Raw genomic sequence first — 54576 nt, forward strand, 5'->3', positions numbered from 1 at the left:
CTTCGGCGCTCGACCAGACCACCGAGGCGGCGATCAACAAGACGCTGATGAAGCTGGCGCGCGGCCGCACCATGATCTTCTCGACCCACCGCCTGACCTCGGTGGTCGACATGGACGAGATCGTCGTCGTTTCTGGCGGCCAGGCGATCGAGCGCGGCTCGCACAAGGAGCTGCTCGCCAAGAACGGCGTCTATCGCAAGCTGTGGGACGACCAGAAACGCCACGGCGCCGGCGATGATGACGACGATGAGGATGACGATGACGATGACGATGACGAGTGAGGAGCGGGCGGCCCGCATCTCGCGGAACGCCGTCTTGTCCCGGGCTTGATGGCTCGGACTTAGTCGCCGCCGATATCAGTCCAATCTTGAAGAACCAGACCGCCTCAATCGGCGAGGCGGCCGAGCACGTTCAGTTCAGTGCGCAGGCGGTCGGCATCGGTGAGATCGGATTCGATCTCCGCATGCAGCTTGCGCCAGATCGGCACTGCCGCAGCCAGCGTCGTCCGCCCCGTAGGCGTCAGCCGCAACAGCCGCGCGCGCCGGTCCGCCGGATCGATCAGCACTTCGAGCAGATTGCGCCGCTCCAGCGGCTTCAAGTTCGCCGTCAGCGTGGTGCGGTCCATCGCCAGCAGCGCAGCGACGCCGCCGAGCGGGGCAGGCTGCGGACGGTTCAGCGACATCAGCAGCGAGAACTGGCCGCTGGTGAGCCCCGCCGGTTTCAGCGCGAGGTCGAATCGCCGCGCCAGGGCTCGCGCGGCCCGCTGGGCGTGCAGGCACAGGCAGCTGTCGCGCACCAGCAGCGTGGTTTCGAAACTCGGTTCGGCCGGGGAGCGCATTTGCGAACGGCTCTTGACAACGGGAAGATGATATACGTTGATATCAATCTAAATCGACGGGATCAAGCGCCGCCACCGGGCGGGCTCCGCGGGCTCAGGCCCGCGCAGCATTCATCGCGCCACGTCGATCAGGGAGGACCACCGCATGAAGATCGTGACCAGCCTGAGCTTTCAGGGACAGTGCCGCGACGCGTTCGAGTTTTACGCCAAGGTGCTAGGCGGCAAGATCACCGCGGCCATTCCATACGGCGATGGGCCTCCGGACATGCCGATTACCGATCCGAAGTACAAAACTTGGCTGATGCATTGCTGGCTCGAAGTCGGCGATCAGGCGCTGATGGGCGCCGACATGGACGTCGGCTGGGCCTCCAACATCGACAAGCCGAAGAACGGATTCGATGTCACGCTGCACACCCAGGACAAGGCTCAGGCGCAGCGCTGGTACGAGCAATTGTCCGAAGGCGGCAAACCGATGATGCCGTTCGCCGAGACGTTCTGGTCGCCCGGGTTCGGCTCGCTGATCGACCGCTTCGGCATCCCGTGGATGATCAATACCCAACCCGCGCAGGCCTGAGGCGCCGCGGACCCGGCGAAAAAAATGCCGGTCCGATGTCGGCTGCAGCAGGGGGGCTTCGTCCTCGAAGCACGGGAGACTCACTCCTCTAGCGCAAGCCTTTCAACGTCATTGCGAGCGAAGCGAAGCCATCCAGCTTCGTGCACCGAGCTGGATGGCTTTGTCGCTTCACGCCTCGCAATGAAGCGGCAAGGAATGATGCGGCGAACGCTCGCGCAACACGGAAACAGCCATGAACCAGTCCTATCGTTGGGTGATCGTTGCAGCCGGCGGCGTGCTCGGCTGCGTTGCCGCCGGCGCGATGTTCTCGCTGCCGGTGCTGATCCGGCCGATGTCGCAGGACACCGGATGGTCGGTCACCGGCATCTCGACCGCGATGACCATCGGCTTCCTGGCGATGGCCGCCGCCAGCATGCTGTGGGGCAATCTGTCGGATAGGTTCGGCCCGCGTCCCGTCGTGCTGACGGGCTCGGCGGTGCTCGCGGCCAGCCTCGCGCTCGCCAGCCGGGCCGGTTCGCTGATCGAATTTCAGTTGCTGTTCGGCGTGCTGGTCGGCGCTGCGACCGCCGCGGTGTTCGCGCCGATGATGGCCTGCGTCACCGGCTGGTTCGACACCGGACGCGGTCTTGCGGTGTCACTGGTCTCCGCCGGCATGGGGATGGCGCCGCTGACGATGGCGCCGCTGGCGGCATGGCTGGTGACGATCCACGATTGGCGCGGCGCGATGCTGATCATCGCGGCGATCACGGCCGCGCTGATGATCCCCGCAGCGCTGCTGGTGCGGCGGCCGCCGGCGCTCGAAATGGGCGGCGCCGAGGTTACTTCCGCCGATGCGCAGGACGACATGACGCTCAGGCAGGCGGTGCGATCGCCGCAATTCGTCACGCTGATGCTGGCGAATTTCTTCTGCTGCGCGACCCATTCCGGCCCGATCTTCCACACCGTCAGCTACGCGGTGACCTGCGGCATTCCGATGATCGCCGCGACCTCGATCTACAGCGTCGAGGGGCTGTCCGGCATGTTCGGTCGGCTCGGCTTCGGCCTCGCCGGCGATCGCTTCGGCGCGCAGCGCGTGCTCGTGATCGGCCTGCTCGCGCAGGCGTTCGGCGTGCTGGCCTACGCCTTCGTCGGCGGGCTCGGCGGCTTCTATGCGGTCGCCGTGGCGGTCGGCTTCATCTACGCCGGCACCATGCCGCTGTACGCCGTGATCATCCGCGAGAACTTTCCGCTGCGGATGATGGGCACCATCGTCGGCGGCACCGCGATGGCCGGCAGCCTCGGCATGTCGACCGGCCCCGTGCTGGGCGGGCTGATCTACGATGCCTACGGCAGTTACGCGCCGATGTATGTCGCCTCCTGCGGCATGGGACTCGCCGCAATGCTGATCCTGGCGACCTTCAGGCCGTTCCCGCAGCGGCGGAGCGAGTTGGCGATGGCGTAGGAGAGGGCGCCGTTCTGCTGCGCCGGCAGCGCGGCGCGCCTTACGGAGACAGCGCCTCGATGATGCGGCAGTCGGCGACCGTGCCGCAGCTGCATTGGGTGATCATGTGGTCGAGCTCGTGGCGCAGGGCCTTGAGGTCGGCGATCTTGCGATCGACTTCGGCCAGATGCTGCTTGGCGATGGCGTCGATGGCATCGCAGGAGCGAGTGCGATCGTCAGACAGATCGAGCAACGCGCGGATCTGATCGAGTGAAAAGCCGAGATCGCGGGCGCGTCGGATGAAGCTCAGACGGTTGAGATGCTCGGTCGTGTAGGCGCGGTAGTTGCCCGGCGTGCGCGCGGGGGCCGACAGCAATCCGATCCGCTCGTAATACCGGATGGTTTCGACCTTGGTGTCGGTCTGGCGTCCGAGATCACCGATTGCGAGATGGTCCGCCTGCATGTCTTGACCCTGTAGCTGCTACAGGGTGCATATGGGGTGTCACAACGCTTTGTCGAGGTGACGCTATGGCGACCAACGCCTACAAAATTCGCGTAGAGGGCATGGATTGCGCCTCTTGCGCGCTCAAGATCGAAACGGCGATGCAGCGGCTGCCGGGTGTCGCGGATGTCCGCGTCAGCTATTCGGCTGCCACCTTGGCGCTTCGGTTCGATCAGGACAGAATCTCGCCGAGCACCATCGACGAGGAGCTGCGCTTGCTCGGTTATCGACCGCAGGCAATTGCGCCGTCGCCCAGCAGCATCCGGGCCGAGCGGAAACGACTACCGTGGTGGCAGGACGCGAAGCTGCAAACCGTCATGATCGCAGCAGCGGTGTTTACTCTGGCGTTCGCGTTAGCGCAGCTGTTTCCGGCCCTCGAGCGATGGCTCTATTCCGCTGCGGCCGCGGTCTGTCTGATCCCGATCGCACGCCGGGCCTTGATCGGCGCGCGCTCGGGATCGCCGTTCAGCATCGAAACGCTGATGACCGTTGCGGCGATCGGCGCGGTCGTGATCGGTGAGGCCGAGGAAGCGGCCGTGGTCATCGTTCTGTTCAACGTTGGCGAATGGCTGGAGACGTTCGCGGCGGGGCGTGCACGAGCGGGCATTGAAGCGCTGACCGACGTCGTGCCACGCACCGCGAGACGGTTGCGCGACCGCTCGGACCAGGTCGAGGAAATTCCGGCCGCCGACCTGATGATCGGCGATGTCGTGGTGGTGCGTCCCGGCGACCGTATCCCGTCAGACGGCAAAGTCATCGACGGCCATTCCGACGTGAACGAAGCGCCGATCACCGGCGAGTCCGTGCCGGTCGCCAAGGCGGTCGGTGATCACGTCTATGCCGGTAGCATCAATGCCAACGGCGAGCTGCGCATCGAGACGACGAATGCGGCGGCCGACAACACGATCGCGCGCATCATTCACCTCGTCGAACAAGCGCAGGAGAGCAAAGCGCCGACGGAACGGATGATCGATCGGCTCAGCCGGTGGTACACGCCAGCCGCGATGTTGGTGGCGCTCCTGGTCATCATCGTGCCGCCGCTCGGCTTCGGCGAGGATTGGGCGACCTGGATCTATCGCGGCCTGGCCACGCTGCTGATCGCGTGTCCATGCGCCCTGGTGATTTCGACCCCGGCCGCGATTGCGTCCGGACTTGCGGTGGGGGCTCGCAAAGGGCTGCTGATCAAGGGCGGCGCGGTGCTGGAAACGCTCGGCAAGGTGAAGACCGTCGCCTTCGACAAGACCGGCACGCTGACGCTGGGGCAGCCTCAGGTGACCGACGTGGTTTCCGTCATCGGCCAGCAGGACGACGCCGTGCTCGCGCGTGCCGCGGCGGTCGAAGGCAACACCAGTCATCCGATCGGGCAGGCGATCGTCCGCGCCGCGAAGGCACGCGCTTTGCAGCTGCCCGTGGTGTTCGGCGGGAGCCAGGCGGTGCCGGGCAAGGCGATCTCCGCGCGTCTCAAAGACGGCTTCGCCTTCGTCGGATCTCCGCGCTTTGCCGCCGAACGGACTACGATCCCGCCGGAGCTTGCGACGACGATCTCGGGCCTCGAGCACGAGGGCAAGACGGTCGTGGTGCTCATCTCTGGAAACACCTGCGAGGGAGCGATTGCGGTGCGCGACGAGCCGCGCCCGGATGCGGCAGGAGCGTTGCGGCAACTGACGTCCAAAGGCATCGCGGTGGTGATGCTGACCGGCGACAACGCACGAACCGCTCAGGCGATCGCCGGACAGCTCGGCATGGAAGCGCGTGCGGAGCTGCTGCCCGACGCCAAGCTCGCCGAGATCAGTCGCCTGAAGGAAGTATCTCCCGTCGCGATGGTCGGGGACGGCATCAATGATGCGCCGGCGCTCGTGGCCGCGTCCGTCGGCATTGCCATGGGCGGAGGAACGGACGTAGCACTGGAGACCGCCGACGCGGCGCTGCTGAATGATCGCGCCCATGGCGTCGCGGAGTTGATCGCGCTGTCGCAGGCGACGCTCGGCAATATCTGGCAGAACATCTCGATCGCGCTCGGGCTGAAAGCGGTGTTTCTCGCTACCAGCCTGCTAGGCGTGACGACGCTGTGGATGGCGATCCTTGCCGATACCGGCGCCACCGTCCTGGTCACCGCCAACGCCCTCAGATTGCTGCGGTGGCGGGCGTCAGAGGCATGATGCGGTGTGCGGGCTTCGAGGCTGGGCGGCAGCTGCCGCGTGCTGTCTGCGCGCGCCTGCGCGACGACGCGGGCCGCCTCAGTTCTTTGTCAGATACAGCGGCGTTCTCACCGTGAGCTGATAGGCAGGCTTTGGTGTCCAAGACACCTGCGCGGTGACGCCGAACAGGCGGTTGTCGTTGTCGTCGAGCTTGTCGAGGTCGATGCGCAGGATCGGCTGGGTGAAGGCATCGATCGGGGTGAAGCGCAGCAATTCGGCGCCGCCGAACGACTGCATGCCGGCGCGCCCGGTCAGCTTCCAGTTGTTGTCCCACTGATAGTAGCCGCCGAGCCAGCCGACCGTGTTCGGATGGATCGCGGCACGGTCGGCGTCGATCGCCGTGGTGGTGAACTGGACGCCGGCGAGGACGCCGCGGGTCTCGTCGGCGTCGAACGCGTAGGACGCCTCCAGGATGGTGTTGAGCGATGTGGTGGCGAGCGGTCCGCTCGGCACCGAGCGGGTGAGGGTGGTCTGCAGCGTCAGGGTCGGCAGCGAGCCGCCGTCCTGGCGATAGATGTCGGCCTGGACGCCGACGTTCCAGCTGGTGATGTCGACCGAGCTCCAGCCCGCGCCGCTGTTGCTGGTGGTGGTGCTGAAGCCGCCGTACAGCGAGACGCGGTCGTTGACGTCGATCGTCAGCGGCACGTCGAGTTCCACGCTCTGGCTCGCCGGCAGCGTTGGGGCCTGCAGCGGCGGCAGCGCCGCCAGTTCGCGCAGGCGGGACAGCACGGCGATGGTCGGGTTGGAGAAGCCGATCGAGAGCGTGCCGGCCGGGGTGCGCCCGTAGGTGGTGCGGAAGTCGAGGTAAATATTGGGGTAGGTCTGCGCCGGCGTCTCGTCGTCGTCATCGTCGTCGGCCGCGAAGGCCGGGCCGGCGAGGAACTGCAGCGCCGCGGCGGCGATGGCGATCGCCGCCACACGGCGCCAAGGCCGCGGCCGTGATCGAACTTGCCCCGAACCCGCCATTTGTTTCCACGCATCCCGCGGCCGGCCGACACGGCGCCCCGGCGGCCACTTAGCCATAGCGCCGCCGCTGCCGGCAATCCGGAGCGGCGGCCGGTCTGTGGATCGTCCCGCCCCCGCCACGCTCCGGGCGAGCCGGCCCGCCGATCAGTAATCTCAGCGGCATGGCGGGTCGCTACTAAAATACCGTCATGTTGACCGGAAGCCTGAGCGGGGCTCGGCTGTCTCGAATCGAGACGCCAAGGGAGCGCGAATCCGTCGCCGAGTCGGTACGGAATCGCTCTTCCGATTGCTCACGATTCTATGAATCGGGTCCCGCGAGGTGCCGATCCGCGTCCCGCGCGCCGGTCGTCGAGGCCGAAATCGGAGCTCGATCGCGCGCCGAGCGGGACGCTACAACGCCCCATTTCATCGGCGTTTCATGACGGTCGGAGAGGTAGTAGAAAGTCGTCGCCGAACCGTCATCTGGCAGCGGTTTTGCCTTGACTTAGGATAGGTCCGCCGATACAACCCGCCCACTTCAAGACAGGCGGTGAGCGTCGCCAACGTCGGAACGGACAACCCGGGCCGTCCTTTCAAGGACTTACGGGCACCACCCTCGACCCAAGACGCTCAAACGCTGTCGACATAAGCCAGGCAATGCCAGGACATTAAGCGTTCTTTCGAGTTCTTTCTCGGCAAGGACGGTTTTGGAAGCATGACCTCGGTAGGAACCGGTCGGCGGAAAGCTGCCCGGTCTTTGCTGCGGTCCTCTGTTGCGTGGAAGCGCTTTCCGCTCAGCGATGGGTGGCTGGCGCGATTTCGCTTTGCGTGATCGGACGATCGGTTCGGTCGAGCAGGGCGGCCGCTGGAGCGGGTAGCTCCGAACGAATTTGCGAAACCGACTGACCGGTTTCGCGCGAAGCTTGAGGGTGAAGGCGAAGATGCCGACGATCAACCAGCTGATCGCAAATCCGCGCGTGGTGCAGAAGTCGCGCAAGAAGGTTCCGGCGCTGCAGCAATCGCCGCAGAAGCGCGGCGTGTGCACCCGCGTCTACACCACGACGCCGAAGAAGCCGAACTCGGCGCTGCGTAAGGTTGCCAAGGTGCGCCTGACCAATGGCTTCGAGGTCATCGGTTACATTCCGGGTGAGGGCCACAACCTGCAAGAGCACTCGGTGGTCATGATCCGCGGCGGCCGCGTCAAGGACTTGCCGGGCGTGCGCTACCACATCCTCCGCGGCGTCCTCGATACCCAGGGCGTCAAGAACCGTAAGCAGCGTCGTTCGAAGTACGGCGCGAAGCGTCCGAAGTAAGCGGGGAGAGCATCCATGTCCCGTCGTCACGCCGCCGAAAAGCGCGAAGTTCTTCCCGATCCGAAGTTCGGGAACATCATTGTCACCAAGTTCATGAACTCGGTGATGTACGCCGGCAAGAAGTCGGTCGCCGAAAGCATCGTGTACGGTGCGTTCGATCTGATCGAAGCCAAGACCAAGCAGCCGCCGCTCGGCGTGTTCGAGCAGGCGCTCGAAAACGTCATGCCGGCGATCGAAGTTCGCTCCCGCCGCGTCGGTGGTGCCACCTACCAGGTGCCGGTCGAAGTGCGCTCCACCCGCCGTCAGGCGCTGGGCATCCGCTGGCTGATCGCCGCCGCCCGCGGCCGCAACGAAAAGACCATGACCGAGCGGCTGTCGGCTGAACTGCTCGATGCGTCGAACAACCGTGGCAACGCGGTGAAGAAGCGTGAAGACGTGCACAAGATGGCGGAAGCCAACCGCGCGTTCTCGCACTATCGCTGGTAACGGCGAAGCAACGGAATCAAGGAAGACGCTATGCCCCGCGTTCACGCCATCGAGGACTACCGCAACTTCGGCATCATGGCCCACATCGATGCCGGCAAGACCACGACGACCGAGCGCATCCTCTATTACACCGGCAAGAGCCACAAAATCGGCGAAGTGCACGAAGGTGCCGCGACGATGGACTGGATGGAGCAGGAGCAGGAGCGCGGCATCACCATTACGTCGGCCGCTACGACCGCGTTCTGGAACGGCAAGCGTCTGAACATCATCGACACTCCCGGCCACGTCGACTTCACCATTGAAGTCGAGCGTTCGCTGCGCGTGCTCGACGGTGCCGTGTGCGTTCTCGACTCCAACCAGGGCGTCGAGCCGCAGACCGAGACCGTGTGGCGTCAGGGCGACAAGTACAAGGTTCCGCGTATCGTCTTCGCCAACAAGATGGACAAGACCGGCGCTGACTTCTTCAAGTGCCTGCAGGACATCATCGACCGCCTCGGTGCCAAGCCGGTGGCGATCCAGCTGCCGATCGGTTCGGAGAGCAACTTCAAGGGCGTGATCGATCTGGTCCGCATGAAGGCTGTGGTCTGGAACGACGAGTCGCTGGGCGCGAAGTTCGAAGACGCCGAGATCCCGGCCGAGCTGCTCGACCAGGCCAAGGAATATCGCGAGAAGATGATCGAAGCCGCCGTCGAGCTCGACGACGACGCGATGTCTGCGTATCTCGAAGGCAACGAGCCGGACGAGGCGACTCTCAAGAGCCTGATCCGCAAGGCGGTGCTGACCGGCGCGTTCTATCCGGTGCTGTGCGGTTCGGCGTTCAAGAACAAGGGCGTGCAGCCGCTGCTCGACGCCGTGGTCGACTACCTGCCGTCGCCGATCGACGTGCCGGCGATCAAGGGCACCGACGACAAGGGCAACGAAGTCGTGCGCAAGGCGGACGACAAGGAGCCGCTCGCTCTGCTCGCGTTCAAGATCATGGACGACCCGTTCGTCGGCACCATCACCTTCTGCCGCATCTACTCGGGCATCCTGCAGAGCGGCACCGGCGTGGTGAACTCGACCCGCGAGAAGAAGGAGCGCATCGGCCGCATGCTGCTGATGCACGCCAACAACCGCGAAGACATCAAGGAAGCCTATGCCGGCGACATCGTCGCTCTGGCCGGCCTGAAGGAAGCTCGCACCGGCGATACGCTGTGCGATCCCGCCAACCCGGTGATCCTCGAAAAGATGGAATTCCCGGAGCCGGTGATCGAAATCGCGATCGAGCCGAAGTCGAAGGCCGACCAGGAAAAGCTCGGCGTCGCGCTGGCGAAGCTGGCGGCGGAAGATCCGTCGTTCCGGGTGTCGACCGATCAGGAGTCCGGCCAGACCATCCTCAAGGGCATGGGCGAACTCCATCTCGACATCAAGGTCGACATCCTGAAGCGCACCTACAAGGTGGACGCCAACATCGGTGCGCCGCAGGTGGCGTTCCGTGAGCGCATCACCAAGAAGGCCGAAGTCGACTACACCCACAAGAAGCAGACCGGCGGTACCGGTCAGTTCGCTGCGGTGAGCTTCGTCGTCGAGCCGACCGAGCCGGGCGCCGGTTACATCTTCGAGTCGAAGATCGTCGGCGGTGCGGTGCCGAAGGAGTACATCCCGGGTGTCGAAAAGGGCATCGAGAGCGTGCTGTCTTCGGGTGTAGTCGCGGGCTTCCCGGTGGTCGACGTGAAGGTGACGCTGGTCGACGGTAAGTACCACGACGTCGACTCGTCGGCGCTGGCCTTCGAAATCGCCTCTCGTGCCGCGTTCCGCGAAGCGCTGCAGAAGGGCAAGTCGGTTCTCCTCGAGCCGATCATGAAGGTCGAAGTTGTGACCCCGGAAGACTACACCGGTTCGGTCATCGGCGACCTGAACTCGCGGCGTGGCCAGATCCAGGGTCAGGACATGCGCGGCAATGCCAACGTGATCAACGCGATGGTGCCGCTGATGAACATGTTCGGCTACGTCAACAACCTGCGCTCGATGAGCCAGGGCCGGGCGAACTTCACCATGCAGTTCGACCACTACGCGGAAGCGCCGGCCAACGTGTCGGCTGAAGTCCAGAAGAAGTTTGCCTGATTGTCGCAGGTGTAAGCCGCGACTGAACGGAGAGAGCAATGGCCAAAGCAAAGTTTGAACGTACGAAGCCGCATTGCAACATCGGGACGATCGGTCACGTCGACCATGGCAAGACGTCGCTGACTGCGGCGATCACCAAGGTTCTGGCGGAGACGGGCGGTGCGACGTTCACGGCCTATGACCAGATCGACAAGGCGCCTGAAGAGAAGGCGCGCGGCATCACGATTTCGACCGCGCACGTCGAGTACGAGACGCAGAACCGTCACTACGCGCACGTCGACTGCCCCGGCCACGCCGACTACGTGAAGAACATGATCACCGGTGCGGCGCAGATGGACGGCGCGATCCTGGTGGTGTCGGCGGCCGACGGCCCGATGCCGCAGACCCGCGAGCACATCCTGCTGGCCCGTCAGGTCGGCGTGCCGGCGCTGGTGGTGTTCCTGAACAAGTGCGACATGGTCGACGATCCGGAACTGCTCGAGCTGGTCGAGATGGAAGTGCGCGAGCTTCTGTCGAAGTACGACTTCCCGGGCGACGACATTCCGATCGTGAAGGGCTCGGCTCTCGCCGCCCTAGAAAACTCGGATCCGAAGCTGGGTCACGACGCGATCCTGGAGCTGATGCGCCAGGTCGACGCCTACATCCCGCAGCCGGAGCGTCCGATCGACCAGCCGTTCCTGATGCCGGTGGAAGACGTGTTCTCGATCTCGGGCCGCGGCACCGTGGTGACCGGCCGTGTCGAGCGCGGCATTCTGAAGGTCGGCGACGAAATCGAGATCGTCGGCATCCGCGACACGCAGAAGACCACCTGCACCGGCGTCGAAATGTTCCGCAAGCTGCTCGATCAGGGCCAGGCGGGCGACAACATCGGCGCGCTGCTGCGCGGCACCAAGCGTGAAGACGTCGAGCGTGGCCAGGTGCTGTGCAAGCCGGGTTCGGTGAAGCCGCACACCAAGTTCAAGGCCGAAGCCTACATCCTGACCAAGGAAGAGGGCGGCCGCCACACCCCGTTCTTCACCAACTACCGTCCGCAGTTCTACTTCCGCACCACCGACGTGACCGGTGTGGTGCACCTGCCGGAAGGCACCGAGATGGTGATGCCGGGCGACAACATCGCGATGGAAGTGCACCTGATCGTGCCGATCGCGATGGAAGAAAAGCTGCGCTTCGCCATCCGCGAAGGCGGCCGCACGGTGGGCGCCGGCGTCGTCGCCGCGATCATCGAGTAAGCGGGGAATAGCGAATAGAGGGCGGCGGACGGATGTCCGTCCGCTGCTCACTACTCACCATTCGCGACACGAAAGAAAGAATACGGCAATGAACGGCCAGAATATTCGCATTCGCCTCAAGGCGTTCGACCATCGGATTCTCGATACGTCGACCCGTGAGATCGTCAACACCGCGAAGCGAACCGGTGCGCAGGTGCGTGGGCCGATCCCGCTGCCGACCCGGATCGAGAAGTTCACCGTCAACCGTTCGCCGCACGTCGACAAGAAGAGCCGCGAGCAGTTCGAGATGCGCACTCACAAGCGCCTGCTCGACATCGTCGACCCGACCCCGCAGACCGTCGATGCTCTGATGAAGCTCGACCTGGCCGCCGGCGTCGACGTCGAAATCAAGCTCTGAGATTGTAACGTCCGGTTATCGAACGGACAGAAAGAACAGGAAGCACGCCGATGCGCTCCGGAGTGATCGCACAGAAGGTCGGGATGACGCGGGTCTTTACAGAGGCCGGCGAGCATATCCCTGTGACCGTGCTGAAGCTTGGCAATTGCCAGGTGTTGGGCCACCGCACCACTGAGAAGAATGGCTACGTGGCGCTGCAAGTCGGTTCCGGCTCGCGCAAGACCGTGTATATGCCGAAGGCCGAGCGCGGCCAGTTCGCCGCCGCCAAGGTCGAACCGAAGCGTAAGGTCGAGGAGTTCCGCGTTTCCGAGGATTCGCTGCTCCCGGTTGGCGCCGAGATCCAGGCCGATCACTTCGTCGTCGGCCAGTTCGTCGACGTCACCGGCACTTCGACCGGTAAGGGCTTCGCCGGCGGTATGAAGCGCTGGAACTTCGGCGGTCTGCGTGCCACCCACGGCGTGTCGGTGTCGCACCGCTCGATCGGTTCGACCGGTGGTCGTCAGGACCCCGGCAAGACCTTCAAGAACAAGAAGATGCCGGGCCACATGGGCGTCGATCGCGTCACCACGCTGAACCTGCGGGTGGTGCAGACCGATGTCGAGCGCGGGCTGATCCTGGTCGAGGGCGCTGTGCCCGGCACCAAGGGTGGCTGGATCCGCGTGCGTGACGCGGTGAAGAAGGCGCTGCCGGCGGATGCGCCGAAGCCGGGCAAGTTCCGGCTCGCCAATGGCGATGCGGCTGCGGAAGCGCCGGCCGCCGAGCAGGAAGGTGCGTGAGATGGAACTGAAAGTCACCACCCTCGAGGGTAAGGAAGCCGGTTCGGTCCAGCTCTCCGACGAGATCTTCGGTCTGGAGCCGCGCACCGACATCATTCAGCGTTGTGTGATCTGGCAGCTCGCGAAGCGGCAGGCCGGCACCCACAAGGCCAAGGGCCGCGCCGAAGTCTGGCGCACCGGCAAGAAGATGTACAAGCAGAAGGGCACCGGCGGTGCTCGTCACGGTTCGCAGCGGGTTCCGCAGTTCCGTGGCGGCGGTCGCGCCTTCGGCCCGGTGGTGCGTTCGCACGCCATCGACCTGCCGAAGAAGGTGCGTATCCTGGCGCTGCGTCATGCTCTGTCGGCGAAGGCCAAGGGCGGCGGTCTGATCGTGCTCGACAAGGCCGAGCTCGAAGCCGCCAAGACCAAGACGCTGGTCGGTCACTTCTCGGGCCTCGGCCTCGAGAGCGCGCTGATCATCGACGGTGCCGAGGTGAACAACGGTTTCGCCGCGGCGGCCCGCAACATCCCGAACATCGACGTGCTGCCGGTTCAGGGCATCAACGTCTATGACATTCTGCGCCGCAAGAAGCTGGTGCTGACCAAGGCGGCGGTCGATGCGTTGGAGGCGCGCTTCAAATGAAATCCATCGATCCGCGCCATTACGACGTGATCGTTGCGCCGGTCGTGACTGAAAAGTCCACGATGGCGTCCGAACACAACAAGGTCGTGTTCAAGGTGCAGGGCGGCGCGACCAAGCCGCAAATCAAAGAAGCCGTCGAAAAGCTGTTCGACGTCAAGGTGAAGAGCGTGAACACGCTGGTGCGCAAGGGCAAGACCAAGGCCTTCCGCGGCACCTTCGGCACGCAGTCGGACGTCAAGCGTGCGGTCGTGACCTTGGAAGAGGGCCACCGCATCGACGTCACCACCGGACTGTGAGGCGGGACCGACCATGGCATTGAAGACCTTTAATCCCACGACGCCGGGCCAGCGCCAGCTGGTGATGGTTGATCGTTCGGCGCTGTACAAGGGCAAGCCGGTCAAGCGGCTGACCGAAGGCAAGAACTCGAACGGCGGTCGTAACAACACCGGCCGCATCACCGTTCGGTTCCGCGGCGGCGGTCACAAGCAGACCTACCGCATCGTCGATTTCAAGCGCACCAAGGTCGACGTTCCGGCCAAGGTCGAGCGGCTCGAATACGATCCGAACCGCACCGCCTTCATCGCGCTGATCAAGTACGAAGACGGCGAGCAGGCCTACATCCTGGCGCCGCAGCGTCTGGCGGTCGGCGACACCGTGATCGCGGGCGCCTATGTCGACGTGAAGCCGGGCAACGTGATGCCGCTGGGCAACATGCCGATCGGCACCATCGTGCACAACGTCGAGCTGAAGATCGGCAAGGGCGGCCAGCTGGCCCGTTCGGCCGGTACCTACGCTCAGATCGTCGGTCGCGACCACGACTACGTGATCCTGCGCATGAACTCGGGCGAACAGCGCCTGGTTCACGGCCGCTGCATCGCGGCGATCGGTGCGGTGTCCAACCCGGACCACATGAACATCTCGATCGGCAAGGCCGGTCGCAAGCGCTGGCTCGGCCGTCGCCCGCATAACCGCGGCGTCGTCATGAACCCGATCGACCACCCGCACGGCGGCGGTGAAGGCCGCACCTCGGGCGGCCGTCACCCGGTCACCCCGTGGGGCAAGCCGACCAAGGGTAAGAAGACCCGTTCGAACAAGTCGACCGACAAGTTCATCCTCATCAGCCGCCACAAGCGGAAGAAGAAGTAAGGAAGCCGGACATGGTTCGCTCAGTCTGGAAGGGCCCGTTCGTCGAGGCCTCGCTGCTGAAGAAGGCCGATGCCGCGCGTGCGTCGGGCCGTCACGACGTAATCAAGATCTGGAGCCGTCGCTCGACCATCCTGCCGCAGTTCGTCGGCCTGACCTTCGGCGTCTACAACGGTCAGAAGCACGTCCCGGTGTCGGTGAACGAGGAAATGGTGGGGCACAAGTTCGGCGAGTTCTCGCCGACCCGCACTTTCCACGGCCACGCCGGCGACAAGAAGTCGAAGAAGGGTTGAGGACGAGACGATGAGCAAACCCAAGCGCGAACGTAGCCTGCCTGATAACGAGGCGAAGGCTGTCGCCAGGATGCTTCGCGTCTCTCCGCAGAAGCTCAACCTGGTCGCCCAACTGATCCGCGGCCGCAAGGCGTCGGCGGCTCTCGCCGACCTCGCGTTTTCGCGCAAGCGGATCGCGGTCGATGTTAAGAAGTGCCTCGAATCGGCTATCGCCAACGCCGAGAACAATCACGACCTCGACGTCGATGCGCTGGTCGTCTCCGAGGCCCACGTCGGCAAGGGCATCGTGATGAAGCGTTTCACCCCGCGCGGCCGTGGTCGCTCGGGCCGTATTTTCAAACCCTTCGCGCAGCTGACGATCGTCGTTCGTCAGGTCGAAGAAGCAAGCGCTTAAGCGAAGGCGCGGGAGACTTTCGATGGGTCAAAAGATCAATCCGATCGGGCTGCGGCTGGGTATCAACCGGACGTGGGATTCCCGTTGGTTCGCCGGCAAGAACGAGTACGGCAAGCTGCTGCACGAGGACGTCAAGATCCGCGAGATCCTGCACAAGGAACTGAAGCAGGCGGCGGTCGCGCGTATCGTGATCGAGCGCCCGCACAAGAAGTGCCGCGTGACGATCCACTCGGCGCGTCCCGGCGTGGTGATCGGCAAGAAGGGCGCCGACATCGACAAGCTGCGTAAGAAGGTTGCCGACATCACCTCTTCGGATGTCGTGATCAACATCGTCGAAATCCGCAAGCCCGAGCTCGACGCGACCCTGGTCGCCGAGTCGATCGCGCAGCAGCTCGAGCGCCGCGTTGCGTTCCGCCGCGCGATGAAGCGGGCGGTGCAGTCGGCGATGCGTCTCGGCGCCGAAGGCATCCGGATCAACTGCTCGGGCCGCCTCGGCGGCGCCGAAATCGCCCGTATGGAGTGGTACCGCGAAGGCCGCGTGCCGCTGCACACCCTGCGCGCCGACATCGACTACGGCGTTGCGACCGCGTTCACGACCTTCGGCACCTGCGGCGTCAAGGTCTGGATCTTCAAGGGTGAGATCCTCGAGCACGATCCGATGGCCCAGGACAAGCGCATGGCCGAAGGCGATGGTGGCGGTTCGTCCCGTCCGCGCCGCGACGCCGCCTGATCGCGCAGAATTCGAATTGAGGGCGTAAAGCCATGATGCAACCAAAGAGAACCAAGTTCCGTAAGGCGCACAAGGGCCGCATTCACGGCGTTGCGTCCTCGGGCGCGACCCTGGCTTTCGGCCAGTTCGGCCTGAAGGCGATGGAGCCGGAGCGGATCACCGCGCGTCAGATCGAAGCCGCCCGTCGTGCGCTGACCCGTCACATGAAGCGTGCCGGCCGCGTCTGGATCCGCGTGTTCCCCGATCTTCCGGTGTCGAAGAAGCCGGCCGAAGTCCGCATGGGCTCCGGCAAGGGTTCGCCGGAATTGTGGGTCGCGCGCGTCAAGCCGGGCCGGGTGATGTTCGAGATCGACGGCGTCAACCAGCAGATCGCTCGCGAGGCGCTGACCCTGGCCGCCGCCAAGCTGCCGATCAAGACGCGCTTCGTCGCGCGTATCGCGGAGTAATCCTCATGGCTGAGATGAAGACTGCCGACATCCGTGCGATGAGCGAAGACCAGATGGACGACGCGATTCTGTCGCTCAAGAAGGAACGCTTCAACCTGCGCTTCCAGCGCGCCACGGGTCAGCTCGAGAACACCTCTCGGCTGCGCGAGGCTCGCCGCGACATCGCTCGCATCAAGACCATCGCCGCGCAGAAGCGCGCCGGCAAGACGAAGTAAGGACCTTTAGACATGCCGAAGAGGACCCTGCAGGGCGTGGTCGTCAGCGACAAGCAAGAAAAGACGATCGTGGTGCGCGTCGACCGCCGCTTCACTCACCCGATCTACAAGAAGACCATCCGGCGCTCGAAGAACTACCACGCGCACGACGAGAACAACCAGTTCAAGCCGGGCGACATGGTGTGGATCGAAGAGAGCAAGCCGATCTCCAAGTTGAAGCGCTGGACCGTCGTCCGGGGCGAACCGAAGAAGACCGCCTAAGCGCGCATTTGCGCATCAGTTTAGCGCGCGAATAGCGCAGCAGAGAGAGGACGAGGTGCATCAATGATTCAGATGCAGACCAACCTCGACGTGGCCGACAATTCAGGCGCACGCCGTGTCATGTGCATCAAGGTGATTGGGGGATCCAAGCGCCGGTATGCGACCGTGGGTGACGTCATTGTGGTCTCGATCAAGGAAGCGATTCCGCGGGGCAAGGTGAAGAAGGGCGACGTGATGAAGGCCGTGGTGGTCCGTGTCCGCAAGGACATCCGCCGCGCCGACGGCTCCGTCATCCGTTTCGACCGCAACGCCGCCGTTCTGATCAACAATCAGTCCGAGCCGATCGGCACCCGTATCTTTGGGCCGGTGCCGCGCGAGCTGCGTGCGAAGAACCACATGAAGATCATTTCGCTGGCGCCGGAGGTGCTGTGATGGCCGCCAAGATCCGTAAGGGTGACAAGGTGATCGTGCTGAGCGGTCGCGACAAGGGCCGCACCGGCGAGGTATTTGAAGTCCGTCCGGACGCCGGCAAGGCGCTGGTTCGCGGCATCAACGTGGTCAAGCGTCACCAGAAGCAGACCCAGACCCAGGAAGGCGGCATCATCTCGAAAGAGGCGCCGATCGACCTGTCGAACATCGCGATCGTCGGCAAGGACGGCAAGCCGACCCGCGTCGGATTCAAGATTCTCGCGGACGGCAAGAAGGTCCGCGTTGCCAAGCGTTCGGGAGCAGAGATCGATGGCTGAGACCGCTTACGTTCCGCGGCTGCGCACGGAATACGACCGCCACATCCGCACCCAGCTGACTGAGAAGTTCGGCTACGCCAACGTCATGCAGGTTCCGAAGCTCGACAAGGTCGTGCTGAACATGGGCGTGGGCGAGGCGGTGAACGACCGCAAGAAGGCCGAGCAGGCGGCGGCGGATCTGTCGCTGATCGCCGGTCAGAAGGCCGTCATCACCTATTCGCGCGTCGCGATTTCGACCTTCAAGCTGCGCGAAAACCAGCCGATCGGCTGCAAGGTGACGCTGCGCCAGGCGCGGATGTACGAGTTCATCGACCGCCTGATCACGGTCGCGCTGCCGCGCGTCCGCGACTTCCGCGGCCTGAACCCGAAGAGCTTCGACGGCCGTGGCAACTATTCGCTCGGCATCAAGGAGCACATCATTTTCCCCGAAATCGACTTCGACAAGACCGGCGAGTCGTGGGGCATGGACATCACGGTGTGCACCACCGCGCGGACCGACGACGAGGCGCGTGCGCTACTCACCGCTTTCAATTTCCCGTTCCGGCAGTGAGACGCTGAAAAGCCTCTCAAACGCGGAAACCCAGGAGCCTGATATGGCAAAGAAGAGTGCGATCGAGAAGAACAACCGCCGGAAGAAGATGACCAAGAACGCTGCGCCGAAGCGCGCGCGTCTGAAGGCCATCATCGCCGACAAGTCGAAGCCGATGGAAGAGCGCTTCGCGGCCACGCTGAAGCTCGCCGAGATGCCGCGCAACTCGTCGGCGACTCGCATCCGTAACCGCTGCGACCTCACCGGCCGTCCGCGTTCGGTCTATCGTCTCAACAAGCTCAGCCGTATCGCGATCCGCGATCTCGGTTCGCGCGGCCTGGTTCCGGGCCTCGTGAAGTCGAGCTGGTAAGGGGAGGGTCGTCAGATGTCTACGCACGATCCGATCAGCGATCTCATCACCCGCATCCGCAACGCGCAGATGCGCTCCAAGTCCAAGGTTTCGACCCCGGGCTCCAAGATGCGCGCCAACGTTCTCGATGTGCTGAAGTCCGAGGGCTACATCCGCGGCTACGCCACCGTCGAGCATCCGTCGGGCCGCAGCGAGCTCGAGATCGAGCTGAAGTATTTCGACGGCGAGCCGGTGATCCGCGAAATCGAGCGCGTGTCGCGCCCGGGCCGTCGGGTTTACGCCTCGGTGAAGAACTTGCCGCGCGTCAACAACGGCCTCGGCATCTCGGTGCTGTCGACCCCGAAGGGGATCATGGCCGATCACGACGCCCGCGACGCCAATGTCGGCGGCGAGGTTCTGTTCACGGTGTTCTAATCGAAAGCGCGAACGGCCGGACGGTCCGGCCCGGGCGCGCGAAAGAGCGGAAATTGGCGCATCGTCCCGGGCGGGAATTCGCCGGATGATGCAGGGTTAAGAAGGATCGACCATGTCACGCGTTGGCAAGAAGCCCGTCACGGTCCCGTCTGGGGTGACGGCGACCGTCGAGGGACAGACCGTCAAGATGAAGGGGCCGAAGGGCCAGCTTCAGTTCGTCGTGCACGACGACGTCGACGTGAAGTTCGAGGACGGTGCGGTCAAGGTGGCGCCGCGGCACGAGACCAATCGTGCCCGTGCGCTGTACGGGACGGCTCGCGCTCAGATCGCGAATCTGGTGGAAGGCGTCACCAAGGGCTTCGAGAAGAAGCTCGAGATCACCGGCGTCGGCTATCGCGCGGCGATGCAGGGCAAGAAGCTGCAGCTCGCGCTCGGCTACAGCCACGACGTGCTGTACGACATCCCGGAAGGCATCACCATCACGGTGCCGAAGCCGACCGAGATCAACGTCGCCGGCATCGACTCTCAGAAGGTCGGTCAGGTCGCCGCCGAGATCCGCGACTACCGTCCGCCGGAGCCGTATAAGGGTAAGGGCGTGCGTTACGCCGACGAATTCATCTTCCGCAAGGAAGGCAAGAAGAAGTAACGGAGCCGGTCATGTCGAAGATGAAGGTTACGAATGCCCGGCGCACCAACCGGGTCCGGACTGCGCTGCGGCGCACCGCCAACGGCCGTCCGCGGCTGTCGGTGTTCCGCTCGTCCAAGCACATCTATGCCCAGGTGATCGACGACGCCAAGGGCGAGACGCTCGCTTCGGCCTCGTCGCTGGAGAAGACGATGCGCGAGGCCGGCAACACCGGCGCGAACATCGACGCCGCCAAGGCCGTCGGCAAGCTGGTTGCCGAGCGTGCGGTGGAGAAGGGCGTCAAGGAAGTCGTGTTCGACCGCGGCGGCTATCTGTATCACGGGCGCGTCAAGGCCCTGGCAGATGCGGCCCGCGAGAGCGGCCTGAGCTTCTAAATTTCGGTTTGAACGGATACCAGGATCGGGGCGCGAGCCTCGCAAGGATTGGAACACACCATGGCAGCTGAACGCGAACGCGGCGGACGCGAACGGAGCAGGGAGCGCGAGGAGCGCGACAGCGAGTTCGTCGACAAGCTCGTCCACATCAACCGTGTGGCGAAGGTGGTGAAGGGCGGCAAGCGCTTCGGCTTCGCTGCGCTGGTCGTGGTCGGCGATCAGAAGGGCCGGGTCGGCTTCGGCCACGGCAAGGCGCGCGAAGTGCCGGAAGCGATCCGCAAGGCCACCGAGTCGGCGAAGCGCAACCTGACCCGCGTCGCGCTGCGCGAGGGCCGCACCCTGCATCACGACATTGCCGGCCGTCACGGCGCTGGCCGCGTCTATCTCCGCGCCGCCCCGGCCGGTACCGGCATCATCGCCGGCGGTCCGATGCGTGCGGTGTTCGAGACCCTCGGCATCGCCGACGTGGTCGCGAAGTCGGTCGGTTCGTCGAACCCCTACAACATGGTTCGCGCCACCTTCGACGCGCTGAAGCACCTCGACTCGCCGCGTTCGGTTGCCGCGCGCCGCAACATCAAGGTTTCCACTCTGCAGGCCCGCCGCGTCGGTGGCGATGCCGAAGTGGTGGCCGAATAACAGCGTGATCGAGGGCGATCACGCGGTCTTCTGACAAGACGCGATCGGAGTGAACGAGATGGCCAAGGCCGCAAACATGATCAAGGTCGAGCAGATCGGCAGCCCGATTCGGCGCCATCACTCGCAGCGCGAGACGCTGATCGGCCTGAAGCTGAACAAGATCGGCCGCGTCGCCGAACTGCAGGACACCCCTGAAGTTCGCGGAATGATCGGCAAGGTGCAACACCTCGTCCGCGTCGTCGACGAGAAGTAAGGAGACAGGGCGATGAAGCTCAGCGAGATCGCCGACAACGTCGGTTCGCGCAAGAAGCGCATGCGGATCGGCCGCGGCATCGGTTCGGGCAAGGGCAAGACCGGTGGCCGTGGCGGCAAGGGCCAGACCGCGCGTTCGGGCGTGCGCATCAAGGGCTTCGAAGGCGGTCAGATGCCGCTGCATCGTCGCCTGCCGAAGCGCGGCTTCAACAACATCTTCGCGCTCGAATTCGCCGAAGTGAATCTCGACCGCCTCCAGGAGGCCGTCGATGCCAAGGCGATCGACGCCGGCAAGGTGGTCGATGCCGCGGCGCTGGTCGAGGCGGGCGTTCTGCGCCGCGCCAAGGACGGCGTCCGTCTGCTCGGCCGCGGTGAGCTCACCGCGAAGCTGAACATCGAAGTGCACGGTGCGACCAAGTCGGCGATCGCCGCGGTCGAAAAAGCCGGCGGTTCGGTGAAGATCCTCGCCCCGAAGGCGGAAGAAGGCGAGGCGGCGTAATATCCCCGTCAGCGCCCGCTGTTAAAGCGGGCGCCCGGCTTCGCCGGTACGGTGGATTTTTCGACACGCGCGCACCAAATTGAGGCCCGGCGCCGACCCGACCGCCGCATCCGGCGGCGGATCGGGACGAGCAGCGCGGGAGAAAGCCGGATATGGTCTCAGCAGCTGAACAACTAGCGGCAAACCTCAACTTTTCGGCGCTTGGTAAAGCCGAAGAGCTGAAGAAGCGGATCTGGTTCACGCTCGGCGCGCTGCTGGTGTACCGCTTCGGCACCTACATCCCACTGCCGGGAATTGATCCGAACGTGTGGGAGCAGGTGTTCCGCCAGCAGGCTGGCGGCATCCTAGGCATGTTCAACATGTTCGCCGGCGGCGGCATCCACCGCATGGCGATCTTCGCGCTCAACATCATGCCGTACATCTCGGCATCGATCATCGTGCAGCTGCTGACCACCGTGTCGCCGCAGCTCGAAGCGCTGAAGAAGGAAGGCGAGAGCGGCCGTAAGACGCTCAATCAATATACCCGCTACCTCACCGTGATCCTGGCGCTGTTCCAGTCCTACGGCATCGCCGTCGGCCTCGAAGGCGCGGGCAATGTGGTGTCCGACCCGGGCATGTTCTTCCGGCTGTCGACCACGATCACGCTGACCGGCGGCACCATGTTCCTGATGTGGCTGGGTGAGCAGATCACCTCGCGCGGCATCGGCAACGGCATTTCGCTGATCATTCTGGCCGGCATCGTCGCCGAGCTGCCGTCGGCGCTAGCCAACATGCTCGAGCTCGGCCGTCAGGGCGCGCTGTCAACCGGCCTGATCCTGGTCGTGTTGGTGATGGCCGTCGTCGTGATCGCCTTCATCGTGTTCATGGAGCGCGCCCAGCGCCGGCTCTTGATCCAGTATCCGAAGCGCCAGGTCGGCAATAAGATGTTCGAGGGCCAGTCCTCGCATCTGCCGCTGAAGCTCAACACCTCGGGCGTGATTCCGCCGATCTTCGCGTCGTCGCTGCTGCTGCTGCCGACCACGATCGCGAACTTCAACGCCGGCAGCGGGCCGGAGTGGTTCCAGTGGATCGTGACCCAGTTCGGTCACGGCCGGCCGCTGTTCCTGCTGTTCTATATCGGCATGATCGTGTTCTTCGCGTTCTTCTATACCGCGATCGTGTTCAACCCGACCGAGACCGCAGACAATCTGAAGAAGCACGGCGGCTTCATCCCGGGCATCCGGCCGGGCGAGCGCACCGCCGAGTACATCGACTACGTGCTGTCGCGCATCACCGTGGTCGGTGCGATCTACCTGGCGATCGTCTGCTTGATCCCGGAGATCATGATTTCCTACGCCTCGGTCCCGTTCTATTTCGGCGGAACTTCGCTTCTGATCGTCGTCAGCGTGACGATGGATACGGTGGCGCAGGTGCAAGGCTATCTGCTGGCTCACCAGTATGAAGGCCTGATCAAGAAGTCGAAGTTGCGGGGGCGCAAGAAATGAGACTGATCCTCCTCGGACCGCCAGGCGCGGGCAAGGGCACGCAGGCGGGCCGACTGGTCGAGCGGCACGGCATCGTGCAGCTCTCCACCGGCGACATGCTGCGCGCCGCAGTCGCGGCCGGCACGCCGATCGGCCTCAAGGCCAAGGACATCATGGCGGCCGGCGGTCTGGTGCCGGACGAGGTGGTGATCGGGATCATCTCCGACCGAATCGATCAGGACGACGCCGCGCAGGGTTTCATCCTCGACGGCTTCCCGCGCACCGTGCCGCAGGCCGAAGCGCTCGACCGTCTGCTCAAGGATAAGGGCTTCGATCTCGACGCCGTAGTCGAGCTCAAGGTCAATGAGGGGGCGCTGCTCGACCGGGTCGAGACCCGCGTCGCCGAGATGCGCGCCCGTGGTGAGGAGCCGCGCGCCGACGACAACGCCGAAGCGCTGGCCAAGCGTCTGTCCGCCTACCGGGCGCAGACCGAGCCGCTGGTCGACTACTACTCCGAGAAGCGCAAGCTGCTGACCGTCGACGGCATGATGACGATCGACGAAGTCACCCGCGAGATCGGCCGGGTGCTCGAGGCGGTCCGCGCTGCAGATGCCAAGAAGGGGACCAAGGCCTCCCGCGCCAAGCGCACGGTCAAGACCGGCGCCAAGAAGGCTGCGACCAAGGCTAAGGGTTCCAAGGCTGCTACCAAGGCCAAGGCTCCGAAGAAGGCCGCGGCGAAGCCCGCCGCCAAGTCGGGCGCGAAGTCCGATTCGGCCAAGAAGGCTTCGGCCAAGAAGTCGTCGGCCAAACAGACGGTTGGCAAGAAGGCTTCAGGCAAGACCACCGTTGCCAAGAAGGCCGCCGGCAAGCCGGCCGCTTCCAAGGCAGGCAAGGCTGCAGTCGGCAAGACTGCGAAGGCCGGTCTGAAGAAAGCGGCCAAAGCTGTTGCAAAGGCTGGCAAAAAGGCCGCCAAGGCAGTCGTGAAGGCCGCCAAGGGCGCGGCCAAACCGGCAGCCGGTAAGAAGGCGGCTGGCAAGAAGGCGACCCAAAAGGCCGCCGCGACCTCGAAGGCCAAGGCGGTTGCCAAGGCCCCGGCGCGCGGCAACAAGAAGGCCAAAAAGGTCACGAAGAAGCGAGCTTGAATTGGGATTCGGTTGACGAAGCGAAACTGAATCCTTTAATAAGGCCCGAAATCCCGTCGGATTGTTTCAGACGATGCCGGGCCCCAAAACTGAGCGAGGGGTCGGCGTCGTGTTCGCGTTTGTGAACGCCAGCCCGAGTTAGCAAGGAATTGACCGGCCCGTTTCGGTCGGTGACAGGAGAGAAGTCTGTGGCCCGTATAGCCGGCGTGAATATCCCGACCAACAAGCGCGTGCTGATCGCGCTTCAGTACATCCATGGCATCGGCCAGAAGAACGCGGCCGACATCCTGGAGAAGGTGAAGATCCCGCTCGATCGTCGCGTCAATCAGCTCAGCGACGCCGAGGTGCTGCAGATCCGCGAAGTGATCGACCGCGACTATCTGGTCGAGGGTGACCTTCGCCGTGAGACCGGCATGAACATCAAGCGTCTGATGGACCTCGGCTGCTATCGCGGCCTGCGTCATCGTCGCGGCCTGCCGGTGCGCGGTCAGCGCACCCACACCAACGCCCGCACCCGCAAGGGGCCGGCGAAGGCGATCGCGGGCAAGAAGAAGTAAGTTTGCGAGTTGCGAATGGCGAATGGCGAGTAGGGGACTTCCCCTATTCGCCACTCGTTGTTAGCCATTCGTCGTTTCGGTGGAGCCGCTGGCGTTACGGCGGCGTTGAGATCACGTAGAAAGGTAGACTATGGCCAAGGACGCCACCCGCATTCGCCGTCGCGAGCGCAAGAACATCGCCTCCGGCATCGCGCATGTGAATTCGTCGTTCAACAACACCACCATCACCATCACCGACGCGCAGGGCAATGCGATTGCCTGGTCGTCGGCCGGCACGATGGGTTTCAAGGGCTCGCGCAAGTCGACCCCGTACGCTGCGCAGGTCGCGGCCGAGGACGTCGCCAAGAAGGCGCAGGAGCACGGCATGCGCACCCTCGAAGTCGAGGTGGCGGGCCCCGGTTCGGGCCGTGAGTCGGCGCTGCGCGCGCTGCAGGCGGCGGGTTTCACGGTGACCTCGATCCGCGACGTCACCACCATCCCGCACAATGGTTGCCGTCCGCGTAAGCGTCGTCGCGTCTGAGTTTTGTTTGCCGGCGGTGTTCACCCCGCCGGCGATTCCATTCGTTGTTTCCCGCGGATTGATCCGCAGTTTCCAATGCTAGCAGCGATGCGCCGGGGCCCCGGCTTCGATCGCCTGGCCAGGAAGGTGACACAGTGACGATCCAGAAGAATTGGCAGGAATTGATTCGGCCGAACAAGCTCCAGGTCACCCCCGGGAGCGATGCCACCCGGTTCGCGACGCTGGTCGCCGAACCGCTCGAGCGCGGCTTCGGCCAGACGCTCGGCAACGCGCTGCGTCGCGTGCTGCTGTCGTCGCTGCAGGGCGCGGCGGTGCAGTCGGTCCACATCGACGGCGTGCTGCACGAGTTCTCCTCGATCGCCGGCGTGCGTGAGGACGTCACCGACATCGTGCTGAACATCAAGGACATCTCGCTGAAGATGCAGGGCGAAGGCCCGAAGCGGATGGTCGTGAAGAAGCAGGGGCCGGGCGTGGTCACCGCTGGTGACATCCAGACCGTCGGCGACATCGTCGTGCTGAACCCCGACCTGCAGCTCTGCACGCTGGACGACGGCGCCGAGATCCGCATGGAGTTCACCGTCAACACCGGCAAGGGCTACGTCGCCGCCGAGCGTAACCGTCCCGAGGACGCGCCGATCGGTCTGATCCCGGTCGACAGCCTATACTCGCCGGTCCGCAAGGTGTCGTACAAGGTCGAGAATACCCGCGAGGGCCAGATCCTCGACTACGACAAGCTCACCATGACGGTCGAGACCAACGGCGCGATCTCGCCGGAAGACGCGGTGGCGTTCGCCGCCCGCATCCTGCAGGATCAGCTCAACGTCTTCGTCAACTTCGAAGAGCCGCGCAAGGAAGTCACTCAGGAGATCATTCCGGATCTCGCCTTCAACCCGGCCTTCCTCAAGAAGGTGGACGAGCTCGAGCTGTCGGTGCGTTCGGCGAACTGCCTGAAGAACGACAACATCGTCTACATCGGCGACCTGGTGCAGAAGTCGGAAGCGGAAATGCTCCGCACCCCGAACTTCGGCCGCAAGTCGCTGAACGAGATCAAGGAAGTGCTGGCGCAGATGGGCCTGCATCTCGGCATGGAAGTGCCGGGCTGGCCGCCGGAAAACATCGACGAGCTCGCCAAGCGCTTCGAAGATCACTACTAAGCAACTCGGCCTCATGGTTCGCCATGAGGCCTCTTTCTCGTCCTGAAGGAGCGGCGCTGCCGCTCTCGAAGGGTGAGGCTCCACCAGGGCGAACGCAGGTAGCCCGCCTGCAACTCCGACGAACCGTCGGGTATCATCGAGTGAAGGACTGACAACATGAAGCACGGCAAGGTTCATCGGAAGCTCAACCGCACGGCCGAACACCGCAAGGCGATGTTCGCCAACATGTGCGCCGCTCTGATCAAGCACGAGCAGATCGTCACCACGCTGCCGAAGGCCAAGGAGCTGCGGCCGATCGTCGAGAAGCTGGTCACCCTCGGCAAGAAGGGTGGCCTCGACAAGCGCCGCCAGGCGATCGCCGAGATGCGCGACATCGAGCAGGTCAAGAAGCTGTTCGACGTGCTGGCGCCGCGCTACGCCGATCGCAACGGCGGCTACACCCGCATCATCAAGGCCGGCTTCCGCTACGGCGACAACGCCGCGATGGCGGTGATCGAATTCGTCGACCGCGACGAAGACGCCAAGGGCAAGGATTCGGGCCCGACGCAGGACAGCAGCGAAGCCGAAGCGGCGTAAGCGGCTTCCTTCCAGTCTGAGTTTTCAAAAGGCGGTGCCGCAAGGCGCCGCCTTTTTCGTTGCGGCACAAGGTTCTGTCTCTACGTCATCCCCGCGCATGCGGGGATCCAGTATTCCAGAGCGCCGGTGATGAGCATGAAGGCTCCGCGATACTGGGGCGCCCGCCTTCGCGGGCGATGACGGCTGGTGGGTGAGGGCGCACGTCCTCGTGTCTGGCGCTGGCGATCGGCGGTCCTGATCGTTACTTCCGTCATCAACGTTGAGGATTGAAAACGGGAGCACTCCATGCAGATTGATCTTTCCGGCAAGACCGCGCTCGTCACCGGCTCGACCGCCGGCATCGGCCATGCCATCGCCAAGGGCCTCGCCGCGACCGGCGCCAATGTGGTGATCAACGGCCGCGGCCAGGCCAAGGTCGACGCGGCGGTCGCCGCGGTTTCCAAGGTCGCCAAGGGCGGCAAGATCACCGGCGTGGCGGCCGACGTCTCGACCGCGGATGGCTGCGCCAAGCTGGTTGCGGCCCAGCCCGACGTCGATATCCTGATCAACAACACCGGTATCTTCGAGCCGAAGCCGTTCTTCGATATTCCGGACGAAGACTGGCAGCGCTTTTTCGACGTCAACGTGATGAGCGGCGTGCGGCTGTCGCGGGCCTATATGCCCGCGATGCTGAAGCGCAACTGGGGCCGCATCATCTTCATCGCTTCGGAATCCGCCCTGATGATTCCGCAGGAGATGATCCACTACGGCATGACCAAGACCGCGCAGCTCTCGGTTTCGCGCGGCCTCGCCGAACTCACCCGCGGCACAGCTGTGACGGTGAATGCGGTGATGCCTGGGCCGACGATGAGCGAGGGCGTTCAGACCTTCGTGGCCGATCTTGCCAAGCAGAACGGCCAGTCGGAGAGCGAAGCCGCCGCCAACTTCATCAAGCAGCATCGCCCCGGCTCACTGATCCAGCGCTTCGCCACCGTCGAGGAGATCGCCAACATGGTGGTCTATGTCAGCTCGAAGGAGTCCGCCGCCACCAACGGTGCCGCACTCCGGGCCGAAGGCGGCCTGCTGCAGACGATCGCGTAGTTGGAGGAGGGGTGTCGGTCACTGCCCGCGGCAGCCCTCACCCCAACCCTCTCCCGCAAGCGGGAGAGGGAGCTCGCCGCCGCTCGGGCGGGCGCTTCGGGTGGAAACGAATGCTGACGAGCTCCATCATGCTCTGATGAGTTGGGTCGCTCTGATAACCCGCTGCGCTGATCAGCAATGAGCGAACTCATCGCTTCGGGCCGCTGCCGTCGCCGCATCGGCAACCTGCTCCCTCTCCCGCTTGCGGGAGAGGGGTGGGGTGAGGGCGACGCGGGCACGGCGCACCCGACCCATTCCCGTCGTCATTCCGGGGCGCTCGCGAAAGCGAGCGAACCCGGAATCCCGACGTTGTTACGAAGAAATTTGGGCGCGAGTGCTGACCCAGAGATTCCGTGTTCGCGCGCGCCCCGGAATGACTCGGAGAGAGCGCGGTGCTCAATCCGTCCTGCTAGAACCAAACAGCAGAACTACTCCCATCCCTCCAGCACGATCTTTCCGATCGATGTGCCGCTCTCCAGCAAAGCGTGGGCGCGTTTCAGGTTGGCGGCGGTGATGGTGCCGAAGGTCTGTTGATGGGTCGTCCGCAGCACACCGGTGTCGATCAGGCCGGCGACCTCGTCGAGCAAATCGTGCTGCGCGATCATGTCGGCGGTCTGGTACGAGGAGCGGGCGAACATCGCTTCCCAATGCAGCGACGCTGATTTCGGCTTCAGCAGCATCGGGTTCAGCGCCGCCGGATCGTCGATCAGTCCAATCTTGCCCTGCGGCGCGAGGATATCGATCAGGCCGGCGAAGTGCCCCTCGGTGCCGGTGAGGCTGGCGATCAGCGCGACCGGCGGCAGCTTCAGCGCGTCGACCTGCGGTTTCATCGGCTTGGAGTGATCGATCACCGCGTGGGCGCCGAGGTCGAGGCACCATGCCTGCGTTTCGGGCCGCGACGCCGTGGCGATGATGGTCAGCCCGGTGAGGCGGCGCGCGAGCTGGATCAGGATCGAGCCGACGCCGCCAGCGCCGCCGACGATCAGCAGCGTGCGCGGATCGAACGCCTTGCTCGGCACTACGCCGAGCCGGTCGAACAGCAATTCCCAGGCGGTGATCGAGGTCAGCGGCAGCGCCGCGGCCTCGGCAAAGCCCAGCGTCTTCGGTTTGCGGCCGACGATGCGCTCGTCGACCAGATGCAGTTCGGCGTTGGTGCCGGGCCGCTGGATCGAGCCGGCGTAAAACACCTCGTCGCCGGGCTTGAACAGCGTCACCTCGGCGCCGACCGCTTCGACCACGCCGGCCGCGTCGTAGCCGAGGATCTTGTGTTCGCCGGCAGGCGGGGCGGCGCGCTTGCGCACCTTGAAGTCGACCGGATTGACCGAGATCGCCTTCACCGCCACCCGCAGGTCGCGTGGACCCGGCTCGGGCGTGGGCAGCTCAAGATCGAGCAGCGCCTCGGGATCTTCGATCGGGAGGCTCTTGGTGTAGCCGACAGCTTTCATGGTGGGCTCCGTGTAGGGCGTTTGTCGCCGTGCAAGGTCGCCTTCACCGGCCTTTATTGCAAGTACTGTCGTTTCGGGGATATAGTCACCGATCGGATACTATTGGGCCACTCCGCATGAAACGTCGCAACTTTGCCTGTGCGCCGGGCTGCTCGGTCGAGGTGACGCTCGACCTGATCGACGGCAAGTGGAAGGGCGTCATCCTGTACCATCTGCAGGACGGCCGGCTGCGGTTCGGGGAGCTGCGCCGGCGGATGCCGGGCATCACCCAGCGGATGCTGACCAAGCAGCTGCGCGCCCTGGAAGACGACGACCTGATCACCCGCGAGGTGTTCGCCGAGGTGCCGCCGCGGGTGGAATACGCGCTGTCGGAAACCGGCGAGCGGCTGCGCCCGGTGATCGACGCACTCAAACGCTGGGGTGAGGAACACCGTGCCCGCCAGCAGCAGCTCGCGCCGCGCGCCGAGCCGCCGTCCGAAACCGCCGAGGCTCAGCCGGCGTGAGCGCCGGCCGCTTTTCCTTCTCCTGGCTGGGCCGGCGGACTATATCTGCTGCGCTATCGATGCCCCCTGTAACGGATTCCCGCATGAACCCGATCCGCACCTTCGCCGTCCTCTGTGTGTCACTCGCCCTCACCACGCCGCTCGCGGCGCAGGATCGGCGGGTGCCGTCGTCGCCGGCGGAGCTGAAGCTGTCCTACGCGCCGATCGTGCAGCACGTGCAGCCGGCGGTCGTGAACGTTTATGCCGCCAAGGTGGTGCAGAACCGCAATCCGCTGCTGGAAGATCCGATCTTCCGCCGGTTCTTCGGCGTGCCCGGCCAGCCGGAGCAGATCCAGCGCTCGCTCGGCTCGGGCGTGATGGTCGATGCCTCGGGCCTGGTCGTCACCAACAACCACGTCATCGAGGGCGCCGATCAGGTCAAGGTCGCGCTCGCCGACAAGCGCGAGTTCGAAGCCGAGATCGTCCTGAAGGACAGCCGCACCGATCTGGCGGTGCTGCGTCTCAAGGATACCAAGGAGAAGTTTGCCACGCTCGACTTCGCCAACTCCGACGACCTGATGGTCGGCGACGTGGTGCTGGCGATCGGCAACCCGTTCGGTGTCGGTCAGACCGTGACGCACGGCATCGTCTCGGCGCTCGCGCGCACCCAGGTCGGCATCACCGACTATCAGTTCTTCATCCAGACCGACGCGGCGATCAATCCAGGCAATTCCGGCGGCGCGCTGGTCGATGTCTCGGGCAAGCTGGTTGGTATCAACACCGCGATCTTCTCGCGCTCGGGCGGCTCGCAGGGCATCGGCTTCGCGATCCCCGCCAACATGGTGCGCGTTGTGGTCGCCTCGGCCAAGAGCGGCGGCAAGGCCGTGAAGCGGCCGTGGCTCGGCGCGCGGCTGCAGGCGGTGACGCCGGAGATCGCCGAAACCCTCGGGCTGAAGCGGCCCGGCGGTGCGCTGGTCGCCAGCGTCACCAAGGGCAGCCCGGCGGAGCGGGCAGGGCTGAAGCTGTCCGACCTGATCGTGTCGATCGACGGCTTTGCGATCGATGATCCGAACGCCTTCGATTATCGCTTTGCCACCCGTCCGCTGGGCGGTGCCGCGCAGCTCGACGTGCAGCGCAGCGGCAAAGCGGTGAAGCTGTCGATCCCGCTCGAGACTGCGCCGGACTCCGGCCGCGACGAGCTGGTGATCACCTCGCGTTCGCCGTTCCAGGGCGCCAAGATCGCCAACATCTCGCCGGCGATCGCCGACGAAATGCGGCTCGATCCGAGCGTCGAAGGCGTCGTGGTCACCGAGCTTCCAGAAGACAGCACGGCGGCGAATGTCGGCTTCCAGAAGGGCGACATCATCGTTGCGGTCAACAACACTCGCATCGCCAAGACCAGCGACCTCGAACGCGTCGCCGGCCAGACGGCGCGGCTGTGGCGCATCATGCTGGTCCGCGGCGGCCAGCAGATCCAAGTCACCCTGGGCGGATAGCCCTTCGGGACACGACGCCCTGCAGAGAGCTCTGCCGATGAATTCCGGCACTGACTTCGCCCCACGTCATGCCCGGCCTTGTGCCGGGCATTCACGCCTTGCAGCGGCCGTTGCAGGGAAGACGTGGATGGCCGGGACAAGCCCGGCCATGACGAAGGAGAGTGGACGGGGCAACTGTCCGGTCGGCACGCAGAATCTTCGCGCAACGGATGGGGGCACAACGGCATGAGCCCGAAGCGCCCGCAGCAATCCGAGAACCTGTTCGCAGCCGCCGGGCTGGAGCGGGAGGCGCCGCGTCCGCTGCCGGATCGGCTGCGGCCGCGCTTGCTCGCCGACGTGGTCGGCCAGGATCACATCCTCGGCCCGGACGGCGCGCTGACACGGATGCTGCAGACCCGCACACTCGGCTCGCTAGTGTTCTGGGGCCCGCCCGGCACCGGCAAGACCACCGTGGCGCGGCTGCTCGCCGACGCCACCGAGCTGCAGTTCGAACAGATCTCGGCAGTGTTCTCCGGCGTCGCCGATCTGAAGAAGGTGTTCGACGCCGCGCGCGCCCGCCGCGAGATGGGCAAAGGCACGCTGCTGTTCGTCGACGAGGTGCACCGCTTCAACAAGGCGCAGCAGGACTCGTTTCTGCCGGTGATGGAAGACGGCACCGTGGTGATGGTCGGTGCCACCACCGAGAACCCGTCGTTCGAACTCAACGCGGCGCTTTTATCCCGGGCGCGCGTGCTGATCTTCAAGCCGCTCGATGCGGCCGCGATCGAGCAACTCTTTGCCAAGGCCGAAGCCGCCGAGGGCCGCAAGCTGCCGCTCGATGACGAGGCGCGGGCGGTGCTGGCGCGGATGGCAGACGGCGATGGCCGCGCCTCGTTGACGCTCGCTGAGGAAGTCTGGCGCTCGGCCCGCGAGGGCGAAGTGTTCAATGCCGCGCAGCTTCAGGAGATCCTGCAGCGCCGCGCGCCGATCTACGACAAGAGCGCGGACGGCCACTACAATCTGATCTCGGCGCTGCACAAGTCGGTGCGCGGTTCCGATCCGGATGCGGCGCTGTACTATCTGTGCCGGATGCTCGACGCCGGCGAGGACCCGCTGTTCCTGGCGCGGCGAGTGGTGCGGATGGCGGTCGAAGACGTCGGCATGGCCGATCCGCAGGCGCTGGTGATCGCCAATGCCGCCAAGGACGCTTACGATTTCCTCGGCAGCCCGGAAGGCGAGCTGGCGATCGCGCAGGCGGTGATCTACGTCGCCACCGCGCCGAAATCGAATGCGGCCTACACTGCCTACAAGTCGGCGATGCGGCTCGCCAAGCAGGCCGGCTCGCTGCTGCCGCCCAAGCACATTCTCAATGCCCCGACCGGACTGATGAAGAACGAGGGCTACGGCTCGGGCTATCAGTACGACCACGACACCCCGGAAGGTTTCTCCGGCCAGGACTACTTCCCGGAAACGCTCGGCCGCCAGACCTTCTACGATCCGCCCGACCGCGGTTTCGAACGCGAGATCCGCAAGCGGCTGGACTATTGGGCCAAGCTGCGCGCCGCCAAGGGCAATTAGTCCGCAACTTGTTCGCAGTTGCGGCGAGTTCCAGTTACCTAAACCACCAGCGAAATCTGCGTATTAGTTGCATTCGAGCGTCGAGAGGCGGGTGGCTGGCCGCTTAGTGCACGCGAAGGCCGAATGCCGACGTCCGCGGTTGCTTTGGCTGGTTGATCTTTCCAAACCGGAAACCAATCGGTTCGGATTGTCACGGCGCGGTCATTTTACCGCTGCGTGCAAAGCCAATGTTAAAAAGCCGCTGGTTGATTAGCTGGCGTGAAGATCAGCCGCATTGCCCATCACCGATAGTTTGCCGCATGACCCGCGCCGACAGCAGCTTCAAGGCGATTGCTCTCGCCAAGGCCCAGGCCCGCACGGCGCTGCGCAATGTCCGGCTCACCCTGATTTCCAACATCGCGATCGCGCTGTCGCTGGCGGCGCTGCTGTATCGCGAGAACGGTGAGACGCCGATCCTGTGGTGGCTCGGCGTCGCGATCTCGCTGGCGCTGTTTCGTGCCTGGTGGGTGTCGCGATTGGCCACGAGCGGGGCGGTCGAGACTGCGCCGTATCAGGTGCTGCGCCATTTGACGCTGCTGGCGCTCGCCAGCGGTCTGTTGTGGGGCTTCGTGCCGGCCGCGGTCGGCCTGTTCACCGCGTATCAAGGCATCGACTACGTCACCTTCATCATGATCGGCGCCACCACCGGCGCAATCATTCAGGGCGCCGCCTATTCCCCCGTCGCACTTGCGTTTGCGACGCCGGTGATGGCGGCGACGCTGTTCCGGATCATGATGTCGGGCAACAGCTCCGACTACATCATCCTGTTCGACGGGGTGTTCCTCACCTTCATGCTGTTCCGCGCCGCGATCGGCGGCGAGCGGGAGTTCACCGCCAGCCAGATGACCGCGCTGGAGGCGACCGACCTCGCCAACTCGCTGGCGAGCGCCAACAACGAAGTGCTGAGTTCGAACCGCGCGCTGGAGCAGATCGCGCGGGCCGATCCGCTCACCGGACTCGCCAACCGCAGTCACTTCCGGGACGCCGCGGCGGCCGCGTGTCGCTCGGGGCAGGGCGTCGCCTTCGTGCTGTTCGACGTCGACAACTTCAAGACCATCAACGACACCCGCGGCCACGACGCCGGCGACCGCGTGATCGCCGCGGTGGCCGAGCTGTTGCGCTCATCCTGCGGGCCGCACGATCTGCCGGTGCGGCTCGGCGGCGACGAATTCATCGTGGTGCTGCAGGGCGACGACGTTGCCGCGCGGGCACTGGCGTTGGCGCGGCGGCTGAGCGGCGCGCTGACGCGGCCGCTGCGGGTCGCGGGTCAGCCGCTGGCGATCAGTTGCTCGATCGGCATCGCGGCGCATCCGGGCGGACCGATCGATGTCGAGGACGTTTTCTCCCGAGCCGACGCCGCGCTGTATCGCGCCAAGGACGACGGCCGCGCCTGCATCCGGCTGTTCGACGCGCGGATGCAGGAGGAATTTCTGCTGCAGCGCTGCATCGACGGCGATCTGCCGGGCGCGCTGGCCCGCGGCGAGCTGCATCTCGAATTCCAGCCGCAGGTGGTGCTCGCCACCGGACAGGTGGTCGGGTTCGAGGCGCTGCTGCGCTGGCGCCATCCGACCGCCGGGCTGATCCCGCCGCCGGACATCATTCACGCCGCGATCCGGCTGCAGCTCTCGGCGCGGCTGCTGTCGTTCATCGGCGATGCGGCGTGCGACTTCCTGCGCGCGCTCGACGCCAGCGGCGCGCCGCCGGTCAATGTCGCGGTCAACGTCTCGCCGCGCGAGCTGACGCTGCATTCGCCGGCCAAGATCCTGATGGATCTGACGCAGCGCCACGGCATCGATCCGCGCCGGATCGAAATCGAGATCACCGAAGAAGCGCTGTTCGATCCCAAGCAGTGCGCCCGCGAATTGCAGCGCATCGAGCATTACGGCTTCGGGCTTGCGATCGACGATTTCGGTGTCGGACACTCGTCGATCTCGAATTTGATGAGCGTGGCGCTCGACACCATCAAGATCGACCGCTCGTTCGTGCACGGCGTCAGCGCCAACCGACAGAACCAGCAGCTGATCGCCGCCATCACCGCGGTGGCGCGGCCGCTCGGCCACCGCATCATCGCCGAGGGCGTCGAAAGCCAGGGCGAAGCCGAGACGCTGCGGATGCTCGGCTGCTCCTACGGCCAGGGCTGGCTGTACGGCCGTCCGATGCGCGCCGCCGACGCGGTGGCGTGGCTCGCCGGGCTCGACGAGGAGCGGCGCAGCGAGCGGCAGCTCGCCTAGGCTTGATGCTGCGCCGCGGCCGCCGCATGGTTCGCCGTAACCGATCACACGCAGAAGGAGAACCGCGCGATGAAGTCGTATCGCAAGGAGCTGTGGTTTCAGACCCCGGGGCGGCGGGCGTTCATCAACATCACCGGCGAGGTCGAGCAGGCGCTGCGCGACAGCGGCGTGCGCGAGGGCCTGGTGCTGGTCAACGCCATGCACATCACCGCGTCGGTGTTCATCAACGACGACGAGAGCGGGCTGCATGCCGATTATGAGAAGTGGCTCGAGCAGCTTGCGCCGCACGAGCCGGTGTCGTCCTATCGCCACAACCGCACCGGCGAAGACAATGCCGATGCGCATATGAAGCGCCAGGTGATGGGCCGCGAAGTGGTGGTGGCGATCACCGAAGGCCGGCTCGATTTCGGCCCCTGGGAGCAGATCTTCTACGGCGAATTCGACGGCGGCCGGCGCAAGCGGGTGCTGATCAAGATCATCGGCGAGTAAGATGATACAGCGGCTGCGCGCAAGACCCGGTTAGTTTCAGTTTCCCATCCTCCGTGAAAAACAAAAGCGATCACCGCATCGCAACAAACAACAGGGAGAGAACGGATGAGGAGTCTTCGGCTCTGGCTCGGCGCTGCCGTCGCGGCGGCGCTCGTCACTACGGCGCAGGCGCAGCAGAACGCGCCCGGCGTCACCGCCACCGAGATCAAGATCGGCAACACCATGCCGTATAGCGGCCCGGCCTCGGCGCTGAGCTCGACCGGCAAGGCGATCGCCGCCTATCTCGACCAGGTCAACGAGCAGGGCGGCTTGAACGGCCGCAAGATCACGATGATCTCGCTCGACGACGGCTTCTCGCCGCCGAAGACCATGGAGGCGACGCGCCGGCTGGTCGAAGGCGACGGCGTCGCGTTCATCGCCGCCACCATGGGCACCGCGCCGAGCTCGGCGATCGCCAAATATCTCAACACCAACAAGGTGCCGCAGATCTTCCTGATCAGCTCGGCGTCGAAGTGGAACGACCCCGCCAATATGCCGTGGTCGATGGCGCTGCCGTGGGCGCCGAACTACATGAGCGAGGCTAAAATCGAAGTCGCCTATGCGCGCGCCAAGAACCCGAACGCGCGGTTCGCGGTGCTGTATCAGAACGACGACGCGGGCAAAGACTTCATGCGCGGCGTCAAGGATGCCCTCGGCCCCGACGCCGACAAGGCGATCGCGCTGGCCTCGAGCTTCGAGGTCTCCGATCCCACCGTCGACTCCCAGGTGCTGACGCTCGCCAACACCAAGGCCGACGTGTTCATGATCTACAGCGTGACGCCGCGCGCCTGCGCCCAGGCGCTGCGGAAGGCGCACGAGATCGGCTGGCGGCCGATCCGCTTCCTCGCCAGCGGTTGCGCCAACAAGGCGACCGTGATGGACCCGGCCGGCGTCGACGCCGGCAAGGGCGTGCTGTCGCTCGGCTCGCTCAAGCCCTATGTGGCCGAGCCGAAGGACGACAAGGCGATGAGCGCCTATATCGCGTTCATGAAGGCGCGGCTGCCGGGCCTCGACCCGAACAATATCGGCATGGTGTACGGCTACACGGTGGGCGAGGCGCTGGTGGCGCTGCTGAAGCAGTGCGGCAACGATCTGTCCCGCGACAACATCATGCGGCAGGCGGCGAATATGAAGAACGTGCCGCTGTCGCTGCTGTTGCCCGGCATCACCCTGAACACCTCGCCGACCGATTTCCGCCCGATCAAGGACGGCTACCTGCTCGAATTCAACGGCAACGACTGGGTGGTGGTCAGCGAAATGCTGCGCGGCACTTGAGGGCCGCGCCGTAGCCGGCTGCAGCCCGCATCAGCACAGCGATATGCGGAGATCGGACTTCCCACCAGTTCGGTCCCCGGATTTCGCGCCGCTGCATCCGGGCTACTCGGTGCGTTCGAACGACCTTGCTACTTCCCGATCAGCTCGCGGATCCGCGCCGCCAGCGTGTCGACCGCGAACGGCTTGGTCAGCACCGCCATGCCGGGTTCGAGCTGGCCGTTGTTGAGCAGCGCGTTCTCGGCAAAGCCGGTGATGAACAGCACGTTGAGCCCGGGGCGGATCTGGCGGGCGGCATCGGCGAGCTGGCGGCCGTTCATGCCGCCGGGCAGGCCGACGTCGGTGACCAAGAGGTCGATCCGCGCGTCGGATTGCAGCAGCTTCAGGCCGCCGACGCTGTCGGAAGCTTCCAGCGCGGTGTAGCCGAGGTCTTCGAGCACGTCGGCGACCAGCATCCGCACCGTGGGTTCGTCGTCGACCACCATCACAGTCTCGCCGGTTTGGGCGAACGGGATCTCGGTGGAGTCGGGGAAGCGCTCGTCCTCGGCGGCCTCGCCGCGGTGCCGCGGCAGATAGATGCACACCATCGTGCCCTGGCCGACCTCGGAATAGATCCGCACCTGGCCGCCGGATTGCTGCGCGAAGCCGTAGATCATCGACAGCCCGAGCCCGGTGCCCTGGCCGATCGGCTTGGTGGTGAAGAACGGATCGAACGCCTTGGCGATCACGTCCGGCGTCATGCCGGTGCCGGTGTCGGAGACGCACAGCGAGACGTATTGCCCGGGCGGGATGTCGTATAGCCGCGACTGCGCCCGGTCGATCCAGCGGTTGCCGGTCTCGATCGTGATCTTGCCGCCGTTCGGCATCGCGTCGCGGGCGTTGATACACAGATTGAGCAGCGCGCTTTCGAGCTGCGGCACGTCGACCAGCACGCTCCACAGCCCGGCGGCGCCGACATGCTGCACGTCGATGCCGGGGCCGACGGTGCGCTGGATCAGGTCGATCATGCCGCTCACCAGCCGGTTGACGTTGGCGGCGGTCGGCGTCAGCGTCTGGCGGCGTGCGAAGGCGAGCAGGCGGTGGGTCAGCGACGCGGCGCGCTTCACCGCGCCTTGCGCCGCCACCACGTATTTGTCGATCTCGCCGATGCGGCCCTGGCGGATCCGCGAACTCATCAGTTCGAGACTGCCGGAGATGCCGGCGAGCAGGTTGTTGAAGTCGTGCGCCAGCCCGCCGGTGAGCTGGCCGACGGCTTCCATCTTCTGCGACTGGCGCAGCTGCTCGGCGGAGCGCAACAGCTCGGCGCGGGCTTCGGCGACGCGCTGCTCCAGCGTCTCGTTCAGCGCGCGCAGCTCGGCGATGGCGCGGTCGCGCTCGGCCACCAGCGCGCGGCGGTCGTCGACATCGATCAGCACGCCGGGAAAGCTCAGCGGCGTGCCGTCTGGGCCGTGCTCGACGCGGCCATTGGCCTCGAGCCAGTAGTACTTGCCGTCGGCGCGGCGCACCCGGTACTGATGCGCGTAAGGCCCGCCGCGCTTGACCGCTTCCTCGATCGCGGCCGCGAGGCCGGCCTGATCGTCGGGATGCACGGTGGCGACGACCTGCGCCAGGCTGAGACCGTCGCGGCCGAGTGCCGGATCGAGCCCGAACGCGCGCGCAAACGCTTCGTCGACGGTGAAGCGGTCGCTCGGCAGGTCCCACAGCCAGGTGCCGATGATCGCGCCCGCTGCGAGCGCGAGCTGCACCCGCTGCACGTTCTCGCGCGCCAGCTTCTCGCTGTCGCGCAGCGCCGCCTCGGCGCGCTTGCGCGCGGTGATATCGCGGAACAGCACCGAGACCTGGCGCAGTTCGGGCGGCTCGATCCGCGTCGCCGACACTTCGATGATGCGGTTCACCGCGATGAACTCGCGCTCGAAATGGATCGGGCGGCCGGTCAGCAGCACGCTGCGATACAGCTCCGCCCAGCCGTCGGCTTCGTCCGGCACGAGATCGCGCAAGGTGCGGCCGATGATGTTGGGAATCCCGGTCTGCTTCTCGTAGCCCGCATTGGCTTCGATATGGCGATAGTCGCTGAGCGGACCGTGCGGGCCGTCGAAGAATTCAATGATGCAGAAGCCGTCGTCGATCGCTTCGAACAGCGCACGATAGCGCGCCTCGCTCTGGCTGACCGCGGGACTGGAGGGGGACTGCATCGGGATCGACAACCGGCGAGCGTGACACGAACTGTGCGATACAGGACGGGAAGGGCGGCCGCGTTGTTGCGGCCGGCCCGTGCGATGACCGCTCGGGCGCGGCTGCTTGCATTACTCTCCGAATTGCGAGGGTTTGTCAAAGCTGCTTGACACACGCCGCACCCCGCGGCGCCGGGCCGCGGAGCGATGTCGCGTTAGATCTTGTCAGCCTTCGAAGCCGACGAAACGCGCGGCGTCGTGCACCGGCTTGCGCTCCGACACCACCGCGTTGGCAGGGAACTCGTCGTCCGGCCAGCCGAGCGCGATCGCCTTCATGATCACCTGATCCTCGGCGATGCCGGCATGTTCGCGCACCACCGGTGATTGCATGATGCCCTGGCTGTTGATCACGGCCCCTAAGCCGCGCGACCACGCCGCGTTGACCAGCGCGTTGGTCACCGCGCCGCAATCGAACGCGGTGTCATCGCTGTCGCTCAGCACGCGGTCGTAGGTGATGATGATGCACACCGGCGCATCGAACTGGCGGAAGCCGCGCAGCACCCAGTCCTGCCGCTTGGCCTGATCGTCGCGCGCGATCCCCATCGCCGAGAACAATTGCTTGGCGACCGTGACCTGCCGCTCGCGATGAGGGCCGGCGAACGGCTGCCCGATCCGGAATTCGCGGCTGTGCGGCACGCCGGCGAGATTGCGCTCGGTGTTGCCGGCGCGAATGCGGTCGAGCGGCACGCCGGTGAGCACGGTGAAATTCCACGGCTGGCTGTTCATCGAGGAGGGCGCCCGCATCGCCAGTTCGAGGATCTCCTCGATCAATTCCCGCGGCACGGGATCAGGCTTGTAGCCGCGGATCGAGCGGCGGCCGCGGACCACGTCGTCGTATTGCATGCGTCTGGTTTCCCCAAAGCTTCTGATTGCCGCGGAGTGTCGCGGTTTCGGATGCGGAGTGCAAGATGGGGACGCAGGCGGTCATTCCGGGGCGCGAGCAACGCGCGCGAACCCGGAGGCTGGAGAGGACTTGGCCTGCATGAGCGCAGCGACATGCGGGACGGCGGCATCATCCGTGATCCCGGGTATCGCTGCGCTCGCCCGGGCTGCGCTTGCTGATTTATAGAAAGACGTAGAATGCCACAGCTATCAGAAAGACCGTGAGGATTGTTCCAGCAAGTCGATTGCTGCGCGTATCTTCGCCCAAGAAGCGGTTGGCTAGTGCAGATGACGTCAATAATACGGCGGCGACTGAGAGTGAAGCGATCGACCTGCGATCCATGGAGTTCTGAGGCGAAGAGGCTATCAATGATATGCCGATAATCAGGAAAGAAGCGCCGGCAACGAAGGCTAGCGTAGTATATCTTCCGGATTCGATGGCCGCGTACAGTGCTCCAGCAATTGCGAGGCACATCATTGCTATCAATATTCCAAGATAGCCGTAAAGGAAGGTGAAGACCATCGGCAAGGCCTAGATGCCAAGTTGCAGGTGCATAAGCGCAACAATTACCAAGAATGGAGTTATAATCCATACGATACAGCGGCCCGCCAGCCACTGCCATGTAGATCTGTCGTATTCGTTTACGTAGTCAATTATGTTGTTGGCAGTCATGCTGTAGATCAGAAGAATGCTTCCGATGACCAGGTCGATTGGACCTCCTAGAATGCCAAGAATAAGTATCGGTAAACTCACCGGAAGCGCAATTGACCTCGTTGCGGTGAGCGCGCCAGCTAATGTTCGCGGCTCGGTCATAACTCCCCGGACCATTTGCACGATTAGTATTATCGGGACGCTCAAGTGAAGAAGCTTGGGTATCAAGGTAATCCTCGGTGCATATGTTGTTCGTGTAGATCGTTATCACGGATGACAATTTGATCAATCTGCGAATGGCGATCGAGCAGTTTGATTGTGCGAAGTTTGGCTGTGTTTTGTCCAGTGTTCGGGTGGAGAGCGCTCTATGCATCGGGGTGTCAATCCGCTCACCCAGGCTGAGCCTGCTGCGTGAGCGAGGGGAGGCTTCCTTGTGACGGGTTGTCCATGCAAATGATACCAGTCGCAACTTCGGCGAGCCGATGAAGTAATGCCACGGCCGGGACCTGGTGACCCCTAGCCTGCATGAGCGCAGCGACATGCAGGGCGGCGTATCATCCCGTGATCCCGGGTATCGCTTCGCTCACCCGGGCTACGCTTGCTGAGCGCAGCGAAGCCCACGCGGACACCGATTGCCATCGATAAGCGAGCGTAATACGCTTACCATGTTCGATTTTTGAGCAGCGGTCACGATGACGATAGTAAGATGAAGAGATTTGCAGTCGCTATTGTGCTTTCGGCCTTCGTCGCCACCCCAGCCAAAGCAGAGATCTACAACTACACATGCCGGAGCTGCATGTTCCCGTCGATTCCAAGAGACGGTTCGGATGGATGCGAAGTTGTTGGAAGGGGCTATCCACTTCGCGTGGATGACAAGAAGAACGTTCTCGATTGGAGGGGTAAGAGGTACAACCTCACCGAGGCGCCGGCCGACCAACCGTACGGCTGTGCCAAGTATGGATGGCACGCAAAGGGTAACGGAACGTCGTTCACATTCTGCGTCGCGACGCAGGGATACGGTGCCATTGAGGATAAGGGTGACGTTAGAGTCCGATGCGATCTGAAAAAATGATGTAATGGGCGGTGCTGCGCCCGCTTAGGATCCATCTATGAGTAGTAGTGCAGACACAAAACGAGCTCGCAGGCGCCGTCGTGGCAAACAGAGGTCAAAGCGTGTCCTTAGTCAGATGCATCTCGCCATGGGTGAGTTTCTAACAGCTCAGGGTCGTGTTGAGTTGACAATGTTTCTCCTTCTGATGATGATTCGGGATGAGGATTATGAATGGCTTTTCGATGAAATGTCGAAGCGCACATTCGGCCAGAAGATAGAGTTCTTCAAGTGTTACACTAGCGACGACGAGCAATTTTTACCGGAGAATTTTATAATCCGCGATCAGGTTTATCAGAATTTGGACGCCCTTCTACCTCAGCGAAATGCCATCATTCACGGTGAAACGTATGAGGATCAGTTCAGGGGGCGGCCAAGGCAGCCGTATCGCGTCGGAGTGATCAAAAAGAACATCCAGTATCTCGAAGACTACACGATGGATAAGCACGGACCAAACGTCTTTACGGTCAAGCAGGTGCGAGATGCGACGGCGTTAGCAGTCCGAACGTGGAAGATGATCAACAAAGTCAGAGGAGTGACTCGCTCCCCATGGTGGGACTGACGCCCGATGCCGTCCGTTGAACGAAGAACAGGCCGATGCTGTGCTCTTGACAAAATTCCCATAGGATCATGTACCTAGCTTCGTCCCGTCCACGAGGGGCGCTTTGAGAGGCGTCTTGGAGTGGGGTGTGGCGCCTGCGGGCGGGGAGCAGACGTGCTGTCTGCCACCGCGAGACTAAGGGGCGGCGCCGTGGTTCATTTTGGGGCGCGCGTGGCTGGGAGGCGCAGCGTCGTAGCCGCAAGAGCGGAGCGACATGTGGGGCGGCGTATTATCCCGTGGTCCCGGGTATCGCTGCGCTCACCCGCGCTACTCTTTCTGCTTCGGGCTTTTACAGAGTGGCGACGTGCGGATCTCGTCCCTTGGCTCCCGGTTATCGCTGCGCTCATCCGGGCTACAGGCCGGGGCGCGCTGTGCGTTGCCCCCACTTGGCTCGCTGCGTCCGGGGCACAGACAGCCCCCATCCACATTCCGCCCGTGACCGGCGGCCGCTTTTGCGCTAGGCACGGCACGAATTTCCCCCGGAGCATCCCATGAGCCGCCGCGTCAAGAAACCTCTCGCCAAGCGTGGCCCCGACGGCGCGCGCGGCAAGCCGGCGCGCGCCGGGCTGGGCGCTAAGACCGGGAAGCCGGGGGCCGGCAAAGCTCTCGCGGGCAAGCCTGGCGCCGGCAAGCCCGGTGGCGCCAAGCCGTCGCGCGATGCCAAGCCGTTGCGCGCCGGCGCGCCGTCGAAGACCTCGCGTGGCGAGGGAGCGGGGCGGCCGCCGCGGTCCGGCGACAAGCAGGTGCGGTTCGGTGCGGGACCGGCGCGATCGTCGCGGCCGGCGGGTGAGGGCAGGCCGCGCGCGGCACAGCCGGGGCCGGTCGAGGCCCGCGATCGGCCCGAGGCAAAGCCCGACGCGCCGCTGCCGACCAAGGTCGAGACCGTCACCGTCACGGCGGACGATAACGGCATGCGGGTGGATCGCTTCCTCGAAGCGCGGTTTCCCGGCCTGTCGTTCAGCCACATCCAGCGCATCGTCCGCAAAGGCGAACTGCGGGTGAACGGCAAGCGTGCCGATTCGAAGGACCGGTTGGAAGAGGGCCAGAGCGTGCGGATTCCACCGCTCAAGCTCGATACGCCGAAGCTGCCCGGGCATCTGTCCGAAGCCGAGCAGAAAACCCTTCAGACGCTGAAGGCGATGACGCTATTCGAGGACGCCGACGTGCTGGTGCTGAACAAGCCGGCAGGGCTCGCGGTGCAGGGCGGCTCCGGCACCACGCGGCACATCGACCAGATGCTGGAAGTGCTGCGCGACAGTAAGGGCCAGAAGCCGCGCCTGGTGCACCGGATCGACAAGGAGACCGCCGGCTGTCTCTTGGTCGCCAAGACCCGCTTCGCTGCGACCGCGCTGACCGGGTCGTTCCGCCACCGTTCGGCGCGCAAGATTTATTGGGCGCTGGTCGCCGGCGTGCCGAAGCCGAAGCAAGGGCGGATCTCGACCTATCTGGCCAAGGACGAGAGCGAAGAGGATTCGATCATGCGCGTCGCCAAGCACGGCGACGACGGCGCCAGCCACGCGGTGACGTACTACGCGGTGGTCGAGACCTCGGGGCAGAAGCTGGCCTGGGTGTCGCTGAAGCCGGTGACCGGGCGCACCCATCAGCTGCGCGCCCACATGGCCCATATCGGCCACGCCATCGTCGGCGATCCGAAGTACTTCAACATCGAGAACTGGCAGCTCCCCGGCGGCCTGCAAAACCGGCTGCATCTGCTCGCACGCCGCATCGTGATCCCGCATCCGCGCGGCGGCGTGATCGACGTCTCGGCGCCGCTGCCGCCGCACATGCTGCAGAGCTGGAACCTGCTCGGCCTCGAGCACGACCGGTTCGATCCGATCGAACATGCGCCGGAAGAATGACGCCCCGGCGCCGCTTGCGGCGGGGCGCCGCGATGCCGACATGGCTAAGATGACAACGCTTCCTCTCCACTCACTCTCCCGTCATGCCCGGGCTTGTCCCGGGCATCCACGTCTTGCAGCGCGTCCGCCGAAGAAGGCGTGGATGGCCGGGACAAGCCCGGCCATGACGAACCGTAGTCTGAAGCGTCTGGTACTCGGGTTGATGGCCAGTGCGCTGATCGCAGCGCTGGCCGGTCCCGCCGCAGCGCAGATCATCATTCCGGGCACCGCGCCGTCGAGCATCACGCCGCCGCCGCCACCTCCGTCTGCGCCGCCGCCGGTGATCACCGTGCCGGTGGTGCCGAAGCTCGCCGATCCGCCGCCGCTGACGCATGAGCGGATCCAGCCGGCGCCGGATCTGCCGAAGGCGCAGCTGCGGCGTGGCCGCTCGTTCGGCGACCGGATTCAGGACTGCCTGAACGACTCCACCGCGGCCCAGCTCAATTCGACCGACCGCGCCGCGTATTCGCGCGCCTGTGCTCAACAGTAGTAGTTCGAGAAACCAAGATGCGTGATCTGTTCGACGAGGTGGCCGGCAAGTCGCCGCTCGATCCCAACGAAGCGGTGCGGCGCACCAGCCGGGCGCAACTGCCGAAGAGGTTCTACACCGAGGCCGGCGTTGCCGAGGACAACGGCGGCTTCGCGGTGCGGCTCGACGGCCGCGCGGTGAAGACGCCGTCGCGCAACGCGCTGGCCGCGCCGGATCGGGCTCTGGCCGAAGCGATCGCCGCCGAATGGCAGGCGCAGGGCGAGAGCATCGATCCGTCGACGATGCCGCTGACCCGTCTCGCCAACAGCGTGATCGACGGCGTTAGCGGCCGGATCGATGCGGTGACCGACGACATCGCCAAGTACTTCGGCTCCGACCTGTTATTCTATCGCGCCGAGCACCCGGAAGAACTGATCGCGCGCGAAGGCGCGCATTGGGACCCGGTGCTGTTTTGGGCCAAGGACGCGCTCGGGGCGCATTTCATCCTGGCGCAGGGCATCGTCCATGTCGGCCAGCCGGAGACCGCGGTCGCCGCAGCGCGCGCGGCGCTGCCGGCCGATCCCTGGCTGCTTGGCGCGCTGCATGTCGTCACCACCATCACCGGCTCGGCGCTGCTGGCGCTGGCGCTGGCGCTCGGCCGGCTCGAGGCCGATCAGGTGTGGGCCGCCGCGCATGTCGACGAGGACTGGAACATCGAGCAGTGGGGCCTCGATGAGGAGGCCGCCGCGCGCCGCGCCGCCAAGCAGGCGGAGTTCGCCGCCGCCGCCCAGGTGATCGCGGCGCTGGGTTCCCGGAGAAGTTAACGACGGGTTTACGTCCCTCGCTTAGTCTGGGCGGATCGCACTCAGCGCAGCCGCCCGCAAAGGACAGCGATGGCGATTTCGGTCAATCCGAACCTTTCCCTCGTTGCGCTGCAAGGCGTGACCGCAGACGTGCTGCTGCAGCCCGGGTCGGTGCTGCAGGCCAAGGTGCTGTCGGTCGGCGATAACAACCAGGTTCGAATCGCGATCGGCGGCCAGACCGTCGAAGCCACCACGCAGGTGCCGCTGCAGGCCGGGCAGACGCTGCAGGTTTCGGTGTCGCAGACCGATGCCGGGGTGCGGCTCGCGATCGTCAATCAGCCGGTGACCACCACAACCGCGCAGGCGGCGCTGGCGGCGTCCGGCGCGGCGGTCGACAGCGTGACGCTCGGGCCGCAGGCGATCGTGCTGACCTCGGCGCAGGCGGCGCCGAGCATCGTGCCGACCACGACCCCGGCGCTGACGCCGCAGCAGGCGGCCGCGGTGGCGACCGCCGCAGAAATCGCCGTGACGCAGCAGACCGGGCTGTCGACGCTGTTTGCCAATCTCGGCGCGGTGGCAAGTTCGAGCGGGCTGCCGGCGGCGGTGCGCGATGCCGCGGCGCAGGTGCTGGCGCAGCAGCTGCCGACCGCAGGCGGCCTGACCGGCGCCGACATCCAGAAAGCGTTTCAGTCTTCCGGGATCTTCCTCGAAGCCGCCCTGGCGAGCGGGACCGCCAGCGCCGGCGCCGGCACCGACCTGAAGGCGGCGCTGCTGGTGCTGCGCCAAGTGCTGACCACCGCGCTCGGGGCCGCGACCGCGCAGGCCGGCGGCACCACGGCGACGCCGGTGCTGCAGAACGGGCAGGGCACCTCGCTGCTGGCGCTCACCGCCAAGCTCGAGGCCGAGGCCAATCTGCTCGGCGCCACCACTTCGACCGCCGCCGCGACGACCGCGAATGGCACCACCACCGCGCTGCCGCTGACCGCGTCGCCGACGCTGGCGGCGTCGGCCACCGCTGCGGGCGCGGCCGCAACCGCCAGCGCATCCACCTCCGAGCAGTCGCTGGTGCAGAACGTCATCGCCCAGCTCACCGGCACCGCGACCTCGGCGACCGCGTCCACGTCGCAGGCCCAGACCGCGGCGACCAGCACCGCCGCGACGCTGAGCGCGTTGCAGCAGGCGCTGCAGGCCGATCCGCAGACTGCGGCGGTGCTGGCCAAGGCCGGGCTCAGCAATCCGGTGCTGCTGTCGCTGCTGCCGGCGCTGACCGGTAACCGGGTCATCAAGGACGACAGCGGCATCGCCCGCACCAATACGCCGCCGCCGCCGTTTCCTGGTGCGCTGCCGGCCGCGCAGCCGGTGATGCCGGCCAATCTGACGCCGCATGCCCCGGTCGATGCGAACTTGCGCCGGATTCTGACCGAGACCGAAGGCGCGCTGGCGCGGCAGACGCTGCTGCAGGTCGCCTCGCTGCCGGACCGCACCGATGCCGCGCCGGCCCGGCTCGATGCCGCCCAGCCGCGCTGGGCGTTCGAGATCCCGCTCGCCACCCCGCACGGCACTGCGGTGGCGCAGTTCGAGATTTCGCGCGACCGCGACGAAGCCGCTCAGGCCGGCGGCGCGTCCGGGACGGTGTGGCAGGCGCGGTTTTCGCTCGACGTCGAGCCGGCCGGGCCGGTGCACGCCCTGATCTCGCTGCGCGGCGAAAAGACCTCGGTGCGGCTGTGGGCGGAACGCCCCGCCACAACCGCGCTGCTCCGCGCCGGCGCCGCCGACCTCGGCCGAGCGCTGGCTCGCGCCGATCTGGTTTCCGGCGACATCGTGGTGCGCGACGGCGCGCCGCCCGCGCCACGCCCGGCGGTGGCCGGCCATTTCCTGGACCGCGCGCTGTGACCGCAACCGACACCAAGAACCCGCTCGCGATCGCGCTGCACTATGACTACGCCGGCGCCCCGCGCGTGGTCGCCAAGGGCAAGGGTGTGCTCGGCGCCAAGATCATCGAAGTCGCCAAACAGCATGACATCCCCATCGAGGAGAACGAAGTGCTCGCCGGCGCGCTGTCTCACGTCGAGCTCGGCGACGAAATCCCCGAGGAGCTCTACAAGGCTGTCGCTGAGGTGCTTGCCTTCGTGCTGCGGCTGTCGGGGCGCGGCCCGGTGCGCTGAGCCTCAGCGCGGCTGCGCCGGCGCCTTGCCGATCGGGCCGAGATGGGTGAAGCGGAAGCCGGTCTTGTATTTCAGGCCGTAGCCGAGGGCCCGGTCGAAGCCGATATGGGCCAGCCAGATCATCGCCACCGTGCCGGCATAGGGCACCACCAGCACGATCCCGGCGATCGCCAGCAGCAGCGGCCCGATGGTCGAATGCAGCACGTTGTAGACCACCGCGCCGACTTTGGGCCCGGCCAGATAGCCGAGAAAGCCGAGGTCGGGCGCGAAGAACAGCAGCGCATACAGCTCCCAGGGCGCGTCCGAGATCACATAGAACAGCGTGCAGCCGGCAAACACCGCCAGCCCCTCGGCCCGCAGCACGGTCAGGATGCCGCCGCTGGCCACGGACGGATCGGCGGAGGGCAGGGCGGCGATCATCGGTAGGCTCCAGCTGGCGGCCCCGCGATATACAGGGCTCGCGGCCGAAGCCGCCATCGCGGTTTCGCATCCGGCCGATGCAGATTTGGGGGCGGTGTCGGGGTGCCGTCGTCCGGTCCCGCCCGAACCGGCTCAGGACACGCCAAAAGGGCTAGGCCGGTTCGGTCCAAGGCGGTTTCCTCCTGCGAGGCGCCCTGCTAGAAGGCCTTGATTGTTGCGGTGAAAAGGGCAAAACCTCCGCACGCCCAACCAAGAAAAGAAAACCGGCTTATTGATCATGAAGCACATCCTGGAAGCATTGGACGAACGGCGCACGGCAGCCAAGCTCGGCGGCGGCGAAAAGCGCATCAATGCGCAGCACGCCCGCGGCCGGCTCACCGCACGCGAACGGATCGACCTGCTGCTCGACAAGCATTCGTTCGAGGAGATGGACATGTTCGTCCAGCACCGCTCGACCGAATTCGGGATGGCGAAGACCAAGATCCCCGGCGACGGCGTCGTCACCGGCTGGGGCACGGTCAACGGCCGCAAGGTGTTCGTGTTCGCCAAGGACTTCACCGTGTTCGGCGGCTCGCTGTCCGAGACCCACGCGGCGAAGATCACCAAGATCCAGGACATGGCGCTGAAGGCGCGGGCTCCGATCATCGGCCTGTACGACGCCGGCGGCGCCCGCATCCAGGAGGGCGTCGCGGCGCTCGCCGGTTACTCCTACGTGTTCCGCCGCGTGGTGCAGGCCTCCGGCGTGATCCCGCAGATCAGCGTCATCATGGGCCCTTGCGCCGGCGGCGACGTCTATGCGCCGGCGATGACCGACTTCATCTTCATGGTGAAGAACACCAGCTACATGTTCGTCACCGGCCCCGACGTCGTGAAGACGGTGACCAACGAAGTCGTCACCCCGGAAGAACTCGGCGGCGCATCGGTGCACGCCACCAAGTCGTCGATCGCCGACGGCGCATTCGAGAACGACGTCGAGACCCTGCTGCAGATGCGCCGGCTGCTCGACTTCCTGCCGGCGAACTCCTCCGAAGGCGTGCCGGAATGGCCGAGCTTCGACGATATCGAGCGTGAGGACTTCTCGCTCGATACGCTGATCCCCGACAATCCGAACAAGCCCTACGACATGAAGGAGCTGATCCTCAAAGTCGTGGACGAGGGCGACTTCTTCGAGCTGCAGGACACCTTCGCCAAGAACATCATCACCGGCTTCGGCCGCATCGCCGGCCGCACCGTGGGCTTCGTCGCCAACCAGCCGATGGTGCTGGCCGGCGTGCTCGACAGCGATGCCTCGCGCAAAGCGGCGCGGTTCGTGCGGTTCTGCGACAGCTTCAACATTCCGATCGTCACCTTCGTCGACGTGCCGGGCTTCCTGCCTGGCACCGCGCAGGAATACGGCGGCCTGATCAAGCACGGCGCCAAGCTGCTGTTCGCGTTCTCGCAGTGCACCGTGCCGCTGGTCACCGTGATCACCCGCAAGGCCTATGGCGGCGCGTTCGACGTCATGGCGTCGAAGGAAATCGGCGCCGACATCAACTACGCCTGGCCGTCGGCGCAGATCGCGGTGATGGGTGCCAAGGGCGCGGTCGAGATCATCTTCCGTCAGGACATGGACGATCCGGAGAAGATCGCGGCGCGGACCAAGGAATACGAGGACCGCTTCCTGTCGCCGTTCATCGCCGCCGAGCGCGGCTATATCGACGACGTGATCCTGCCGCACGCCACCCGCCGCCGCATCGCCCGCGCGCTGGCGATGCTGCGCGACAAGAAGATGGAAATCCCGCAGAAGAAGCACGACAACATGCCGCTGTAACGGCATCGGCTCGTTCGAGTTTGGAAAAGGGCGGTGATCGCGACACGATCACCGCCCTTCGTGTTTTAAGGGGCCGCGAAGCGCCTCGCCTGGCTGATTGGTCGGTCCAACCAGGATGCGGACTTATAAGGACGCAGCCATCGGCTCAGATGTCTGGTATCCGTGCGCATCGTCGGGCCTAGATGAGATGATGTCCGGATGAGAATTCTGATTTTTGGCTTGGGCTATTCGGCCAGCTACATCGCGCAGCATTTGCAGGACGTCGGGATCGAGGTCACTGCAACCGTCAGAACAACCGCCAAGGCCGAAGAGTTGGGCCGGCGCGGGATCACTGCGCGGGTGTTTTCATCCTCTTACGTCGATTCACTGATCGCTGATGATATCAAGTCGAGCGACGCCATTCTGTCGTCGATCCCTCCGAATGAATCCGGCGATCCGGTTCTCGCGTCCTTCACTGGCGCTATCACCGGTGATTCTCGACCGCGGTGGATCGGTTATCTTTCGACGATCGGCGTGTACGGTGACCACCTCGGCAATTGGGTCGACGAAACAACGCCTGCGACGTCGGAAAAACCTCGCTCGCAGCTCCGGATCGCCGCCGAGCAGCGCTGGCTGGCGTTGGGCGCGCACATTTTTCGTCTCTCAGGGATCTACGGCCCGGGCCGAAACCAACTGGAGAAGCTCGCAGCCGGAATGGCGACGCGTATCATCAAGCCCGGCCAGGTCTTCAATCGCATTCACGTTGCCGATATTGCCGCGGTGGTCGCCGCGTCACTTTCGCGGCCGCGACCCGGCGCCATTTACAATGTCACCGACAACGAGCCGGCACCGCCGCAGCAGGTCGTCGAATTCGCTGCGAAACTATGCGAGCGAACACCGCCTCCTGAAATTGCTTTCGAGCACGCCGAGCTGTCCCCGATGGCGCGCAGCTTCTATCTGGAGAATTGCCGGGTCCGCAACGACCTGATCCGTACCGAATTGGGAGTTACCTTGGCCTATCCATCTTACCGGGAAGGACTCTCGGCGCTGCGAGCGCTCGGCGAGGGGCCAGCTTAGCGGGCTAAGTGCTTTGATAGCGGCGCCCGTCTAAGCTGGTTGAGCCACGTCCCGGAGCCGAATTCGGGACTGCGCTGCCTTAAGGGCGACAAGCAAGCGTAGCCTGGATGAGCGAAGCGACATCCAGGTTTGGCGCACCCGCATGTCGCTGCGCTCATGCGGGCTACTGATTCAAACTACGCTTTTCCAGATTTGCACGACAGGCCAGACCTCATCATGAGGAAAGCGCGAATTGCCGTCTTGAACTATGTGCCGCGGGTCCATGCGTGGCCGCATCCCTTGAGACCTCGGCTCCTTGTATTCGTGCGATCTGCTCAGGATGAGGACCAAGTAGCCAGCGAAGGTCCAGATCCGCGCCCACCATCGAGACGCGCTTAAGGGACCCCAGGGGCTAATTGTTAGGCTGCCTCAAATGCGAGCTATGCGCAGGCGTGTTGCGCAGAGTCTGGGCATCGGGGCCGGCGGCGGCTGAGCCGGAGGGGCGTTATCTGAGGAATTTCTCAGGGAAATGCGCATAGCCGGAGCCGTCAGGCGCTGGCACGGCGATTGCTTAGTAAGTTCCGGTCAACGACGACCGCCGTCCGAGAATTGCCAAGCCGGTGTCCGGCAGACAGCAATGGGACAGCTCTCCCGCCGATCGGAGAGCCGCGGTGTCGTCGAGGCTCCGCCCCCTTGTTGCTCCCTCCGCTTGTGCGTTCCGACGCGGCCTTTTCAGCAGCAAACGGAGCACGGAGCAGATGTCCTACCTCGCGCCTTCTGAATTCGTCACCAAGATGGTCGACGCTGGCGAGTCCAAGATCTTCATGTCCACCCGCGACACGGTGATCCGTGCCTATATGGCCGGCGCCATTCTGGCGCTCGCCGCATGGTTCGCGGTCACGATCAACGTCAATACCGGCCAGCCGCTGATCGGCGCACTGCTATTCCCGGTCGGCTTCACCATGCTGTATCTGCTCGGCTTCGATCTGCTCACCGGCGTATTCGTGCTGTCGCCGCTGGCGTGGCTCGATAAGCGTCCCGGCGTGACGATCGGCGGCGTGCTGCGCAACTGGGGGCTGGTGTTCATCGGCAACTTCGCCGGTGCGCTGACGGTGGCGTTCCTGATGGCGTTCGTGACGACGTTCGGCTTTACCCAGGATCCTGACAAAGTCGGCACGGTGATCGGCAATATCGGGGAGGGGCGGACGCTCGGCTATGCGGCGCACGGCGCGGCCGGCATGGCGACGCTGTTCTTCCGCGGCATGCTGTGCAACTGGATGGTCTCCACCGGCGTAGTGATGGCGATGATCTCGACCACGGTGCCGGGCAAGGTGCTGGCGATGTGGATGCCGATCCTGGTGTTCTTCTACATGGTGTTCGAGCACTCGGTGGTGAACATGTTCCTGTTTCCGTCGGGCCTGATGCTGCACGCCAAATTCTCGATCCTCGACTATCTGGTCTGGAACGAGATCCCGACCGTGCTCGGCAATCTGGTCGGCGGGCTCGCCTTCACCGGGCTGACCCTCTACACCACCCACGTCCGCACCGCGGCGAAGCGCCGGATCGAAGCCGTTCCGGCGCCGCGCGTCGCGGCGTAAGCTGATCGCGTCCGGGAGCTTCGCCCGGTCCGGGTGAAGCTCCCATTTTCTTGGGTCGCAGCAGGGCGCATGGCGCAGCAGCTCACAGTCTCGATCGGGCAGGCGTCGTCGCCGGGGCGCAAGCCCGTCAATCAGGACTTCTATGGCGCGCTGATCCCGGCCGAGCCGCTGCTGACCACCAAGGGCATCGCGCTCGCGCTCGCCGACGGCATCTCGTCGAGCGACGTCAGCCAGGTCGCGAGCGAGTCCGCGGTCAAGAGCTTTCTCACCGATTACTACTGCACGTCGGAAGCCTGGTCGGTGAAGTCGTCGGCGCAGCGGGTGATCGCGGCGACCAATTCATGGCTGCATGCGGAAACCCGGCGCAGCGATTATCGCTACGATCGCGACAAGGGCTATGTCTGTACCTTGAGCGCGCTGGTGCTCAAAGGCGCGGCAGCGCATCTGTTTCACATCGGCGACAGCCGGATCTACCGGCTGGCGGGCGCGTCGCTGGAGCAGCTCACCGAGGATCACCGCGTTCGGCTGTCTGCCGAGCAGAGCTATCTGGGCCGTGCGCTCGGCGTCAATCCGCAGGTCGAGATTGACTATCTGGCGGTGCCGGTCGTCCCCGGCGACCTGTTCGTGCTGGCGACCGATGGCGTGTACGAGCATGTCGCGCAGCGCTTCGTCGTGCAGATACTGCGCGATCATGCCGACGATCTCGACGCCGCGGCGCGGGCGATCATCGGCGAGGCGTTCGCCAACGGCAGCGACGACAATCTCACCGTGCAACTGGTTCGGATCGAGACCGTGCCGGATGCGGACACGATCGACCTATTTGGCCAAGCGGCCGACTTGCCGCTGCCGCCGCTGCTCGAGCCGCGCGCCGAGTTCGACGGCTATCGGATCGTTCGCGAGCTGCACGGCTCGAGCCGCAGCCACATCTATCTCGCCAGCGATCTCGCCACCGAAGAGCTGGTGGTGCTGAAGATTCCCTCGGCCGATCTGCGCGACGATCCGGACTATCGCAAGCGTTTCATGCTGGAGGAATGGGCGGCGCGGCGGATCGACAGTCCGCACGTGCTGAAGCCGTGCGCGGTGCAGGGGCCGCGCCGCTATCTTTACGTCGCCTTCGAGTACATCGAAGGCCAGACGCTGGCGCAATGGATGATCGACCATCCGCGCGCGGAGCTCGAAACCGTTCGCGGCGTGATCGAGCAGATCGCCAGGGGGCTCTACGCTTTCCACCGCAAAGAAATGGTGCATCAGGATTTGCGCCCGGCCAACGTGCTGATCGACCGCAGCGGCACGGTGAGGATCATCGACTTCGGCTCGGTGCGTGTCGCCGGCGTCGCCGAGCTGGGACCGACGGGCGGCGACGAGCTGCTCGGCACGGTGCAATACATGGCGCCGGAATATTTCGCCGGGCAGGGCGGCTCGGCGCTGTCGGATCAGTTCTCGCTCGGGGTGATCGCCTATCAGATGCTGACCGGCCGGCTGCCCTATGGCGCCGAGCTGGCGCGCGTCAACCAGGCGCTGAAATCCCGCAAGCTGCGCTACAGCCCGGCCGCCGACCACAACGCGCAGGTGCCGGTCTGGGTCGACCGCGCGCTGCAACGCGCCGTCAGCCTGGAGCCTGCCAAGCGCTATCCGGCGCTGTCGGAATTCGTCCACGATCTGCGGCATCCGCGGGCCGACTATCTCGATGCCCGGCCGCAGCCGCTCGCTGCGCGCAATCCGCTATTGTTCTGGCAACTGTTATCGGCGCTGCTCGGATTGATCGTCGTGGTGCTGCTGGCGCGGCTGCACGGCGGCATCTGAGCGATCGCGCCGCGTCTGGAGCGATATTGAACAGGCTGCGGTTCTCGGGCAAGCTTCGCCGCCTTCAATCATCCGGGCTCATCGTTCATGCTCCGCATTGCCGTTCTGTGCCTGATCGCGACGGTTGCCGCCGCCGGCGCCGCGCGCGCCGCCGATACCGAGAAGCTGC

62 protein-coding genes (2 of these 62 running past the window's edge) are annotated in these 54576 nt (G+C 65.0%); 54 read left to right on the forward strand and 8 right to left on the reverse strand.

Annotation, left to right across the window (positions count from 1 at the left end):
• Positions 1 to 281, forward strand: the 3' end of a protein-coding gene (locus DY467_RS08520) for an ABC transporter ATP-binding protein (protein WP_164635304.1). 1873 nt of this gene lie to the left of the window's left edge; only the last 281 of its 2154 coding nucleotides appear in the window; its start codon lies beyond the left edge, outside the window; it ends in the stop codon at positions 279 to 281.
• 104 nt (positions 282 to 385) lie between these two features.
• Here the strand turns inward: DY467_RS08520 and DY467_RS08525 are convergent, their stop codons facing one another.
• Entirely contained in the window at positions 386 to 838 is a 453-nt protein-coding gene (locus DY467_RS08525) for a MarR family winged helix-turn-helix transcriptional regulator (protein WP_164635306.1), read from the reverse strand.
• A 145-nt stretch (positions 839 to 983) separates the two neighbouring features.
• On the opposite strand from DY467_RS08525, the gene DY467_RS08530 reads away from it, so the two are divergent.
• Both DY467_RS08530 and DY467_RS08535 read left to right on the forward strand, forming a co-directional pair.
• On the forward strand, positions 984 to 1412 hold the full coding sequence (locus DY467_RS08530) for a VOC family protein (RefSeq protein WP_164635308.1): 429 nt from the start codon (positions 984 to 986) through the stop codon (positions 1410 to 1412).
• A 232-nt stretch (positions 1413 to 1644) separates the two neighbouring features.
• Positions 1645 to 2853, forward strand: coding sequence for an MFS transporter (locus DY467_RS08535; protein WP_164635310.1), 1209 nt, complete (start codon positions 1645 to 1647; stop codon positions 2851 to 2853).
• 40 nt (positions 2854 to 2893) lie between these two features.
• Here the strand turns inward: DY467_RS08535 and DY467_RS08540 are convergent, their stop codons facing one another.
• Positions 2894 to 3295, reverse strand: a complete 402-nt coding sequence (locus DY467_RS08540; protein WP_164572566.1) for a MerR family transcriptional regulator — start codon at positions 3293 to 3295, stop codon at positions 2894 to 2896.
• Between the two features lie 65 nt (positions 3296 to 3360).
• Between DY467_RS08540 and DY467_RS08545 the strand changes: the two genes are divergently transcribed.
• Positions 3361 to 5493, forward strand: a complete 2133-nt coding sequence (locus tag DY467_RS08545) for a heavy metal translocating P-type ATPase (protein ID WP_164635312.1) — start codon at positions 3361 to 3363, stop codon at positions 5491 to 5493.
• Positions 5494 to 5571: 78 nt separating this feature from the next.
• On the opposite strand, the gene DY467_RS08550 is transcribed toward DY467_RS08545, so the two are convergent.
• Entirely contained in the window at positions 5572 to 6498 is a 927-nt protein-coding gene (locus tag DY467_RS08550; RefSeq protein ID WP_205502182.1) for a hypothetical protein, read from the reverse strand.
• A gap of 920 nt (positions 6499 to 7418) precedes the next feature.
• Between DY467_RS08550 and rpsL the strand changes: the two genes are divergently transcribed.
• The 32 genes from rpsL to DY467_RS08710 all read left to right on the forward strand — a co-directional run bounded on the left by rpsL (position 7419) and on the right by DY467_RS08710 (position 27843).
• Positions 7419 to 7790 carry a 30S ribosomal protein S12 gene (gene rpsL, locus DY467_RS08555; RefSeq protein ID WP_008969396.1) on the forward strand — a complete coding sequence of 124 codons (372 nt, stop codon included), beginning with the start codon at positions 7419 to 7421 and terminating at the stop codon, positions 7788 to 7790.
• Positions 7791 to 7805: 15 nt separating this feature from the next.
• Positions 7806 to 8276 carry a 30S ribosomal protein S7 gene (gene rpsG, locus DY467_RS08560; RefSeq protein ID WP_164635316.1) on the forward strand — a complete coding sequence of 157 codons (471 nt, stop codon included), beginning with the start codon at positions 7806 to 7808 and terminating at the stop codon, positions 8274 to 8276.
• Positions 8277 to 8306: 30 nt separating this feature from the next.
• A complete protein-coding gene (gene fusA / locus DY467_RS08565) occupies positions 8307 to 10379 on the forward strand; it encodes an elongation factor G (RefSeq protein WP_164635318.1) in 2073 nt (690 codons plus the stop codon).
• Positions 10380 to 10417: 38 nt separating this feature from the next.
• Positions 10418 to 11608 carry an elongation factor Tu gene (gene tuf / locus DY467_RS08570; protein ID WP_107345079.1) on the forward strand — a complete coding sequence of 397 codons (1191 nt, stop codon included), beginning with the start codon at positions 10418 to 10420 and terminating at the stop codon, positions 11606 to 11608.
• A gap of 88 nt (positions 11609 to 11696) precedes the next feature.
• The gene (rpsJ, locus tag DY467_RS08575; RefSeq protein WP_002712302.1) at positions 11697 to 12005 is read left to right on the forward strand and encodes a 30S ribosomal protein S10; all 309 of its coding nucleotides are present in this window, start codon (positions 11697 to 11699) and stop codon (positions 12003 to 12005) included.
• Positions 12006 to 12055: 50 nt separating this feature from the next.
• On the forward strand, positions 12056 to 12781 hold the full coding sequence (gene rplC, locus DY467_RS08580) for a 50S ribosomal protein L3 (protein ID WP_107345078.1): 726 nt from the start codon (positions 12056 to 12058) through the stop codon (positions 12779 to 12781).
• Between the two features lies 1 nt (position 12782).
• Positions 12783 to 13403: a 50S ribosomal protein L4 gene (gene rplD, locus DY467_RS08585; RefSeq protein ID WP_107346648.1), complete on the forward strand. Its 621-nt coding sequence runs from the start codon at positions 12783 to 12785 to the stop codon at positions 13401 to 13403.
• Positions 13400 to 13699: a 50S ribosomal protein L23 gene (locus DY467_RS08590; protein ID WP_011158793.1), complete on the forward strand. Its 300-nt coding sequence runs from the start codon at positions 13400 to 13402 to the stop codon at positions 13697 to 13699. Before rplD ends, DY467_RS08590 begins: the two co-directional genes overlap by 4 nt.
• A 13-nt stretch (positions 13700 to 13712) precedes the next feature.
• The gene (gene rplB, locus DY467_RS08595; protein WP_107345077.1) at positions 13713 to 14549 is read left to right on the forward strand and encodes a 50S ribosomal protein L2; all 837 of its coding nucleotides are present in this window, start codon (positions 13713 to 13715) and stop codon (positions 14547 to 14549) included.
• Between the two features lie 11 nt (positions 14550 to 14560).
• Positions 14561 to 14839: a 30S ribosomal protein S19 gene (gene rpsS / locus DY467_RS08600; RefSeq protein ID WP_011158791.1), complete on the forward strand. Its 279-nt coding sequence runs from the start codon at positions 14561 to 14563 to the stop codon at positions 14837 to 14839.
• Between the two features lie 10 nt (positions 14840 to 14849).
• Complete coding sequence (gene rplV, locus DY467_RS08605; protein WP_011158790.1) at positions 14850 to 15233, forward strand: 50S ribosomal protein L22; 384 nt, start codon at positions 14850 to 14852, stop codon at positions 15231 to 15233.
• A gap of 22 nt (positions 15234 to 15255) precedes the next feature.
• Positions 15256 to 15963, forward strand: coding sequence for a 30S ribosomal protein S3 (rpsC, locus tag DY467_RS08610; RefSeq protein ID WP_011158789.1), 708 nt, complete (start codon positions 15256 to 15258; stop codon positions 15961 to 15963).
• 32 nt (positions 15964 to 15995) lie between these two features.
• On the forward strand, positions 15996 to 16409 hold the full coding sequence (gene rplP / locus DY467_RS08615; protein ID WP_011158788.1) for a 50S ribosomal protein L16: 414 nt from the start codon (positions 15996 to 15998) through the stop codon (positions 16407 to 16409).
• A gap of 5 nt (positions 16410 to 16414) precedes the next feature.
• Positions 16415 to 16624 (forward strand): 50S ribosomal protein L29, encoded by a 210-nt coding sequence (rpmC, locus tag DY467_RS08620; RefSeq protein ID WP_011158787.1) that lies wholly within the window; start codon positions 16415 to 16417, stop codon positions 16622 to 16624.
• 12 nt (positions 16625 to 16636) lie between these two features.
• Positions 16637 to 16885 (forward strand): 30S ribosomal protein S17, encoded by a 249-nt coding sequence (rpsQ, locus tag DY467_RS08625; protein ID WP_013501923.1) that lies wholly within the window; start codon positions 16637 to 16639, stop codon positions 16883 to 16885.
• A 63-nt stretch (positions 16886 to 16948) separates the two neighbouring features.
• The gene (rplN, locus tag DY467_RS08630; protein WP_011158785.1) at positions 16949 to 17317 is read left to right on the forward strand and encodes a 50S ribosomal protein L14; all 369 of its coding nucleotides are present in this window, start codon (positions 16949 to 16951) and stop codon (positions 17315 to 17317) included.
• Positions 17317 to 17631: a 50S ribosomal protein L24 gene (gene rplX / locus DY467_RS08635; RefSeq protein ID WP_011158784.1), complete on the forward strand. Its 315-nt coding sequence runs from the start codon at positions 17317 to 17319 to the stop codon at positions 17629 to 17631. The genes rplN and rplX overlap by 1 nt, the downstream gene beginning before the upstream one ends.
• Entirely contained in the window at positions 17624 to 18181 is a 558-nt protein-coding gene (gene rplE / locus DY467_RS08640; protein ID WP_011158783.1) for a 50S ribosomal protein L5, read from the forward strand. The genes rplX and rplE overlap by 8 nt, the downstream gene beginning before the upstream one ends.
• 43 nt (positions 18182 to 18224) lie before the next feature.
• A complete protein-coding gene (gene rpsN / locus DY467_RS08645) occupies positions 18225 to 18530 on the forward strand; it encodes a 30S ribosomal protein S14 (RefSeq protein WP_012496648.1) in 306 nt (101 codons plus the stop codon).
• A gap of 15 nt (positions 18531 to 18545) precedes the next feature.
• Complete coding sequence (gene rpsH, locus DY467_RS08650) at positions 18546 to 18944, forward strand: 30S ribosomal protein S8 (protein WP_107345076.1); 399 nt, start codon at positions 18546 to 18548, stop codon at positions 18942 to 18944.
• Between the two features lie 112 nt (positions 18945 to 19056).
• A complete protein-coding gene (rplF, locus tag DY467_RS08655; protein WP_107345075.1) occupies positions 19057 to 19590 on the forward strand; it encodes a 50S ribosomal protein L6 in 534 nt (177 codons plus the stop codon).
• An 11-nt stretch (positions 19591 to 19601) separates the two neighbouring features.
• Positions 19602 to 19964, forward strand: a complete 363-nt coding sequence (gene rplR, locus DY467_RS08660; RefSeq protein ID WP_107345074.1) for a 50S ribosomal protein L18 — start codon at positions 19602 to 19604, stop codon at positions 19962 to 19964.
• A 60-nt stretch (positions 19965 to 20024) separates the two neighbouring features.
• Positions 20025 to 20600, forward strand: coding sequence for a 30S ribosomal protein S5 (rpsE, locus tag DY467_RS08665; RefSeq protein WP_011158778.1), 576 nt, complete (start codon positions 20025 to 20027; stop codon positions 20598 to 20600).
• Between the two features lie 58 nt (positions 20601 to 20658).
• Entirely contained in the window at positions 20659 to 20853 is a 195-nt protein-coding gene (gene rpmD / locus DY467_RS08670; RefSeq protein WP_011158777.1) for a 50S ribosomal protein L30, read from the forward strand.
• 12 nt (positions 20854 to 20865) lie between these two features.
• Positions 20866 to 21351, forward strand: a complete 486-nt coding sequence (gene rplO / locus DY467_RS08675; RefSeq protein ID WP_107345073.1) for a 50S ribosomal protein L15 — start codon at positions 20866 to 20868, stop codon at positions 21349 to 21351.
• Positions 21352 to 21503: 152 nt separating this feature from the next.
• Positions 21504 to 22835, forward strand: coding sequence for a preprotein translocase subunit SecY (gene secY, locus DY467_RS08680; protein ID WP_107345072.1), 1332 nt, complete (start codon positions 21504 to 21506; stop codon positions 22833 to 22835).
• Entirely contained in the window at positions 22832 to 23956 is a 1125-nt protein-coding gene (locus DY467_RS08685; protein WP_164635320.1) for an adenylate kinase, read from the forward strand. The genes secY and DY467_RS08685 overlap by 4 nt, the downstream gene beginning before the upstream one ends.
• Before the next feature lie 188 nt (positions 23957 to 24144).
• Positions 24145 to 24513: a 30S ribosomal protein S13 gene (rpsM, locus tag DY467_RS08690; protein WP_011158773.1), complete on the forward strand. Its 369-nt coding sequence runs from the start codon at positions 24145 to 24147 to the stop codon at positions 24511 to 24513.
• A 130-nt stretch (positions 24514 to 24643) separates the two neighbouring features.
• A complete protein-coding gene (gene rpsK / locus DY467_RS08695) occupies positions 24644 to 25033 on the forward strand; it encodes a 30S ribosomal protein S11 (RefSeq protein ID WP_011158772.1) in 390 nt (129 codons plus the stop codon).
• 134 nt (positions 25034 to 25167) lie between these two features.
• The gene (locus DY467_RS08700) at positions 25168 to 26187 is read left to right on the forward strand and encodes a DNA-directed RNA polymerase subunit alpha (RefSeq protein WP_107345070.1); all 1020 of its coding nucleotides are present in this window, start codon (positions 25168 to 25170) and stop codon (positions 26185 to 26187) included.
• A 156-nt stretch (positions 26188 to 26343) separates the two neighbouring features.
• Positions 26344 to 26763 (forward strand): 50S ribosomal protein L17, encoded by a 420-nt coding sequence (gene rplQ / locus DY467_RS08705; RefSeq protein WP_107345069.1) that lies wholly within the window; start codon positions 26344 to 26346, stop codon positions 26761 to 26763.
• Between the two features lie 285 nt (positions 26764 to 27048).
• Complete coding sequence (locus DY467_RS08710; protein WP_164635322.1) at positions 27049 to 27843, forward strand: SDR family NAD(P)-dependent oxidoreductase; 795 nt, start codon at positions 27049 to 27051, stop codon at positions 27841 to 27843.
• 467 nt (positions 27844 to 28310) lie between these two features.
• On the opposite strand, the gene DY467_RS08715 is transcribed toward DY467_RS08710, so the two are convergent.
• The gene (locus DY467_RS08715) at positions 28311 to 29327 is read right to left on the reverse strand and encodes a zinc-binding alcohol dehydrogenase family protein (protein ID WP_164635324.1); all 1017 of its coding nucleotides are present in this window, start codon (positions 29325 to 29327) and stop codon (positions 28311 to 28313) included.
• 116 nt (positions 29328 to 29443) lie between these two features.
• Between DY467_RS08715 and DY467_RS08720 the strand changes: the two genes are divergently transcribed.
• The 6 genes from DY467_RS08720 to DY467_RS08745 all read left to right on the forward strand — a co-directional run bounded on the left by DY467_RS08720 (position 29444) and on the right by DY467_RS08745 (position 36935).
• Complete coding sequence (locus DY467_RS08720) at positions 29444 to 29830, forward strand: winged helix-turn-helix transcriptional regulator (RefSeq protein WP_164635326.1); 387 nt, start codon at positions 29444 to 29446, stop codon at positions 29828 to 29830.
• Positions 29831 to 29913: 83 nt separating this feature from the next.
• Complete coding sequence (locus DY467_RS08725) at positions 29914 to 31305, forward strand: DegQ family serine endoprotease (RefSeq protein ID WP_107345066.1); 1392 nt, start codon at positions 29914 to 29916, stop codon at positions 31303 to 31305.
• A 225-nt stretch (positions 31306 to 31530) separates the two neighbouring features.
• Positions 31531 to 32862, forward strand: coding sequence for a replication-associated recombination protein A (locus tag DY467_RS08730; protein ID WP_164635328.1), 1332 nt, complete (start codon positions 31531 to 31533; stop codon positions 32860 to 32862).
• 299 nt (positions 32863 to 33161) lie between these two features.
• The gene (locus tag DY467_RS08735; protein WP_164635330.1) at positions 33162 to 35132 is read left to right on the forward strand and encodes a putative bifunctional diguanylate cyclase/phosphodiesterase; all 1971 of its coding nucleotides are present in this window, start codon (positions 33162 to 33164) and stop codon (positions 35130 to 35132) included.
• Positions 35133 to 35201: 69 nt separating this feature from the next.
• Positions 35202 to 35621 carry a secondary thiamine-phosphate synthase enzyme YjbQ gene (locus DY467_RS08740; protein WP_011158763.1) on the forward strand — a complete coding sequence of 140 codons (420 nt, stop codon included), beginning with the start codon at positions 35202 to 35204 and terminating at the stop codon, positions 35619 to 35621.
• A 105-nt stretch (positions 35622 to 35726) separates the two neighbouring features.
• Positions 35727 to 36935, forward strand: a complete 1209-nt coding sequence (locus DY467_RS08745; protein ID WP_164635332.1) for an ABC transporter substrate-binding protein — start codon at positions 35727 to 35729, stop codon at positions 36933 to 36935.
• 128 nt (positions 36936 to 37063) lie between these two features.
• Here the strand turns inward: DY467_RS08745 and DY467_RS08750 are convergent, their stop codons facing one another.
• The 3 genes from DY467_RS08750 to DY467_RS08760 form a co-directional block, all read right to left on the reverse strand.
• A complete protein-coding gene (locus DY467_RS08750) occupies positions 37064 to 39124 on the reverse strand; it encodes an ATP-binding protein (protein ID WP_164635334.1) in 2061 nt (686 codons plus the stop codon).
• Between the two features lie 204 nt (positions 39125 to 39328).
• Positions 39329 to 40006, reverse strand: a complete 678-nt coding sequence (locus DY467_RS08755) for a nitroreductase (RefSeq protein ID WP_164635336.1) — start codon at positions 40004 to 40006, stop codon at positions 39329 to 39331.
• Between the two features lie 220 nt (positions 40007 to 40226).
• Entirely contained in the window at positions 40227 to 40568 is a 342-nt protein-coding gene (locus tag DY467_RS08760; protein ID WP_164635338.1) for a hypothetical protein, read from the reverse strand.
• Positions 40569 to 41403: 835 nt separating this feature from the next.
• Here DY467_RS08760 and DY467_RS08765 point away from each other — a divergent pair.
• From DY467_RS08765 to DY467_RS08795, 7 genes are all read left to right on the forward strand, one after another.
• The gene (locus DY467_RS08765; protein WP_164635340.1) at positions 41404 to 41769 is read left to right on the forward strand and encodes a hypothetical protein; all 366 of its coding nucleotides are present in this window, start codon (positions 41404 to 41406) and stop codon (positions 41767 to 41769) included.
• 127 nt (positions 41770 to 41896) lie between these two features.
• Positions 41897 to 42367 (forward strand): hypothetical protein, encoded by a 471-nt coding sequence (locus DY467_RS08770; protein WP_164635342.1) that lies wholly within the window; start codon positions 41897 to 41899, stop codon positions 42365 to 42367.
• Between the two features lie 530 nt (positions 42368 to 42897).
• A complete protein-coding gene (locus DY467_RS08775) occupies positions 42898 to 44265 on the forward strand; it encodes an RluA family pseudouridine synthase (RefSeq protein ID WP_164635344.1) in 1368 nt (455 codons plus the stop codon).
• 163 nt (positions 44266 to 44428) lie between these two features.
• Positions 44429 to 44794 (forward strand): hypothetical protein, encoded by a 366-nt coding sequence (locus DY467_RS08780; RefSeq protein WP_246701497.1) that lies wholly within the window; start codon positions 44429 to 44431, stop codon positions 44792 to 44794.
• A gap of 17 nt (positions 44795 to 44811) precedes the next feature.
• Positions 44812 to 45597, forward strand: coding sequence for an ATP12 family chaperone protein (locus tag DY467_RS08785; protein ID WP_164635348.1), 786 nt, complete (start codon positions 44812 to 44814; stop codon positions 45595 to 45597).
• Between the two features lie 69 nt (positions 45598 to 45666).
• Positions 45667 to 47469 (forward strand): flagellar hook-length control protein FliK, encoded by a 1803-nt coding sequence (gene fliK / locus DY467_RS08790; protein WP_164635350.1) that lies wholly within the window; start codon positions 45667 to 45669, stop codon positions 47467 to 47469.
• On the forward strand, positions 47466 to 47741 hold the full coding sequence (locus DY467_RS08795; RefSeq protein ID WP_107345051.1) for an EscU/YscU/HrcU family type III secretion system export apparatus switch protein: 276 nt from the start codon (positions 47466 to 47468) through the stop codon (positions 47739 to 47741). The genes fliK and DY467_RS08795 overlap by 4 nt, the downstream gene beginning before the upstream one ends.
• A 3-nt stretch (positions 47742 to 47744) precedes the next feature.
• On the opposite strand, the gene DY467_RS08800 is transcribed toward DY467_RS08795, so the two are convergent.
• Positions 47745 to 48161 (reverse strand): DUF4260 domain-containing protein, encoded by a 417-nt coding sequence (locus DY467_RS08800; protein ID WP_164635352.1) that lies wholly within the window; start codon positions 48159 to 48161, stop codon positions 47745 to 47747.
• Positions 48162 to 48438: 277 nt separating this feature from the next.
• On the opposite strand from DY467_RS08800, the gene DY467_RS08805 reads away from it, so the two are divergent.
• From DY467_RS08805 to DY467_RS08825, 5 genes are all read left to right on the forward strand, one after another.
• A complete protein-coding gene (locus DY467_RS08805) occupies positions 48439 to 49971 on the forward strand; it encodes an acyl-CoA carboxylase subunit beta (protein ID WP_107345049.1) in 1533 nt (510 codons plus the stop codon).
• A 198-nt stretch (positions 49972 to 50169) separates the two neighbouring features.
• Complete coding sequence (locus tag DY467_RS08810) at positions 50170 to 51027, forward strand: SDR family oxidoreductase (RefSeq protein WP_164635354.1); 858 nt, start codon at positions 50170 to 50172, stop codon at positions 51025 to 51027.
• Between the two features lie 737 nt (positions 51028 to 51764).
• A complete protein-coding gene (locus DY467_RS08815; RefSeq protein WP_119019168.1) occupies positions 51765 to 52604 on the forward strand; it encodes a formate/nitrite transporter family protein in 840 nt (279 codons plus the stop codon).
• 69 nt (positions 52605 to 52673) lie between these two features.
• The gene (locus tag DY467_RS08820; RefSeq protein ID WP_164635356.1) at positions 52674 to 54407 is read left to right on the forward strand and encodes a bifunctional protein-serine/threonine kinase/phosphatase; all 1734 of its coding nucleotides are present in this window, start codon (positions 52674 to 52676) and stop codon (positions 54405 to 54407) included.
• A gap of 87 nt (positions 54408 to 54494) precedes the next feature.
• A protein-coding gene (locus tag DY467_RS08825) for a hypothetical protein (protein ID WP_164635358.1) crosses the window boundary here: on the forward strand, positions 54495 to 54576 show its start. The gene runs 467 nt beyond the window's last position; the window shows 82 of its 549 coding nt (coding positions 1-82); the start codon lies at positions 54495 to 54497; its stop codon lies off the right edge, out of view.

Source organism: Rhodopseudomonas sp. BR0G17, assembly GCF_010907025.1.
Lineage (GTDB): Bacteria > Pseudomonadota > Alphaproteobacteria > Rhizobiales > Xanthobacteraceae > Rhodopseudomonas > Rhodopseudomonas palustris_H.

What these genes read in the sequence shown, in the direction of transcription:
- rpmD (WP_011158777.1), top strand. Translation starts at nt 20,659, where the DNA reads ATGGCCAAGGCCGCAAACATGATCAAGGTCGAGCAGATCGGCAGCCCG.
- rpsL (WP_008969396.1), top strand. Translation starts at nt 7,419, where the DNA reads ATGCCGACGATCAACCAGCTGATCGCAAATCCGCGCGTGGTGCAGAAG.
- rpmC (WP_011158787.1), top strand. Translation starts at nt 16,415, where the DNA reads ATGGCTGAGATGAAGACTGCCGACATCCGTGCGATGAGCGAAGACCAG.
- DY467_RS08785 (WP_164635348.1), top strand. Translation starts at nt 44,812, where the DNA reads ATGCGTGATCTGTTCGACGAGGTGGCCGGCAAGTCGCCGCTCGATCCC.
- DY467_RS08750 (WP_164635334.1), bottom strand. Translation starts at nt 39,124, where the DNA reads ATGCAGTCCCCCTCCAGTCCCGCGGTCAGCCAGAGCGAGGCGCGCTAT.
- rplO (WP_107345073.1), top strand. Translation starts at nt 20,866, where the DNA reads ATGAAGCTCAGCGAGATCGCCGACAACGTCGGTTCGCGCAAGAAGCGC.
- DY467_RS08745 (WP_164635332.1), top strand. Translation starts at nt 35,727, where the DNA reads ATGAGGAGTCTTCGGCTCTGGCTCGGCGCTGCCGTCGCGGCGGCGCTC.
- DY467_RS08525 (WP_164635306.1), bottom strand. Translation starts at nt 838, where the DNA reads ATGCGCTCCCCGGCCGAACCGAGTTTCGAAACCACGCTGCTGGTGCGC.
- rplX (WP_011158784.1), top strand. Translation starts at nt 17,317, where the DNA reads ATGGCCGCCAAGATCCGTAAGGGTGACAAGGTGATCGTGCTGAGCGGT.
- DY467_RS08590 (WP_011158793.1), top strand. Translation starts at nt 13,400, where the DNA reads ATGAAATCCATCGATCCGCGCCATTACGACGTGATCGTTGCGCCGGTC.
- DY467_RS08535 (WP_164635310.1), top strand. Translation starts at nt 1,645, where the DNA reads ATGAACCAGTCCTATCGTTGGGTGATCGTTGCAGCCGGCGGCGTGCTC.
- DY467_RS08545 (WP_164635312.1), top strand. Translation starts at nt 3,361, where the DNA reads ATGGCGACCAACGCCTACAAAATTCGCGTAGAGGGCATGGATTGCGCC.
- rplC (WP_107345078.1), top strand. Translation starts at nt 12,056, where the DNA reads ATGCGCTCCGGAGTGATCGCACAGAAGGTCGGGATGACGCGGGTCTTT.
- DY467_RS08820 (WP_164635356.1), top strand. Translation starts at nt 52,674, where the DNA reads ATGGCGCAGCAGCTCACAGTCTCGATCGGGCAGGCGTCGTCGCCGGGG.
- DY467_RS08540 (WP_164572566.1), bottom strand. Translation starts at nt 3,295, where the DNA reads ATGCAGGCGGACCATCTCGCAATCGGTGATCTCGGACGCCAGACCGAC.
- rpsQ (WP_013501923.1), top strand. Translation starts at nt 16,637, where the DNA reads ATGCCGAAGAGGACCCTGCAGGGCGTGGTCGTCAGCGACAAGCAAGAA.
- rplB (WP_107345077.1), top strand. Translation starts at nt 13,713, where the DNA reads ATGGCATTGAAGACCTTTAATCCCACGACGCCGGGCCAGCGCCAGCTG.
- DY467_RS08780 (WP_246701497.1), top strand. Translation starts at nt 44,429, where the DNA reads ATGACGAACCGTAGTCTGAAGCGTCTGGTACTCGGGTTGATGGCCAGT.
- DY467_RS08800 (WP_164635352.1), bottom strand. Translation starts at nt 48,161, where the DNA reads ATGATCGCCGCCCTGCCCTCCGCCGATCCGTCCGTGGCCAGCGGCGGC.
- rplR (WP_107345074.1), top strand. Translation starts at nt 19,602, where the DNA reads ATGTCGAAGATGAAGGTTACGAATGCCCGGCGCACCAACCGGGTCCGG.
- DY467_RS08740 (WP_011158763.1), top strand. Translation starts at nt 35,202, where the DNA reads ATGAAGTCGTATCGCAAGGAGCTGTGGTTTCAGACCCCGGGGCGGCGG.
- rpsS (WP_011158791.1), top strand. Translation starts at nt 14,561, where the DNA reads ATGGTTCGCTCAGTCTGGAAGGGCCCGTTCGTCGAGGCCTCGCTGCTG.
- DY467_RS08530 (WP_164635308.1), top strand. Translation starts at nt 984, where the DNA reads ATGAAGATCGTGACCAGCCTGAGCTTTCAGGGACAGTGCCGCGACGCG.
- rplQ (WP_107345069.1), top strand. Translation starts at nt 26,344, where the DNA reads ATGAAGCACGGCAAGGTTCATCGGAAGCTCAACCGCACGGCCGAACAC.
- rplN (WP_011158785.1), top strand. Translation starts at nt 16,949, where the DNA reads ATGATTCAGATGCAGACCAACCTCGACGTGGCCGACAATTCAGGCGCA.
- secY (WP_107345072.1), top strand. Translation starts at nt 21,504, where the DNA reads ATGGTCTCAGCAGCTGAACAACTAGCGGCAAACCTCAACTTTTCGGCG.
- rpsN (WP_012496648.1), top strand. Translation starts at nt 18,225, where the DNA reads ATGGCAAAGAAGAGTGCGATCGAGAAGAACAACCGCCGGAAGAAGATG.
- DY467_RS08715 (WP_164635324.1), bottom strand. Translation starts at nt 29,327, where the DNA reads ATGAAAGCTGTCGGCTACACCAAGAGCCTCCCGATCGAAGATCCCGAG.
- rpsH (WP_107345076.1), top strand. Translation starts at nt 18,546, where the DNA reads ATGTCTACGCACGATCCGATCAGCGATCTCATCACCCGCATCCGCAAC.
- rpsK (WP_011158772.1), top strand. Translation starts at nt 24,644, where the DNA reads ATGGCCAAGGACGCCACCCGCATTCGCCGTCGCGAGCGCAAGAACATC.
- DY467_RS08770 (WP_164635342.1), top strand. Translation starts at nt 41,897, where the DNA reads ATGGGTGAGTTTCTAACAGCTCAGGGTCGTGTTGAGTTGACAATGTTT.
- rplF (WP_107345075.1), top strand. Translation starts at nt 19,057, where the DNA reads ATGTCACGCGTTGGCAAGAAGCCCGTCACGGTCCCGTCTGGGGTGACG.
- rpsC (WP_011158789.1), top strand. Translation starts at nt 15,256, where the DNA reads ATGGGTCAAAAGATCAATCCGATCGGGCTGCGGCTGGGTATCAACCGG.
- rpsE (WP_011158778.1), top strand. Translation starts at nt 20,025, where the DNA reads ATGGCAGCTGAACGCGAACGCGGCGGACGCGAACGGAGCAGGGAGCGC.
- DY467_RS08685 (WP_164635320.1), top strand. Translation starts at nt 22,832, where the DNA reads ATGAGACTGATCCTCCTCGGACCGCCAGGCGCGGGCAAGGGCACGCAG.
- rpsJ (WP_002712302.1), top strand. Translation starts at nt 11,697, where the DNA reads ATGAACGGCCAGAATATTCGCATTCGCCTCAAGGCGTTCGACCATCGG.
- DY467_RS08815 (WP_119019168.1), top strand. Translation starts at nt 51,765, where the DNA reads ATGTCCTACCTCGCGCCTTCTGAATTCGTCACCAAGATGGTCGACGCT.
- rplP (WP_011158788.1), top strand. Translation starts at nt 15,996, where the DNA reads ATGATGCAACCAAAGAGAACCAAGTTCCGTAAGGCGCACAAGGGCCGC.
- DY467_RS08725 (WP_107345066.1), top strand. Translation starts at nt 29,914, where the DNA reads ATGAACCCGATCCGCACCTTCGCCGTCCTCTGTGTGTCACTCGCCCTC.
- DY467_RS08735 (WP_164635330.1), top strand. Translation starts at nt 33,162, where the DNA reads ATGACCCGCGCCGACAGCAGCTTCAAGGCGATTGCTCTCGCCAAGGCC.
- fliK (WP_164635350.1), top strand. Translation starts at nt 45,667, where the DNA reads ATGGCGATTTCGGTCAATCCGAACCTTTCCCTCGTTGCGCTGCAAGGC.
- DY467_RS08720 (WP_164635326.1), top strand. Translation starts at nt 29,444, where the DNA reads ATGAAACGTCGCAACTTTGCCTGTGCGCCGGGCTGCTCGGTCGAGGTG.
- DY467_RS08760 (WP_164635338.1), bottom strand. Translation starts at nt 40,568, where the DNA reads ATGGTCTTCACCTTCCTTTACGGCTATCTTGGAATATTGATAGCAATG.
- DY467_RS08755 (WP_164635336.1), bottom strand. Translation starts at nt 40,006, where the DNA reads ATGCAATACGACGACGTGGTCCGCGGCCGCCGCTCGATCCGCGGCTAC.
- tuf (WP_107345079.1), top strand. Translation starts at nt 10,418, where the DNA reads ATGGCCAAAGCAAAGTTTGAACGTACGAAGCCGCATTGCAACATCGGG.
- rplE (WP_011158783.1), top strand. Translation starts at nt 17,624, where the DNA reads ATGGCTGAGACCGCTTACGTTCCGCGGCTGCGCACGGAATACGACCGC.
- DY467_RS08805 (WP_107345049.1), top strand. Translation starts at nt 48,439, where the DNA reads ATGAAGCACATCCTGGAAGCATTGGACGAACGGCGCACGGCAGCCAAG.
- rplV (WP_011158790.1), top strand. Translation starts at nt 14,850, where the DNA reads ATGAGCAAACCCAAGCGCGAACGTAGCCTGCCTGATAACGAGGCGAAG.
- DY467_RS08775 (WP_164635344.1), top strand. Translation starts at nt 42,898, where the DNA reads ATGAGCCGCCGCGTCAAGAAACCTCTCGCCAAGCGTGGCCCCGACGGC.
- DY467_RS08765 (WP_164635340.1), top strand. Translation starts at nt 41,404, where the DNA reads ATGAAGAGATTTGCAGTCGCTATTGTGCTTTCGGCCTTCGTCGCCACC.
- DY467_RS08710 (WP_164635322.1), top strand. Translation starts at nt 27,049, where the DNA reads ATGCAGATTGATCTTTCCGGCAAGACCGCGCTCGTCACCGGCTCGACC.
- DY467_RS08730 (WP_164635328.1), top strand. Translation starts at nt 31,531, where the DNA reads ATGAGCCCGAAGCGCCCGCAGCAATCCGAGAACCTGTTCGCAGCCGCC.
- rpsG (WP_164635316.1), top strand. Translation starts at nt 7,806, where the DNA reads ATGTCCCGTCGTCACGCCGCCGAAAAGCGCGAAGTTCTTCCCGATCCG.
- fusA (WP_164635318.1), top strand. Translation starts at nt 8,307, where the DNA reads ATGCCCCGCGTTCACGCCATCGAGGACTACCGCAACTTCGGCATCATG.
- DY467_RS08550 (WP_205502182.1), bottom strand. Translation starts at nt 6,498, where the DNA reads ATGGCGGGTTCGGGGCAAGTTCGATCACGGCCGCGGCCTTGGCGCCGT.
- DY467_RS08810 (WP_164635354.1), top strand. Translation starts at nt 50,170, where the DNA reads ATGAGAATTCTGATTTTTGGCTTGGGCTATTCGGCCAGCTACATCGCG.
- rplD (WP_107346648.1), top strand. Translation starts at nt 12,783, where the DNA reads ATGGAACTGAAAGTCACCACCCTCGAGGGTAAGGAAGCCGGTTCGGTC.